At 65.1% G+C, this 56,029-nt stretch carries 53 protein-coding genes and 1 pseudogene (1 of these 54 cut by a window edge); 21 read left to right on the top strand and 33 right to left on the bottom strand.

From position 1 onward, the window contains the following. The first annotated feature begins 130 nt into the window (after window positions 1–130). The 4 genes from KW836_RS16100 to KW836_RS16085 all read left to right on the top strand — a co-directional run bounded on the left by KW836_RS16100 (window position 131) and on the right by KW836_RS16085 (window position 3,454). Window positions 131–649 carry a Dps family protein gene (locus KW836_RS16100; protein WP_218344016.1) on the top strand — a complete coding sequence of 173 codons (519 nt, stop codon included), beginning with the start codon at window positions 131–133 and terminating at the stop codon, window positions 647–649. Window positions 650–712: 63 nt separating this feature from the next. Beyond that, window positions 713–1,216 carry a redoxin domain-containing protein gene (locus KW836_RS16095; protein ID WP_175136408.1) on the top strand — a complete coding sequence of 168 codons (504 nt, stop codon included), beginning with the start codon at window positions 713–715 and terminating at the stop codon, window positions 1,214–1,216. Beyond that, window positions 1,213–1,752 carry a DsbA family protein gene (locus tag KW836_RS16090; RefSeq protein ID WP_218344015.1) on the top strand — a complete coding sequence of 180 codons (540 nt, stop codon included), beginning with the start codon at window positions 1,213–1,215 and terminating at the stop codon, window positions 1,750–1,752. The genes KW836_RS16095 and KW836_RS16090 overlap by 4 nt, the downstream gene beginning before the upstream one ends. 136 nt (window positions 1,753–1,888) lie before the next feature. Further along, window positions 1,889–3,454 carry a hypothetical protein gene (locus KW836_RS16085; protein WP_218344014.1) on the top strand — a complete coding sequence of 522 codons (1,566 nt, stop codon included), beginning with the start codon at window positions 1,889–1,891 and terminating at the stop codon, window positions 3,452–3,454. Between the two features lie 43 nt (window positions 3,455–3,497). Here the strand turns inward: KW836_RS16085 and KW836_RS16080 are convergent, their stop codons facing one another. From KW836_RS16080 to KW836_RS16060, 5 genes are all read right to left on the bottom strand, one after another. After that, on the bottom strand, window positions 3,498–3,986 hold the full coding sequence (locus KW836_RS16080; RefSeq protein ID WP_056566538.1) for a heme-binding protein: 489 nt from the start codon (window positions 3,984–3,986) through the stop codon (window positions 3,498–3,500). Between the two features lie 116 nt (window positions 3,987–4,102). Continuing rightward, window positions 4,103–4,717 carry a response regulator transcription factor gene (locus tag KW836_RS16075; protein ID WP_105239080.1) on the bottom strand — a complete coding sequence of 205 codons (615 nt, stop codon included), beginning with the start codon at window positions 4,715–4,717 and terminating at the stop codon, window positions 4,103–4,105. Further along, a complete protein-coding gene (locus KW836_RS16070) occupies window positions 4,714–6,153 on the bottom strand; it encodes an ATP-binding protein (RefSeq protein WP_218344013.1) in 1,440 nt (479 codons plus the stop codon). The genes KW836_RS16075 and KW836_RS16070 overlap by 4 nt, the downstream gene beginning before the upstream one ends. A 56-nt stretch (window positions 6,154–6,209) precedes the next feature. Further along, window positions 6,210–7,373: an HPP family protein gene (locus KW836_RS16065; RefSeq protein WP_218344012.1), complete on the bottom strand. Its 1,164-nt coding sequence runs from the start codon at window positions 7,371–7,373 to the stop codon at window positions 6,210–6,212. 119 nt (window positions 7,374–7,492) lie between these two features. Next, entirely contained in the window at window positions 7,493–7,945 is a 453-nt protein-coding gene (locus KW836_RS16060; RefSeq protein ID WP_175136414.1) for a MarR family winged helix-turn-helix transcriptional regulator, read from the bottom strand. 83 nt (window positions 7,946–8,028) lie between these two features. Between KW836_RS16060 and KW836_RS16055 the strand changes: the two genes are divergently transcribed. Next, window positions 8,029–9,813, top strand: coding sequence for a chloride channel protein (locus KW836_RS16055; protein ID WP_218344011.1), 1,785 nt, complete (start codon window positions 8,029–8,031; stop codon window positions 9,811–9,813). Here the strand turns inward: KW836_RS16055 and KW836_RS16050 are convergent, their stop codons facing one another. Continuing rightward, window positions 9,814–10,722 carry a LysR family transcriptional regulator gene (locus KW836_RS16050; RefSeq protein WP_175121415.1) on the bottom strand — a complete coding sequence of 303 codons (909 nt, stop codon included), beginning with the start codon at window positions 10,720–10,722 and terminating at the stop codon, window positions 9,814–9,816. Between the two features lie 183 nt (window positions 10,723–10,905). Here KW836_RS16050 and argC point away from each other — a divergent pair, with 183 nt between their 5' ends. Next, the gene (gene argC, locus KW836_RS16045) at window positions 10,906–11,838 is read left to right on the top strand and encodes an N-acetyl-gamma-glutamyl-phosphate reductase (RefSeq protein ID WP_218344010.1); all 933 of its coding nucleotides are present in this window, start codon (window positions 10,906–10,908) and stop codon (window positions 11,836–11,838) included. Between the two features lie 51 nt (window positions 11,839–11,889). On the opposite strand, the gene KW836_RS16040 is transcribed toward argC, so the two are convergent. From KW836_RS16040 to KW836_RS16025, 4 genes are all read right to left on the bottom strand, one after another. Continuing rightward, the gene (locus KW836_RS16040; protein ID WP_175121417.1) at window positions 11,890–12,879 is read right to left on the bottom strand and encodes a tripartite tricarboxylate transporter substrate binding protein; all 990 of its coding nucleotides are present in this window, start codon (window positions 12,877–12,879) and stop codon (window positions 11,890–11,892) included. Between the two features lie 72 nt (window positions 12,880–12,951). Next, window positions 12,952–13,995, bottom strand: a complete 1,044-nt coding sequence (locus KW836_RS16035) for a hydroxyacid dehydrogenase (protein WP_218344009.1) — start codon at window positions 13,993–13,995, stop codon at window positions 12,952–12,954. Beyond that, window positions 13,992–14,660, bottom strand: a complete 669-nt coding sequence (locus KW836_RS16030; RefSeq protein ID WP_218344008.1) for an RraA family protein — start codon at window positions 14,658–14,660, stop codon at window positions 13,992–13,994. The genes KW836_RS16035 and KW836_RS16030 overlap by 4 nt, the downstream gene beginning before the upstream one ends. A gap of 131 nt (window positions 14,661–14,791) precedes the next feature. Continuing rightward, a complete protein-coding gene (locus KW836_RS16025) occupies window positions 14,792–15,691 on the bottom strand; it encodes a LysR family transcriptional regulator (RefSeq protein WP_218344007.1) in 900 nt (299 codons plus the stop codon). Between the two features lie 160 nt (window positions 15,692–15,851). On the opposite strand from KW836_RS16025, the gene KW836_RS16020 reads away from it, so the two are divergent. The 3 genes from KW836_RS16020 to KW836_RS16010 all read left to right on the top strand — a co-directional run bounded on the left by KW836_RS16020 (window position 15,852) and on the right by KW836_RS16010 (window position 18,879). After that, entirely contained in the window at window positions 15,852–17,030 is a 1,179-nt protein-coding gene (locus KW836_RS16020) for an alpha-hydroxy acid oxidase (RefSeq protein ID WP_218344006.1), read from the top strand. Between the two features lie 378 nt (window positions 17,031–17,408). Beyond that, window positions 17,409–18,215 carry a hypothetical protein gene (locus tag KW836_RS16015; RefSeq protein WP_218344005.1) on the top strand — a complete coding sequence of 269 codons (807 nt, stop codon included), beginning with the start codon at window positions 17,409–17,411 and terminating at the stop codon, window positions 18,213–18,215. Window position 18,216: 1 nt separating this feature from the next. Further along, window positions 18,217–18,879 carry a hypothetical protein gene (locus tag KW836_RS16010; protein ID WP_218344004.1) on the top strand — a complete coding sequence of 221 codons (663 nt, stop codon included), beginning with the start codon at window positions 18,217–18,219 and terminating at the stop codon, window positions 18,877–18,879. Between the two features lie 81 nt (window positions 18,880–18,960). Here the strand turns inward: KW836_RS16010 and KW836_RS16005 are convergent, their stop codons facing one another. Further along, a complete protein-coding gene (locus KW836_RS16005) occupies window positions 18,961–19,680 on the bottom strand; it encodes a hypothetical protein (protein ID WP_218344003.1) in 720 nt (239 codons plus the stop codon). Window positions 19,681–19,874: 194 nt separating this feature from the next. Here KW836_RS16005 and KW836_RS16000 point away from each other — a divergent pair, with 194 nt between their 5' ends. After that, window positions 19,875–20,630, top strand: coding sequence for a hypothetical protein (locus KW836_RS16000; RefSeq protein WP_255595789.1), 756 nt, complete (start codon window positions 19,875–19,877; stop codon window positions 20,628–20,630). Between the two features lie 451 nt (window positions 20,631–21,081). On the opposite strand, the gene KW836_RS15995 is transcribed toward KW836_RS16000, so the two are convergent. The 3 genes and pseudogenes from KW836_RS15995 to KW836_RS15985 all read right to left on the bottom strand — a co-directional run bounded on the left by KW836_RS15995 (window position 21,082) and on the right by KW836_RS15985 (window position 23,432). Continuing rightward, complete coding sequence (locus KW836_RS15995; protein WP_218344002.1) at window positions 21,082–21,495, bottom strand: hypothetical protein; 414 nt, start codon at window positions 21,493–21,495, stop codon at window positions 21,082–21,084. Window positions 21,496–21,897: 402 nt separating this feature from the next. After that, window positions 21,898–22,523, bottom strand: a pseudogene (locus KW836_RS15990) (tyrosine-type recombinase/integrase). 87 nt (window positions 22,524–22,610) lie between these two features. Then, complete coding sequence (locus KW836_RS15985) at window positions 22,611–23,432, bottom strand: DUF2971 domain-containing protein (RefSeq protein ID WP_218344001.1); 822 nt, start codon at window positions 23,430–23,432, stop codon at window positions 22,611–22,613. Window positions 23,433–23,682: 250 nt separating this feature from the next. On the opposite strand from KW836_RS15985, the gene KW836_RS15980 reads away from it, so the two are divergent. From KW836_RS15980 to fetB, 6 genes are all read left to right on the top strand, one after another. Then, complete coding sequence (locus KW836_RS15980; RefSeq protein WP_218344000.1) at window positions 23,683–24,933, top strand: IS256 family transposase; 1,251 nt, start codon at window positions 23,683–23,685, stop codon at window positions 24,931–24,933. Window positions 24,934–25,209: 276 nt separating this feature from the next. Then, window positions 25,210–26,001, top strand: a complete 792-nt coding sequence (locus KW836_RS15975; RefSeq protein WP_218343999.1) for an amino acid ABC transporter substrate-binding protein — start codon at window positions 25,210–25,212, stop codon at window positions 25,999–26,001. A gap of 130 nt (window positions 26,002–26,131) precedes the next feature. Beyond that, entirely contained in the window at window positions 26,132–26,785 is a 654-nt protein-coding gene (locus tag KW836_RS15970) for an amino acid ABC transporter permease (RefSeq protein ID WP_175121427.1), read from the top strand. 31 nt (window positions 26,786–26,816) lie between these two features. Continuing rightward, window positions 26,817–27,569: an amino acid ABC transporter ATP-binding protein gene (locus KW836_RS15965; RefSeq protein WP_175121977.1), complete on the top strand. Its 753-nt coding sequence runs from the start codon at window positions 26,817–26,819 to the stop codon at window positions 27,567–27,569. 65 nt (window positions 27,570–27,634) lie between these two features. Further along, window positions 27,635–28,279: an ATP-binding cassette domain-containing protein gene (locus tag KW836_RS15960; RefSeq protein WP_218343998.1), complete on the top strand. Its 645-nt coding sequence runs from the start codon at window positions 27,635–27,637 to the stop codon at window positions 28,277–28,279. Beyond that, entirely contained in the window at window positions 28,270–29,082 is an 813-nt protein-coding gene (gene fetB, locus KW836_RS15955; RefSeq protein ID WP_218343997.1) for an iron export ABC transporter permease subunit FetB, read from the top strand. Before KW836_RS15960 ends, fetB begins: the two co-directional genes overlap by 10 nt. 129 nt (window positions 29,083–29,211) lie before the next feature. On the opposite strand, the gene KW836_RS15950 is transcribed toward fetB, so the two are convergent. Further along, entirely contained in the window at window positions 29,212–31,440 is a 2,229-nt protein-coding gene (locus KW836_RS15950) for an NADP-dependent isocitrate dehydrogenase (RefSeq protein WP_175136433.1), read from the bottom strand. A 554-nt stretch (window positions 31,441–31,994) separates the two neighbouring features. Between KW836_RS15950 and ilvA the strand changes: the two genes are divergently transcribed. Then, window positions 31,995–33,566 carry a threonine ammonia-lyase, biosynthetic gene (gene ilvA / locus KW836_RS15945; RefSeq protein ID WP_175136434.1) on the top strand — a complete coding sequence of 524 codons (1,572 nt, stop codon included), beginning with the start codon at window positions 31,995–31,997 and terminating at the stop codon, window positions 33,564–33,566. Window positions 33,567–33,663: 97 nt separating this feature from the next. Here ilvA and KW836_RS15940 read toward each other — a convergent pair whose 3' ends face one another. The 5 genes from KW836_RS15940 to KW836_RS15920 all read right to left on the bottom strand — a co-directional run bounded on the left by KW836_RS15940 (window position 33,664) and on the right by KW836_RS15920 (window position 38,289). Next, window positions 33,664–34,608: a hypothetical protein gene (locus KW836_RS15940; protein ID WP_218343996.1), complete on the bottom strand. Its 945-nt coding sequence runs from the start codon at window positions 34,606–34,608 to the stop codon at window positions 33,664–33,666. Between the two features lie 187 nt (window positions 34,609–34,795). Further along, window positions 34,796–35,587, bottom strand: a complete 792-nt coding sequence (locus KW836_RS15935) for an ABC transporter ATP-binding protein (protein ID WP_218343995.1) — start codon at window positions 35,585–35,587, stop codon at window positions 34,796–34,798. Between the two features lie 2 nt (window positions 35,588–35,589). Next, entirely contained in the window at window positions 35,590–36,042 is a 453-nt protein-coding gene (azu, locus tag KW836_RS15930) for an azurin (protein ID WP_218343994.1), read from the bottom strand. Window positions 36,043–36,072: 30 nt separating this feature from the next. Next, entirely contained in the window at window positions 36,073–37,155 is a 1,083-nt protein-coding gene (locus KW836_RS15925; protein ID WP_218343993.1) for an iron ABC transporter permease, read from the bottom strand. Window positions 37,156–37,161: 6 nt separating this feature from the next. Next, window positions 37,162–38,289, bottom strand: coding sequence for an ABC transporter substrate-binding protein (locus KW836_RS15920; RefSeq protein ID WP_218343991.1), 1,128 nt, complete (start codon window positions 38,287–38,289; stop codon window positions 37,162–37,164). Window positions 38,290–38,485: 196 nt separating this feature from the next. Here KW836_RS15920 and KW836_RS15915 point away from each other — a divergent pair, with 196 nt between their 5' ends. Together KW836_RS15915 and KW836_RS15910 are read left to right on the top strand one after the other, a co-directional pair. Beyond that, window positions 38,486–39,169, top strand: a complete 684-nt coding sequence (locus KW836_RS15915; protein ID WP_218343989.1) for a response regulator transcription factor — start codon at window positions 38,486–38,488, stop codon at window positions 39,167–39,169. A gap of 43 nt (window positions 39,170–39,212) precedes the next feature. After that, on the top strand, window positions 39,213–40,463 hold the full coding sequence (locus KW836_RS15910; protein WP_370633033.1) for a sensor histidine kinase: 1,251 nt from the start codon (window positions 39,213–39,215) through the stop codon (window positions 40,461–40,463). On the opposite strand, the gene KW836_RS15905 is transcribed toward KW836_RS15910, so the two are convergent. Beyond that, window positions 40,460–42,790: a TonB-dependent siderophore receptor gene (locus KW836_RS15905; RefSeq protein WP_255595781.1), complete on the bottom strand. Its 2,331-nt coding sequence runs from the start codon at window positions 42,788–42,790 to the stop codon at window positions 40,460–40,462. The genes KW836_RS15910 and KW836_RS15905 overlap by 4 nt on opposite strands. Window positions 42,791–43,034: 244 nt before the next feature. Between KW836_RS15905 and KW836_RS15900 the strand changes: the two genes are divergently transcribed. Together KW836_RS15900 and KW836_RS15895 are read left to right on the top strand one after the other, a co-directional pair. Next, window positions 43,035–44,198, top strand: a complete 1,164-nt coding sequence (locus KW836_RS15900) for a DUF1624 domain-containing protein (RefSeq protein ID WP_218343987.1) — start codon at window positions 43,035–43,037, stop codon at window positions 44,196–44,198. A gap of 8 nt (window positions 44,199–44,206) precedes the next feature. Beyond that, entirely contained in the window at window positions 44,207–45,295 is a 1,089-nt protein-coding gene (locus KW836_RS15895; RefSeq protein ID WP_175136443.1) for a porin, read from the top strand. A 7-nt stretch (window positions 45,296–45,302) separates the two neighbouring features. On the opposite strand, the gene KW836_RS15890 is transcribed toward KW836_RS15895, so the two are convergent. The 12 genes from KW836_RS15890 to KW836_RS15835 all read right to left on the bottom strand — a co-directional run. Further along, on the bottom strand, window positions 45,303–46,271 hold the full coding sequence (locus tag KW836_RS15890) for an ABC transporter substrate-binding protein (protein ID WP_218343985.1): 969 nt from the start codon (window positions 46,269–46,271) through the stop codon (window positions 45,303–45,305). Between the two features lie 26 nt (window positions 46,272–46,297). Continuing rightward, the gene (locus KW836_RS15885) at window positions 46,298–47,143 is read right to left on the bottom strand and encodes an ABC transporter permease (protein ID WP_175185228.1); all 846 of its coding nucleotides are present in this window, start codon (window positions 47,141–47,143) and stop codon (window positions 46,298–46,300) included. Then, window positions 47,140–47,937: an ABC transporter ATP-binding protein gene (locus KW836_RS15880; protein WP_175136445.1), complete on the bottom strand. Its 798-nt coding sequence runs from the start codon at window positions 47,935–47,937 to the stop codon at window positions 47,140–47,142. Before KW836_RS15880 ends, KW836_RS15885 begins: the two co-directional genes overlap by 4 nt. A 22-nt stretch (window positions 47,938–47,959) precedes the next feature. Then, entirely contained in the window at window positions 47,960–48,517 is a 558-nt protein-coding gene (locus KW836_RS15875) for a carboxymuconolactone decarboxylase family protein (protein ID WP_105239048.1), read from the bottom strand. Window positions 48,518–48,659: 142 nt separating this feature from the next. Next, a complete protein-coding gene (locus KW836_RS15870) occupies window positions 48,660–49,433 on the bottom strand; it encodes an SDR family oxidoreductase (protein WP_218343983.1) in 774 nt (257 codons plus the stop codon). Continuing rightward, entirely contained in the window at window positions 49,430–50,971 is a 1,542-nt protein-coding gene (locus KW836_RS15865) for a class I adenylate-forming enzyme family protein (RefSeq protein ID WP_218343981.1), read from the bottom strand. Before KW836_RS15865 ends, KW836_RS15870 begins: the two co-directional genes overlap by 4 nt. Window positions 50,972–50,997: 26 nt before the next feature. After that, window positions 50,998–51,885, bottom strand: a complete 888-nt coding sequence (locus KW836_RS15860; RefSeq protein ID WP_175136448.1) for an ABC transporter permease — start codon at window positions 51,883–51,885, stop codon at window positions 50,998–51,000. Window position 51,886: 1 nt separating this feature from the next. Continuing rightward, window positions 51,887–52,858: an ABC transporter permease gene (locus tag KW836_RS15855; RefSeq protein ID WP_218343972.1), complete on the bottom strand. Its 972-nt coding sequence runs from the start codon at window positions 52,856–52,858 to the stop codon at window positions 51,887–51,889. A 7-nt stretch (window positions 52,859–52,865) separates the two neighbouring features. Beyond that, window positions 52,866–54,512 carry an ABC transporter substrate-binding protein gene (locus KW836_RS15850; protein WP_218343969.1) on the bottom strand — a complete coding sequence of 549 codons (1,647 nt, stop codon included), beginning with the start codon at window positions 54,510–54,512 and terminating at the stop codon, window positions 52,866–52,868. 29 nt (window positions 54,513–54,541) lie between these two features. Next, window positions 54,542–54,964: a PaaI family thioesterase gene (locus KW836_RS15845; RefSeq protein WP_218343966.1), complete on the bottom strand. Its 423-nt coding sequence runs from the start codon at window positions 54,962–54,964 to the stop codon at window positions 54,542–54,544. Then, window positions 54,961–55,974, bottom strand: coding sequence for a zinc-binding dehydrogenase (locus tag KW836_RS15840; protein WP_175136450.1), 1,014 nt, complete (start codon window positions 55,972–55,974; stop codon window positions 54,961–54,963). Before KW836_RS15840 ends, KW836_RS15845 begins: the two co-directional genes overlap by 4 nt. Before the next feature lie 35 nt (window positions 55,975–56,009). After that, window positions 56,010–56,029 carry the end of a M14 family metallopeptidase gene (locus tag KW836_RS15835; protein ID WP_218343964.1) on the bottom strand. Its footprint extends 1,090 nt past the window's final position, so the window shows 20 of its 1,110 coding nt (coding positions 1,091–1,110); its start codon lies off the right edge, out of view — the gene reads right to left on this strand; the stop codon is at window positions 56,010–56,012.

Below are 56,029 nucleotides of genomic sequence, written 5' to 3'. Positions count from 1 at the left end.
AAACCTTGGTATGACCCGAGAAAACGATGAGCCGATTTTGCTGGCGGGGCGCCGTGGCTATTCTGGTTTCCATCGGGAATCGAAGCCCGAATCGTGAAGCCAACCCCTGAAGCCAACCCGGAGAAATTCCATGAACGATCTTTCGCTTCAAAGCCGCATGACCGCTCCCCTGCGCACCCCCACCGACCTGGGCGCCGAGGCCAGGGTCGACATCGCCGCCGCCCTCACGGGCCTGCTGGCCGACATGTTCGCGCTGTATCTGAAGACCAAGAACTTTCACTGGCATATGTCGGGTCCGCACTTTCGCGACTACCACCTGATGCTGGATGAGCAGGGCGACGAGATCTACGCCACGACGGATGTCATTGCGGAACGCGCCCGTAAGGTAGGCGGCAGGACGCTGCGTTCGATCGGCCACATCCAGCGCCTTCAGCGCCTGGCCGACAACGACGCCGACTACGTGACGCCCGAAGACATGCTGGCCGAGCTGGCCGACGACAACCGCCGTCTGACGGGCTTTCTGCGCGCCACGCACGCCGTGTGCGAGGAACACAACGACGTCGCCTCGACCAGCCTGATCGAAAACTGGATCGACGAGGCCGAGCGCCGCACCTGGTTCCTCTACGAATCGACCCGCGCCGCACGCTGATCCGACCCGGCCACATGCAGTCCTGACCTTCGCGCCGCGCGCGGCGCGTCCAGGAGACGTTTCATGTCATACGACTATCCCGCGGCCGTCCTGCCTGCCGGCACGACCGCTCCGTCCTTCGCCTTGCCGGCCACGCCGGACCAGACGGTTGCGCTGGAAGAATTGCGCGGCCGGCCGCTGATCCTGGCGTTCTATCCCGCGGACTGGAGCCCTGTCTGTGGCGACCAGATGGCGCTGTACAACCAGATCCTTCCTGAATTCCACAAGGCCGGCGCGCAGCTGGTCGGCATTTCGGTGGACGGGGTCTGGTGCCACGCCGCGTTCGCCGCGGACCGCAAGCTGCATTTCCCGCTGCTGGCGGATTTCGAGCCCAAGGGCGAGGTCGCCCGGCGCTACGGCGTCTATCGCGAACAGGAGGGCATCGCTGATCGTGCGCTGTTCGTCATTGACGCCGAGGGCGTCATCCGGTGGAGCTATGTGTCGCCGCTGGGCATCAACCCGGGCGCTGACGGCATCCTGGACGCGCTGGACAAGCTTGCCCCCGCCTTGCAAGGAGTTCAATCATGAGCCGCCTTTTCATCCCCGTGAATGCCCAAGATCACGCCGAAGGGCCGGACACCGCGCCCGTGACGCTGGTGGAGTATGGCGATTACGAATGTCCGTATTGCGGCGAGGCCTATCCCGTGCTGAAGGCGGTGCAGCGTGCGCTGGGCGACCGGCTGCGCTTCGTCTTTCGCAACTTTCCCATTTCGGAACTGCACCCGGACGCGGTCGCGGCGGCGGAATTTGCCGAGGCCGCCGCGCAGGCGGGCAAGTTCTGGCAGGCGCACGACATGCTCTATGAGCGCCAGAACGCGTTGAAGGAGAGCGATCTGTTCACCTATGGCGAGGAGATCGGCTTGTCGCCGCAGGTGCTGCACCGCGCCTTTGGCGGGGCATTCGATTCCAAGATCGAAGTGGACTTCAGCGGTGGCGTGCGCAGCGGCGTGAACGGTACGCCCACGCTCTTCATCAACGGCGTGCGGTACGACGGCCCGCGCGATGCGGACAGCCTGATTGACGCGCTGACCCAGGCGGCGCGTACCGCCCCGGTCCATGCGTGAAGGGGTAGGGACCGACATCGCCCGGTCGCCGCGTTGCCCTGGGACTTAAGTCTGGCGTTTTGCTGCCGTTACATTTCTCAAAGGAACCCCGGCCGGGTGGCAGGCTTGCCTCCGGCTTTCCAGAGGAAGAGACGCCATGACATCCGTTGCCTCCATCGGCCCCGTGACCACGATCGGTCTGGCGCCGCCCGCCACCGGCGTGACCCGTGCGGGCGACAAGGCCGATATTGCGGCCGTGCCTGCATCGACGACGGTCACGCTTGGCCAGGGCACGTCCCCCGCGCTGACCTACACCTCGCAGCCGGCGGCCGCGGGCGTGGTCTGGGAGCGCGACGCGGTGGACAAGGTGTCCTCCGTTATCGCCGACACGATTTCCGCGCGCACGCTAGCCGGGCGTCTGGAAGGCGTGGCTTCTGCGCTGCTGGACCGGTTCCAGACCGACGGCACCAATTATTCGCAGTCTGCCAGGTTGTCGCCGGGCGCCGGCCAGATCGACGCCCTGGGCAACGTGCAGGCGGGTTCGGCCGCGCAAGCCGAGGATGCCTACACGCTGCGCATCACCACGGCCAGCGGCGTGAAAGTTCAGGTCAGCCTGACCAACACCGCAGATGGCATTGGGGTGCAGATCGACGTGGCCGAGGGCGAGCTGTCCGAGACCGAGCGCAAGGCCATCGCCGGTCTATCCAAGGCGTTCCAGGACGCGGTGGATGGCCTGGCGTCGGTGCCGCCGCGCATGGCGTGGTCCAGCCTGGCCAAGTTTGATTCCGCGGTGCTGTCGTCGGTATCGCTGCAGGCCACGACCACGACGGATGGTGTCGTCTCGCAATCCATCGATTTTTCCGCGGACAGCAAGCAGCGGTCGCTGACCATCAAGAACGCCGAGGGCGTGGTGAAGGTCGACGTCGACGTAAGCAAGGCCGCGCTCTTTGGCAATGCGCAGCAGCGCGCTGCGGCCGTCAGCGATTATCTGCAGCAGTTCGACGCGGCCCGCAGCCGCGGCAAGGGCGACGAGGCCCTGATGGCGGTGTTCAAGGACGCATTCGCCGAACTGCACCAGAGCTACGAAGCCGGCGCCGCCCCGTCCAGCCAGTCGCCGCGCATCGTTGCCGCTGGCTACACGTATCGCAGTCTGCTGTCGGGCGTGGCGGACTTCTCGGCCTCGATCTCGCAGACCATGGACGCGAGCAATCCGTACAGGACCAGCGAAGTCGATCAGTTCACCTATCAGGTCTCGCAGAACAGCAGCACGAGCGGCCGACCCTTGTTCGACCTTGGCGTCAAGCAGGAACAGCGCGCCAATCTGACCGCCAGCTACCATTTGGCACTGACACCGCAGCAGACGCTTGATCTGTCCAAGGACAAGGACTCGCAGAACTACAAGTTCATCCAGATCAAGGACGAGGTCACCAGCCAGACCGGCATCCAGTACGAGCTGGGCGCGCTGGCCGAAGCCACTTTCACGCATACCCGCAATCTGTCGACGCGGGTGCAGTCGTACGTGAAGGGCGAGCTGATCGAAGACACCTTGACCCCCGTGATCGAAACCCGCACGCGCGACCTGCTGTCGCTGGTGCGTGCCGCGGAGTTGGAGCCTTCGGAGAGCGAGCGCCTGCAGCGCCGGGACCCGGCGGCGGCGGATGCGATGCTGCTGAACAAGCATCTGGCGCTGTCGCGCGCAGTGGCGCGGGAACGGCAGGACTGAACGGGCTGCGGGGTCGGAAGATCGCCCGCAGCCGAGCCGCTTTTTACTTGAACAGCGCGGCGTTCTCTTCCAGCACCGCGTCGGCGCATTGCGCGTCCAGGTTGCCGCCCGGTGCGCCGGCCACGCCGATGGCGCCGATCACGCTGTTGCCGGCCTTGACCGGCACGCCGCCGCCCAGCAGCAGAAAGCCCGGAATGTCCGTCAGGTTGGCCGCACCAGGATTCTTTTGCGCGTTTTCCATCATGGTCAGGGTGGGGGTCTTGGCAGACACCGCGGTAAACGCCTTGGCGCGGCTGGCTTCGATGGTGTGCGGGCCGGCGTTGTCGGCGCGCGCAAAGGCCTTGAGCAGGCCGGCGCGGTCCACGACCGAGGCGCTGACGTTGTAGCCCTTGGCCTGGCAGGCGGCGACGGTGGCGGTCGCGAGCTTCTGCGCGTCGGCCATCGACAGGTTGTTCTCGCTCAGCACGGCAGCGTTGGCGGCGCCGGCGAAAGCCAGCGTGGAGAGCAGGGCGGCAAGCGACAGTTTCTTCATGGTCTGCATCCTTTTCGGGGGTGTTGCGGTAGGAGCAGACAGTGTGGCCAAAAGGCCGCGGGCGCGGTATGCGCCCGACTACGCGCGCGCCTCCGTAGCGTTACGGAGGCGGCGCTTCAATCGAGCAGCGTCGCGTACTGACGGATCAGTTGCGCCAGCGACTCGGCTTCCAGCTTGGCGAAGACGTTGGCACGATAGGTCTCGACCGTGCGCGGCGACAGATCGAACTCGCGCGCAATCTCCTTGTTGCTCATGCCACGCACGATGCGCTCCAGCACCTCGTGCTCGCGTCCCGACAGCCGTGCCAGGCGGTCCGCCGCCGCCTGCGTGACGGCGAGGCGTTCGCGGCTGGCGATGTGCGTGCGCACGGCCGCCTGGACCGCATCGAGGAATACGTCGTCGTCGACCGGCTTTTGCAGGAACTCCATGGCGCCGCCCTTGAACGCGCGGCGGCACAGGTCTACGTTGGCATGGCCGGTCAGCATGACCACGGGCAGGTCGGACCGTTCGGCCAACTGCGCCAGCACGTCCAGTCCGCTGATGCCGGGCATGCGGATGTCCAGCACCACGCAGCCGATCACCGGCTGCGCCAGCGCGGCAAGAAACGCCATCGGGTCCGCAAAGCCCGCGCTACGCAGGCCGACGCTGCGCAGCAGCAGCCCAAGTCCGTCGCGGACCGCGTCGTCGTCATCCACCAGATAGACCAGCGGGGAATGATCGTTGGGATTCATGCGGCGGCTCCGGCCTGCGGCAGGCTGACGGTAAAACAGGCGCCAGCGGGGCTGAGGTTGCGCGCGGCGATGCGGCCGTCCATGGAACCGGCCAGCGTATCGCACAGCGCCAAGCCCAGGCCCATGCCCTGATCGCGGGTCGTGAAGAACGGTGCGAAAAGGCGCGGCATGGCGTCCGCGGCAATGCCCGGGCCGGTATCGCTGACGCTGAACTGGTAGCTGCCGTCGGCTGCGCGGCCTTCCAATGCGATCTGGCGCGTGCCCGAGGCGCCGTCCAGCGCATCCGCCGCGTTCTGCACGAGGTTGTGCAGGATCTGTTCGAGGGCTACGCGATCGCCCAGCGGCCGCGCGCCGGGACTGGCGTTGGTCCAGGTCAGGCGGATGCCTTGTCTTGCAAGCTCCGGCTCGCGCAGAAAGCGCAGCGAGGCCACCAGCGCGTCGGGGTCGATGGCTTCGCGCCGCGCGGGCGAACTGGGCTGCACCAGCGCGCGCATGCGGCTGATGATGTCGGCGGCGCGCTTGGCTTGTTCGGCGCTGGCAAGCAGCGCGTGGCGCACGACCGGGCGCTCGTCCTCGTCATCCAGCAGGCGTGCGGCGGCGCGGGTTTGCGCCAGGATGGCGGTCAGCGGCTGGTTGAGCTCGTGCGCGATGCCGGCGGCCATTTCGCCCAGCGTGCTCAGGCGCGCCATGGCCGCCAGACGCACCTGTTCCTGCTGCCGGCGCGCTTCTGCGCGCGAGCGATGCCAGGCGGCGGCGCCGGCCACCAGCAAGCCGCTGGCCACGGCCCAGGCCAGCCACGCGGTCCACGGCCAGAATCCGGGCGTCAACGTGCGGGTGCTGCGCATCTGAAACGGCTGGCTGGCCGCGCCCAGCGGCTTTTGCAGCGCCAGCGTCCAGCCGGGCAGCGCATCGATGGGTTGCTTGTCCAGCAGCGGTAGCGGGGTGCGATCCACCGTCAGGGTCAGGTTGCCCAGGCCCGGCGGAAAGTCGGCGGCCGGCACGAGCTGCCGCGCGTCGATCAGCAGGCTCCACCCGGAAGGCGATACCAGCCAATAGCGCGCGTCGTCGACGGCAATCGTCACGGGGCGACCCAGTTGCCGGGCGCGCTCCACTGCTTGTTGCAGCCCAGCCGGCGCGGGCAGGCTGCCCGCCCAGACGCCGCCCGGCAGATGGCCAAGCCCCAGCAACTGCGGCATGGCGGGCTGCAGGCTGGGGAAGAGACGTTCGGGAGCGGGGGGATGCGACAACGCGGCCAGCGTGGCCAGGACGGCTTCATGCTGCACCGTCTTCTGGCTCAGCATGCGCTGGGCGATGCTGGTGCTCTGGAAGAAGCGCTCGTACTGGTCCACGTACTCCTGCCGCGCGATCCAGATTGCGCCCAGAAAGAACAGGACCAGCCAGCAGATGAAAGCGCGCGTGCGCGAGAGGGGATTCACGCCGGCAATTATGCCTTGCGGCAAATGCGCACCGGAATCCGTAGGGCTACGGAGGGTCAGGCGGCCAGCTTGTGCGGGCCGGCGCCGACCGCGGGCTGCGAGTTCGCGGACACTGCCATCTGATACAACGCGGCCACCAGGTCCGATTGCGTCACCAGGCCCTGCAGATGGCGCGATTCGTCCAGCACCGGCACGCAATGCAGGCTGTCCGACATCGGACGGGCCAGCTCGATCACGGGCAAACCGGGTGTGGCGAATGGCACTTCGCTGCGCATGCAGTCGGCCACCAGCAGGTCGGGCGCGGATTCGGTATCCGTGGGGACCGGGGTCAGACGGCTCTTTCTCGCCAGCACATCGCCCTGAGCGATCATGCCGGCGTAGCGGCCCGCTGAATCCAGCACGGGCAGGGCCTGCACGCGGTGCTTGTCGAAGAGGCGGACCGCGTAGTCCAGCGGATCCTTTTCCATCACGGTCACCACATCGCGCGACATGATGTCGGCGCAACGCACGTCGCCAAAACGGCGGACGCTGGCGCGCAACTCCGCAGCCAGCACGATCTCTTCCAGGTCTTCCTTGCTGATGTCCAGCAGCTCGCCGCGCTGGCTCAGCGCTTCGTCCAGGTCGGTTCGCGAAAAGCCCAGTCGTGCACTGGGAATCGGATCGCGCGTGTTGTGGCCGGCAGCCGGTTCCGCATGGCGGCGGGGATAGTTGCGTTTCAGCGCGCCGTTAAAGACCACGGCAATGCACAGCAGGATGACGGAGTTCAGCGCAACGGGCCACAGGGCGAAGGCGTAGCCCAGCTTGGCGACCGCGGGGCCCCCCAGCACGGCGGTCAGCGCGACGGCGCCGCTGGGCGGGTGCAGGCAGCGCAGCGAAAACATGGCGCCAATGGCAAGCGCCACGGCCACGGCCGCGGCGATACCAGCGACAGGAATGAATTGGGCGCAGAAGACGCCAATCAGGGCAGACACCAGGTTTCCGGCCATCAGCGACCAAGGCTGGGCAAGCGGACTGGCAGGTGCTGCAAACAGCAGCACGGCCGACGCGCCCATTGGGGCGATGAACCACGGATTGTCGGCGCCCAACGCGTGACGTCCCACCCACTCGGTGCAGAACAGGCCGAGCAGGGCGCCTACCGCGCCGTAAAGTTTTTCGCGTCCGTTGACGCCCACGGGCGCTGGCGCGAACGACCCCAGCCAGCGCTTGAATGCAACACCCAAGACAATCTCTCCTCGCGACGCATTGATATGTCGCGGGGCGACAATTTATCACGCCGCTTATTTCCTGGCGGCTTGAGCTTATGTCGCACAGACGCAGTCGAGAGTGAAAAACGGGTGGATCAGTCCTTGCCGGTCTCGGCGCCCATGCGTGTCAGCAGCCGCGTCAGTAGCGGGCGCATGGCGTGCAGTTCTTCGAGGTGAGAGGCGGACAGATCTTCGAGCATGCGCTCGGCTTTGGCAGTCAGCACGACCTCGACGCGTCGTCCGTCTTCGGGGTCGGCTTCGCGGCTGACGAGATCCAGCCGCGCCAGACGGCCTACCAGTTCAGCGGCGGTGTGCGGCCGGATCAGCAGTCGGTCGGCGATTTCGCCGACATACAGTCCGCGCCGTCCGGGCGCGGTCTTGCGCGTGCCCTTGATGGCGAGAAGCGCCTGATGCTGCTGCGGCATCAGGTCCAGGCCCGCGGCCGCGCTTTCGCTGAACGCCGCGAATTTTCGCAGCGCATAGCGGAAATCCGCGAGCAGTTCGTAGTCGGCGGGAGACAAGCGAGTGGGTGTCGGGGAGGCGTTCACCCGGCGATTCTAATATATGTCGTGCTACGATATATATGACTTTTCGCAAACTCCGTGCGAATACTTCCAACCCTTCCTTGACCATGCCCCCCATTTCCTCTTCCGCCAAGGCCGGACTGCGGCTTGGCGACTTCACCACCGACCGTCGCGTCGTCCTCTTGATGGGCCTTGCCATTCCGGTCGGACTGGCCAGTGTCGCCGCCGCCTGGCTGCTTCTTCGCCTCATCGCACTGTGCACCAACCTGGCCTATCACGGCCTGTTTTCGTTTGCCGACCTGCCCATCACGACGGGGCGGCTCGGACTCGGTTCCGTGTTCATCCCGGTCATCGGCTGCCTCATCATCGGCCTGATGGCGCGCTATGGTTCGGAGAAGATCCGTGGCCACGGCATCCCCGAAGCCATGGAAGCCATCCTGATCGGCAAGAGCCGCATCCAGCCGAAGGTGGCGGTCCTTAAACCCGTGTCGTCAGCGGTGTCCATCGGCACCGGCGGCCCGTTTGGCGCCGAAGGGCCGATCATCATGACCGGCGGCGCGATCGGCTCACTGCTCGCGCAGACCATTCACCTGGACGACGGCGAACGCAAGACGCTGCTTGTTGCGGGCGCGGCCGCCGGCATGACCGCAATCTTCGGCACGCCGCTCGCCGCCGTGCTGCTGGCGGTCGAGCTGCTGCTCTTCGAATGGAAGCCCCGCAGCTTCCTGCCCGTGGCCGTGGCGGCGCTGGTGGCGGCCGCAACGCGCGCCTTCATCATGGAGCCCGGCCCGATCTTTTCGTATGCCGGCGCGCTGGCCTTCACGCCGTGGCACCTGGTGGCCTGCGCCGCCGTGGGTGTGCTGGCGGGCTTGGGGTCAGGCGTGCTGACCTCGTTGGTGTACGCGGCCGAAGACCTGTTCGAGAAGCTGCCGATCCATTGGATGTGGTGGCCGGCCATCGGCGGGCTGGCGATCGGCATTGGCGGGTTGATCGAGCCCGCCGCGCTTGGTGTGGGCTATGACAACATCCGGCACATGCTCGCGGGCGATCTGGCTTTTCAGGCCGTGCTGGTGCTGCTGGTGGTCAAGGTCGCCATCTGGTCGATCGCGCTGGGCTCCGGCACGTCCGGCGGCGTGCTGGCGCCGCTGCTGATCTTCGGCGGCGCGATCGGTGCGCTGGCGTCGCCTGTGCTGCCGCAGGCAGATCCCGGCTTTTGGGCGCTGGTGGGCATGGCGGCGATGATGGGCGGCACGATGCGCGCGCCGCTGACCGCCACGCTGTTTGCGGTCGAACTGACCGGCAACATGCACGCGCTGCTGCCGGTGCTGGCAGCCTGCGTGTTTGCGTATGGCGTGACGGTGCTGTTGCTCAAGCGGTCGATTCTGACCGAGAAGATCGCGCGTCGCGGCCACCATATCAGCCGCGAATACCGCGTGGATCCGTTCGATCTGCTGCGCGTGGCCGACGTCATGACCACGCCGGTGCAGACGTTGCCCGACACGATGACAGTGGCGCAGGCCGTCGCGCATTTCACGACCGCGCAGCCGGTGCATACGAGTTATCCGGTGCTGGACGGGCAGGGCGTCGTGGTGGGCGAAGTGACGCGTGCCGACACCCTGGCGTGGGCGCTGCAAGGTGCGCCAGACGAACGGACGCTGGCGCAGGCGCTCGATGGGCGCGAGCTGGTGTATGGGCACGCGGATGAACTGGCCAGTCAGATCGCCGACCGGATGGCGTTGTCCGGGGCGGGGCGCGTGCCTATCCTTGATCGCGATAGCGGCCGCCTTTTGGGCATCGTTGGACGCAAGGATCTGTTCCGGTCCCGCGCGCGGCGGTTGCGCGAGGAAAGCCAGCGGGCGGCGTTCTTTCGCCGGGCACAGAAGCCAGTTTGACTAAGTCGCCGCAGCGCCTTTGCCGCCCGACGCGCGTAATTCCCACAGCACGTCCAGTACGTGCTGCGTGGCGGCTTCCACTTGCCCGGCACGATGCGCGATGCCCAGTGGACGCCACAACGCGGGCCGCACCGGCCGCATGATGACGCGGGGATCGGGTTGCGGCGCGGTGGCCTCATGGGGCAGTAGCGTCGCGCCATAACCTGCAGCCACCAAACTCTTGATGGCGTCGTTGTAGTTCAACTGAATGCGCGCGCGAGGATTGAGTCCAGCGGCCGCGAACCATTCTCCGGTCAGGCGCGACAGCCGCGTGCTGGCGTCATTCAGAATCAGCGGCCGTTCAGCCAGCCACGCGGGCGTGAGGCGCGCTGGCGCTTTCCAGGCCGCCGGCAGAAAGGCCATCACCGGGTCGCGGCGCCACGGACGCAGCACCAGACCGTCGATGGGCGGCTGGGGCAACGCGACCAGTCCCACATCCAGCGTGCCTTCGGCCAACCGCAACAAGGTTTCCTGCGACGTCAGCACCGCGACTTGCACGTCGATGCCGGGGTGATCGCGTCCCAATGTTTCCAGCGCCTGCGGCAGCAGGTGGGCGATGGCCCCGGTTGACGCCCCAAGCCGCACGCGGCCCGCCAGCCCTTGCACTTGCCGCTGCACGTCATCCAGCGCCTGGTCTGCCTCCGCGAGCAAGCGGCGCGCACGTTCCAGCAAGGTTTCTCCGATTGACGTCGGCCGGACCTGGCCGCGTTTCCGGGTGAGGAGCGGGGCGCCGACGCGGGATTCGAGGTCCGATACGTGCAGGCTGACCGTGGGCGGCGCCAGATGCAGGGCGCGCGCGGCGTCGGCGAACGAGCCGAGGTCGGCAATGGCGACCAGGGTGCGCAGACGGTCCAGGCTGATTTCGCGCATGAGAGTTTCCGGGGCTGGGTGTCGGATACGGTTGCGGATTCAGGGTCGAATCCGATATCGGCTCAGTTCAGAAATCCTGAACCAAACGATCATGATATTCGACTTTTCTTATCTCGCCCGCAGATCGAAGATAAGGTCCATTCCTGAATGAATCAGGCAACGCCGAACCATCCGGACAGCATCATGACCCAACCACTTGTTTTCATCGACGGCGACCAGGGCACGACCGGTCTGCAGATCCACGAACGGCTCAACGGCCGCAGCGATTTGCAACTGCTAACGCTGCCCGAGTCCGACCGCAAGAACCCGCAGCGCCGCGCTGATGCGATCAATTCCAGCGACATCGCAATCCTCTGCCTGCCCGACGATCCCGCGCGCCAGGCGGCCGCGTCCGTCGTCAATCCCAAGGTGCGCATCATCGACGCCAGCTCCGCGCATCGCACGGATGCGGGCTGGGTTTACGGGTTTCCGGAAATGAGCGCTGGCCAAGCCGAGCGCATCGCCCACGCGCTGCGGGTCAGCAACCCCGGTTGCTACCCCACCGGCGCCATTGCGCTGCTGCGGCCGTTGGTCCACGCTGGCCTCGTGCCCGCCGACTATCCGGCGGTCATCAACGCGGTGTCCGGCTACTCGGGCGGCGGCCGGGCCAGTGTGGATGCCTATGAAGGCGCGGAAGGCCCGCGCGGTCCCGCGCTTCAGGTCTACGGTCTTGGCTTGGGGCACAAGCACACCCCCGAGATCGAGCGGCACGCCGGCCTCACGCAGCGTCCCGTTTTCGTGCCGTCTTATGGCGCTTTCCGCCAGGGCATCGTCCTGACGATTCCGCTGCACCTGCGCCTGCTGCCTGCTGGTGTGGATGCGGAAAAAATGCACGAATGCCTGCAACAGCACTACGCCGGCGCGAAACACGTGCAGGTCGTGCCGCGCGACGAGGCCGCCGCGCACACGAACCTGAATCCCGAGGCGCTGAACGGCACGAACGATCTTCGCCTGGGCGTCTACGGCAATGCGCAGCACGGCCAGGTGCTGCTGACGGCCGTGTTCGACAACCTCGGCAAAGGCGCCTCGGGTGCGGCGGTGCAGAATCTGGATTTGATGCTGGCGGCGATGCGTTGACGCCGATGGCCGCGGGGCCGAGCCATCGGCCGCCGCCCCGGGAACACATCTCTACTTGTCGAGCCAGGGCGCTTCTTTCCAAAGCTGCTGGAACTGCGCTTCGCCCGCCTTCAGCTCTTTCGCATATTCAGCGGGCGGCAAGTAACGCAGCGGCGCGAACATTTCCCGGGCCTTGGCCTGGAATTCCGGATCGTCGACCGTACGCTTGACCGCCGTGACCAGCTTCGTGCGCACGTCGTCCGGCAACCCCTTGGGCGCGGCCAACCCGCGCAGCGAAGCCAGTTCAAAATCGAAGCCCTGTTCCTTGAACGTGGGCACGTCCGGCAGCGCGGCCGAGCGCGTGTTGCCCATCTGGCCCAGGAAGCGCAGCGGCGTGCCGCCTTTCTGGTATTGAAGCGCCTCGCCCACGTTGATGGCGCCGATCGTGATCTCGCCGCTTGCCAGCGCACCGCGCACCTCGCCTGCGCCCTTGTACGGGATGTGGCTGAGCTTCGTGCCCGACGCCCGCTCGAACCGGAGCATGGCCAGGTGGTCGTCCGACCCCGTACCCGTGGTGCCGACGGTAACCTTGCCGGGGTTCTTCTTCGCGTAGGCGGACAATTCCGCAAGGTTCTTGACCGGGTTGTCGTTTAGGACCGTGAAGGCGCCGGGATCATCGATCAGATTGCCCAGCAGGTCAAAACTCTGCCAGGTGAAGGCGGTCTTGCGTTCGATGGGAATCGTCAACAGGTTGGGCGTGTTGATGAAGCCGATGGTGTAGCCGTCCGGCTGCGCGCGCGCCAGTTCCGCAAAGCCGATTGCACCGCCCGCGCCCGGCCGGTTCAGCACGACGATGCGCGCGTCACCGCCCAGGTGCTTCTGCAGGTAGGGCGCCATCATCCGGGCCACCAGATCGGTGCCGCCACCCGGCCCGTATGACACGATCAGGTTGATCGGTCGGTCCGGATAGCCGGCGGCCTGCACGGCGCCGGAGAACATTGCGGCGCCCGCGAGCAGGGTGGCCAGGGTGCGCAGCGTGCGGCGCTTGTTTTGTTGTTGCATGGTTGTCTCCTCAGGGGTTCTGGCGGTCACCGCGCCGGCCTTGGTATCTGGACCCGCGCGTGTGCCGCGTTGTTATGTCAGCGTGGCGATACGTTTGGCGGCCAGCGGCCACACCTCCGGATTCACGAGTTGCGGCGGCCGCTCGCCGCGCAGCATCGCGGCAAGCTGCGTCGCCGATGAGCGGGCGACGCTGCGGCGCGCCTCGTGCGTGACGCCCGCGGTGTGGAAGGTGGCGACCACGTTGTCCAGGGCCAGCAGCGGGGCCGAGCGATCGGGCGGCTCCTGTTCCCAAACGTCGAGCCCCGCGCCTCGCAGATGCCCATTACGCAGCGCGTCATGCAATGCGTCCTCGTCGTGGATGCCGCCGCGCGCCGTCGAAACGAACACCGCGCCGGGCTTCATCGCTGCAAAGGCCTTCGCGCCGATCAGTCCTCGCGTGGATGCGTCTAGCGGGCAATGCAGCGACACGATGTCCGATTGCGACAGCAACTCGTCCAGCCCGACCGGTTCAGCGCCGCGGCTGCGGATGGTGGCGGCGTCCAGCAACGGATCGTGGGCGATGACGCGCAGCCCGAAGCCTCGCGCGATGCGGGCAACGCTAGTGCCGATCTTGCCAATGCCTACCAGACCGATGACGCTGCCGTGGATTTCATGGCCCATCAGATCTTCGCGGGAAAAGCCCGTGTCCCGACGTAGGCGGTTGTGCGATTCGACAATTCGCCGTTGCACGGCCAGCAGCAGCGCATACGTGTGTTCGGCCACGGATTCCGCGTTGCCGCCGGCTTGATTCACGACCGCGATGCCGGCCGCGGTGCAGGCCGCCACGTCGATGGTGTCGTAACCCGCGCCGCCCGACGACACGCACACCAGATCCGGGCATTGCGCGATCAACTCGGCGTTGACGAACCACTGGCGCGGCAGCTCATCCTTGGCCGCGGACACATGGTAGGCGTGGGCGGTCTTCAGGCCGGCCAGCGTGCGGGCGTCGTCGCCGGTCGCAGGAAGCACCGACAACGTGATCCCGGGCGTGGCGCCGATGATCTCGTCGAACACCGGATTGAGCCAGAGATCCAGCCTGCAAAGGCGTGCCGGGTGGCGGGGCGTAGCGGTCGTCACAGCACGCCTCGCGACTTGAGGGCCGCGTCGACCCAGCTGCGATCCAGCGTGCCGCGCTCGATGTCCTTCAGGACTTGCGCCTCGGCTTGGGCGATGGCGCGAACGCGTTCTGCGATGGCCGGGGCCTCGTCCGGGCGGACGGCCAGCAATCCGTCGGCGTCACCCACCAGCAGGTCGCCGGGCATCACGACCATGCCATCTACGGTGACGGGCACGTTGATGGCGCCAGGGCCGTCCTTGTAAGGACCACGATGCGCGACGCCGCGGGCATAGACGGGAAAATCGCCCTCGCCGATGGTTTCGCTGTCGCGGATGGCGCCGTCAATCACAAAGCCGCCCAAGCCGCGCTTGGCAGCCCAGCCCACCATGATTTCGCCGATGATGGCGTTGCTCATGTCGCCGCCCGCGTCAACCACGATGACATCGCCGGGCTGCGCGGTATCAATGGCCTTGTGCACCATCAGGTTGTCGCCGGGCCGGGTGCGCACCGTGAAGGCGCGGCCGAGGATCCGGCGCGTCCGGTGAATGGGTCGCAGGGACGACGTGCCCGTGCCGCGGCTCATCGCATCGCTGATGTTTGCCACCGCCAGGTCTTGGTAAGCCGCGAGCGTCTCGCGACTGGGACCGGGCGGGCAGTCGTGCAGGGTGAATCCAAAATCCGGCATGTCGCCTCGTCTCCAAAGTGATTGTTTGAGGCGACTCTACGCCCGCATATTCCGGAGATAAAGCGAATAATTTGACTGCGTAAACAACGCTTTTTGGAAACGGTGGCAAGCGGGGTCAGCGTTCTGCGCGGTCAGATCATGCCGGTGGGCGCGTGGAAATCCAGGCACGCCTCGGCTTGCGCGCGCAGGGTTTCAAGCATCGGCCGGGTATCGTCACGGCGCCATTGGAAGGTGTAGGTGAGGGGGCGCAACGGCGGAAATACAGGCAAGGGTTGCAAATGGCCCCTTTCGATCAGGATGCCGGCCCACGCCGATGGCAGGAAGCCCACGCCGAGGCCTTGCTGCAACATGGCTGCAATGCCGCCCCAGCCATTGCAACACTGGTTGCGGCCGGGCGATACGCGCTGCTCGGTGAGCCAGTCGTCGAGAATGCGGATGGCGCCCGAGCTTTGCGGGAGCGTGATAAGCGTCAGGCCTGGCAGGTCGGCCGGGGTGACCGCGGCGGGATTCGTGACGGCGCTTGGCGCAGCGACCCATTCGAATTGCGCGCTGCCGATAACGCGGGACGCGATGGCGGGGCGGGACGAAGGGCCCGCGATCACGGCGAAGTCCAGTTCGCCTTCCTCCAGACCGCGCTCGACCAATTCGCCGACGCCCACGAATGGCTCGACGAGCAGGTTGGGGTGGGCCTGCTGGATGACTTCGATCAGCTTGGCCATCCAGGTCAGCGAGGTCAATTCGCCCGCGCCAAACCGGCAGCGGCCCGAGTAGCTGAGGTTGTTGCTGGCCTGCTGCATGAACTGGTCGGCGTTGCGCAGCAGATCCTTGGCGTGCGGCACCAGTTGCTCGCCCAGCGCTGTCAACGTCGCGCTGCGCGCGCTGCGGCTGAAGAGCTCAGCGCCGATCGATGATTCCAGTTCGCCAATGCGCTTGGACAATGACGAAACCGAAATATTCAGGCGATTCGCGGCGATCGCAAAATTCTTGCACGTGGCGGCCCAGTAGTAGGCCTCGAGTTGCTTTAGCGTCATGGGGGGCGGTAGGCTGGACGACATCGAGAGTGAACAAAAGTGTATGAAAGGCGCTCGATAAAGTCACTTTATTCAAACGGCGCGCGCGCCTATAGTCCCCGGCGATATCGAAAAAACAATAGACGGCCACTCGCAGCAGTGGCCGCCGGAGGAGCCAGACATGTCCGATCCCCTGCGCCGCATGCTCAGCCTGCACGACTTCGAACCCGCAGCCAAAGCGCTTCTGCCCGCACCCATCTACGCTTATGTGTCGGGCGCTGTCGAAGACGGCCAATCGGAACGCGCCAATCGCGAGGCGTTTGCGGAATTTGCTTTCCGGCCAAAGGTGCTGGTGGACGTGTCCGCGCGCAGCACACGGTGTACGGTGCTCGGCCGCGACTATGCAGCCCCCGTGGGCGTTGCCCCGATGGGCATCTCCGCGATCTCCAGCTATCGCGGCGATGTCGTCCTGGCGCGCGCGGCGGCCGAGGCCGGCGTGCCCTGCATCATGAGCGGCTCGTCGCTCATCCGCCTGGAGACCGTGATGGAAGCGGCGCCGGACACCTGGTTTCAGGCATACCTTCCCGGCGACGAAGCGCAGATCGCCGCGCTGATCGACCGCGTGGCTGCCGCCGGCGTCAACACGCTGGTGCTGACGGTAGACACGCCCGTCGCCGCCAACCGCGAGAACAATGTGCGGGCCGGCTTCTCCACGCCGCTACGGCCAAGTCTTGGCCTCGCCTGGCAGGGCGTGACGCATCCGCGATGGCTGTTCGGCACGTTCCTGCGAACGCTCGCGCGCCACGGCATGCCGCACTTCGAAAACAACTACGCCACACGCGGCGCGCCCATCATGTCGTCCAGCGTGCTGCGGGACTTCTCCGACCGAGGCCACCTGAACTGGCAGCATGTATCGGCCATCCGCCGTCGCTGGAAAGGGCACATGGTGCTGAAGGGAATTCTTCATCCGGACGACGCGCGCGCCGCCCGCGCGATGGGCATGGACGCGATCATCGTCTCCAACCACGGCGGGCGCCAACTGGACGGCAGTGTGTCGCCCCTGCACGCCTTGCCCGCCATCGTGGATGCCGTGGGTTCCATGGAAGTGATGCTGGACAGCGGCGTGCGTCGAGGCACGGACGTGTTGAAGGCGATGGCCCTGGGCGCGCGCTGCGTGTTCGTCGGCCGTCCGTTCAACTATGCCGCGACAGTGGCCGGCCAACGCGGCGTGGCGCACGCGATCGCACTTATCAACGAAGAAGTGCGGCGCAATATGGGGCTGTTGGGGGTGGTTGATTTGAAGGAGTTGGGCGTGGAGTTTCTGCAGCGCGCGGGCGTTGATGTGTCGCGCGGGCGTTGATATGTTGCGCGGGCGCTGATGTGTTGCGCAAGCGCTGATGTGTCGCGTGGGCGCTGATATGTCGCCCAGGCGTTGATATGTGCGCGAGATCGCCAACAGGTAAATCGCCTGGCGTTGCCTGTTCCGAAATGGGTTTGGCGTACCGCAGCGCGTCCAGCCGATTCCGACACCTGGTCAATAGGATTGGGGGAAAGTGGCGCGGGGGGCATTGGGCGGCGATCCTGCTGCGGATAGTGCATTTGACCTAGAATGCCCCGCATCACTCTCACGTGCGGCGCCGCCGCCGATGCCGTTTTGCTGCCTCCTACGAAAACTGTTCCACCGGATCCCCGCCTTGCGCGGATATGCACGACCGTCGCGCTAGGGCTGTCGCTATTCATGACGCTGCCGATAGTGGCCCACGCGCAGGCGAGGCCAGCAACGGTCACTGATTCCTCCCCGAACACCTTGCAGCCGCTAGGCGGCGATTTCGAATTGGTAGGCGAGCCGGCTTCGACCCTCCACCAGCTCACATTCCGCGGCAAGCCATACCGGCCTCTGAACGCGTACAAGTTCGCGCATGTCAGGGCGCTGGGTCCGACCCAGGGCGGCCAGCCGATCCTCCTGGCGGTCTCGAACGATTTCATGGGCGTGGGCACCATCCTGATCGCAGTGCAGAACGACACGCCGCTCGCGCGGGTGCTGAGTCCCTCTGTAGATGCGCGCGACCCGGACCTGGGTCTGCCGCAGCCCGGACGTCAGGACCTGCTGCTGTTCACCGCCGGTTCGCGGGCGCTCGTGACGTCGACGGGAAAGGTGCTGTGGTTTGAACATCTGCAACCCAAGGAGCGCCTGCAGTCGACCCCGCTATTGGTGTCGGTGTCGCCAGACAATCGCCACGGCGCCGTGCTGCTTGACAACGAGATCCGCCTTAGCGTGGCGGACGAAGGGCCGTACGCCAGCGTCGCATTCACCAAGGCAATGCAGCGCGATGCTTTCAAGTCGGCGTGGGACCAAAGCGCCACACGTGCGCGCAAGGTGCTCGACGAAGGCAAGCACATTGACCAGCGCCGGCTCTACGACAACCTGAAGGCGGAATGGATCAACCGGAACTTTCGATGGCAGGAAGGGAAGGGGGGCTGGCAATTTAGTGGCCAGGGGTTGAAGCCAGTGCCGTTGCCGGTTCAACCGCGAAAGGAGCAATGAGATGACGCCGATTTCCGCGGTCAGTGGGTTGCGTTGGCTGGCCCTCTCGCTCGTGGTGGCCCTTGCGGGCTGCGCAAGCAACGCCGACGTGTATGAAAAACATGTCCGCACCGAAGAAGCCAATCCGGCGGACGTGGTGATGTCGCTGGACGTGACGTTCGCACGGGCACCGGACTACGAGCCTCGGACGCTAGAGTACGGGTCGACGGTGAAGCGCGTGGAATATTCCGGCTATCCCAGTATCGAGGTTCCGTTCTATCAAAAGGGCGTGGGTTTCGACTTGGGCGTGGTAGGGGATCCGCGGACGTTGCTGGCCTTGCCGTATCCATCGCCTACGACGCGGACCACGTCCGCGCAATTAAAGATCTTTGGTGAGCGCCTGGATGCTACGCATTACCGGTTCGTGGTTTTGCCTAGGGCAGGGTGGAGCAGTATGAACAGCTTTCAGGTGTCGTTCGCGGTCAACGGGCGGCGCGAGGCGATGACGTTTGCTTATAGCGCGAAGAAGGTTTGCGAGAGCCGGTTTGATGTGACTACGCCGACTTATGGGTTTGGGATGTCGGTTGCGGCTACGTTTCCAGGGGGAAAGGCGGGATGCTTGAAGGCATGTGACGCACGACCTGGGTTTCCGGGGCAGTGCGCCTTTTTTTCCGGTATTGAGTAAGGCTTGAACAGGCAGACTAGCCTGTTCGCTTTCCATACACCCGTCGTCTAAAACGGGCCGTGCTTGCAGCAAGCTTATTACTCACCTGACTTGCACGTCGCTCGCGATTCTCCTGGCCGTCAGCGTCACGGTCAAGAACTCCCCACGCTTATCGACCGGAACGCGGTCCATTTTGTCACGCCCAAAGTCGGTATGTCGCCCCTGCTCGAAACGGGGGTAATACCCCTTCCAAAAATAGCGTGCCTGTGTTCCGCCAGCGAACACCTTCTGAGCCGGCAATCCGGCCACGAAGCGCGTGTCAGCAGCATCCTGCCGCGCGCGCAATGAGACACGTGCTTCGGCCAATTTCCAATGACATACCCCCCTTCCGTAATAGTCTTCGTCAAGCAGCATGTCGGCATATACGATGCCCACGTATTCCGTGGCCGATATGCGGGCCAGGCGGAATGGTTCGTGGCTGGAGATCGTCGGCACGTGACCAGATACGGCGTTCGATGCAGCGCAGCGGGGGGCATCGCTGACGTCGAACTGTGCGGTACCGTCTACCACGGTAAACGCCGATTTGCCGTCGGCTGCACTCGCGAGGTCCGATGCATTGTCAAGGATCAGCCGTACTTCATACGCGTGCGCAGGAGCGGGGTTCAGCTTGCGCAGCGCTGGCTTGGGCGCCGTGGAGTTAGCGCCAACCTCGGCCTGAGTATCGGCATAGCTCGTCTCGCAATGCGCAGCGGCAAGCAGCGTCAAGGCGGGTAATGCGAGCCGCAAGGCCGGCGCCGAGAGAATTCGAAAAGCGTGCGGCAAGGCGACGTTTCCTTTCTAGTTATCGATATTGAAGGCCTATTCAACGACGAGCGAACGAATCATCCGCGATCGCTGCGCCGAAGGCGGGATTATCGCATCGCTGATATGAAGGCGTAGCTGTCTTTAGCTTGTACGGCAATCCTCCTTGCCGAAATTTGGCGTTCTTGGGGATATTGATGCGTGGATGAGCCTGCATGACTTCCAATCGCCCGCTCGAAATCGGGTACGTTCCGATGCTGGAAAATTCGGGACAACACGATATGTGGCGCAAGTTAGGCAAGATGTCTCTGCTGGTGGGTTGGGCGCTTTGGTTGGCTGCCATGGCGTGGTTCGCGGTGGGCATGCTGCGGTATGTACCATCCGCGGATGCGACGCTGACGCCGATTTTCCTTACGCCAGGGCAGACGGCGCACGCCGAGGTATACCGTATCCGCGAGGCGCCATTATGGATGGAGGCGCGTTTCGGCGGACCAATGGGCAGAAAGCGGCCCGAATTGGGAGAATCTAAGACGCGTGTGGGCGCGCCTGACGCGGCGCCGGGCTTCGCAGACCCTGGAGAGCCGGTGCGGATTCGTGTACGCGATGTTAGGGAACTAGGCGTAGTGATGGTCGCGGCTGCGCGCAGCAGCGCCAGCTCGACGCATTTCTATCGCAAGCTCTGGCCTGAAAGTCATATAGATGGTGTCCTGCCCGAGACCGTGCCGTCCTTTCCAAAGCTGGCGAAGGGGACTTCGTCGCTTACCTTCACGGTGGAAGAAATCGGGCCGACGCTTTTGGGCGAGCAGATCGAACTGGAAATCAGCACACCCATCGGCCTTAAGCGTACCGCGCCCGGCTGGGACGACGTCTCCACCTTCATTTTTTGGCCTTTCATCGCTGCGATCCTGGGCGTTTGGGCACTAGTTTGGGCGGGGCTAACCAGGTGGTATCGTTGCCGGCTCCGCCGGTAGCGCATTGTGCATTGGACCCATAGGTCCTCCATATCGACCGCCGTTGAAGTCCAATCATCCCACGGTACAACTGGTGCGTCTTGGATGCGGCGGCAGTCATTCCCGTAACGTCGTGGGCTGTGACAGCGCGGAGTTGATTTGCAGCCTCGGGCGGATGGGGGTCGCAGCCTACTCTGTAAGCCTCCGATGCGTTAATAATGTGCCTCACTCCATGCTGCAGTTTCCGCAGTGTTGGTACTTGTGCTTGGTATATGAATGACCGCTCCCGGCTCGTTGCAGACCTTGTTGGCCGTCCGCTTTCGACCCATTGCAGCCCTGCAATCCGCGTAAGCCTGAGCCTACAGCGTGGTGAAATCGGTCATTCTTAGTCAGCTGCTTCTGACACGCTCCCGAAATGGGCTAGCGCCAAATAAAAAGGCAATCAGTCGGCACGCGGGTCTGCCCCAGTACACTACCTGTCAATTAACTCCAACTTCGCCGCGCGGTATTGGTCATTCCACCAACGCACTAGTTCAATATGCTGCGGGTGAGAAAGCCAGGTCACATTGTCGTCGGCTTGCGGATCTCCCCCGAAAACTAGCGGCTTTATGAACCACCGTACCTTCCCGCCAAGGCCGGGGTCCGACTCAAGTTCCTGAATGGCAGGCGGTTCGAATCGGGAGAGATACTCGGCATCAAGCGGGACAGTAGGAATCGTAAATGTGGTCCCCGACAAGTCTCTGACAATGAAATCCTGCCATCCGCGCAACCCTACAAGCGAAAAGCCGGGCAAAGTCGAATCAAGCTCGCAAGTTTTTGCGAAAGCCTGCGCTTGGTCGAGGGAAAAAAAGACTAGGTAGTCGTCGCCGTACCAACCCTCCTGCATGCATTTCCTCACATCTAAACTAAGTACACCCGGCTACAACCGGGCTTTTCCCGCAATAGTCTGGGGTGCTGCTGCGGCGGCGGAGTTGTCGCGGCGCCGGCTCTATTAAAATTTTGTACTAGCCCATCCGCCAAATAGGCGAGGTAATCGTCGACGCTAAAGGCTTTTCCATGGTTCGATTAACTAGCCGCTGATGGGGATCTTCGTTTCGGGCACTTGGCCGCTGACCATACCGTGTGCCGCATGGCACCCATAGAGGTCACTCAAGAAGCTGCCCATTAATTAATCTTGTATGCAATCGGAAGTGGCTAATTGTCGACGATCTGGATGGCTATGTCGAACGGCTGAAACTGCCGGACAGCGACCATCCAGCTAGATGCGCCGTCCGATTGTAAGCAAACCTCACGTTTCTGCCTGCTCTGCCATTTCCAGCGCATCGTCGACTTCGATGCCAAGGTATCGCACCGTGCTTTCCAACTTGGTATGTCCGAGAAGGAGTTGAACTGCCCGAAGGTTCTTCGTACGCCGGTAGATCAGCGTCGCCTTGGTTCGGCGCATGGTGTGCGTGCCATACGTCGCAGGGTCTAAACCGATCGACACGATCCAACCCGCGACGATGCGTGCGTACTGCCGCGTAGAAAGGTGCGGCGACTTTGTCACCCTGCTTGGGAACAGGTAGGCGTCTGAAGCGAGACGCGCCAGATCGATCCAAGCAGCCACCGACTGCGCGTCAGTTCAGTAATCTCGAATTGCACGGGTCGATGCGTCTTGCGCTGCATGACGATAGCGCGTGGGTAGATGCTCCTTCCTTGTGAAATGTCGCAAACGCGCAAGCTGACTAAATCGCAGCCACGTAGTTTGCTGTCGATGGCTAGGTTGAAAAGCGCCAGATCTCGCACTTTTTCAGCTAGCTGTAGCCGTATGCGGATCGCCCAGATTTCTTTCAGCTTCAACGGAGCCTTTTGGCCAACAAGCTTCCCCTTGTTCCAAGGAAAGAACGGTTTTGCTTCATTGATATCCGGTTTCATGGGGTTCTCCTTCAATGAATGGAATCCCATTTTCACTGACAAAAAGAATGCTTACGACCCTAAGCGGTCCTTTTACTTAATATTGACTTAGTCGTCCCGGTCTACCAAACCAAACTCGAATGTGCCAGGCACTTGCCGAACGCGTCGGACTTGTACATGCGCGTAGTCTGGATGACGCAAGATGTTGGTTAGCGTTTCACGGTCTGATTCACGTGTCCTAGTACCTAATACCACTTCACGTAAAGCTCTCGGAGAGAACGCATGGTGACCGGGCAGCGAAGTGATCATTCGGTACTCTTCCTCGTACTTCCATTTCTCCGACTTTACCAACAAGTTTGCTCGCATAAGGCGGGACAACTGGGATGTGTAGAACTGATCACCCTGCTCATCAGGGTACTTGTGCTGCTCCCATGGGCGGACGAACGCACCAATCTCTTCCGTCATCTTCAAAAAAAGGTCTACGTAAGGAGGCCTGGCAGCGTATTCAACGTCGCCTTTGATGAAAACATCTAATTCAAGAAGCTCTGGATCGAATCCCAGGCACAGGCCACAATGCCCTTCAGCGTAGTGCGACCACAGAAGCGCGTCAGTTGGGGTTCGTGAAAGAGACAGGATGCCCAGCGATTGAATGAAATGCTGGAGTGCCTTGCTTAAGCCTATCTGCTCACCCGATGCGGGATCCTTGAAGCGGTGGCCCTGATCCAACAAGAAGATTAAGAAAGATTTACGACGGTCAGGGTGATCGTCTGATTCGTGCACCAGTTCTTTTGCCCGCTCGTACTCCGCATGAATGTCTATGGACGAATCTAAAGGATCGTTTAGCTGCGCCGGGGTTGCAAAGAAAAGCTTTCGATTGAGTAGAAGTTCCCATGTACGTTGCGCACAGCTTCGGTATTTGTAGACGAGCATGTTTGTCGGGATGCTGCTAATTTAAGGTAACTTATGGTCGAGTATTTAATCATCACACCAAATGTCTGCTTCTGGCCGTTGGCGGTCATTGCTAATACCGCGCCTGAGTTCCATCATGATGTAGCCGGGGGCATTCGGGACGCCTGCAAGTCGCGGAACGTCATGAGACGCAGAGTCATACGCCGCTGGTCGTGCCGGGAGTGTCATAAATTTTGTGTTTGGGGCCTAACATGTTGCTCAAGGAGCATGTATGGCTACCAAGAAAAAGACACCGCTGAGGGAACTGCCGGCGATTCCCGCCGAGCTGGTTGATCAATTCGTCAAAGGCCCGATGACCGCCGAGGCGGTGCAGGACCTGTCGATGGCGTTCAAGAAGGCGCTGATCGAACGGGCCCTTGGAGCGGAATTGGGCCACCATCTGGGCTACCCGGCGGGCGGCGAGCGCCCCGAGCAGGCCACCAATCAACGCAACGGCAAGAGCTCCAAGACGGTCCTGACCGATGATGGGCCGCTTCGGGTAGAGATCCCACGCGACCGCGATGGCAGCTTCGCCCCGATCCTGATCCCCAAGCACGAGCGCCGCTTTACCGGGTTCGACGACAAGATCATCGCCATGTACGCCCGCGGCATGACGGTGCGCGAAATCCAAGGGTTTCTGCTCGAGCAGTACGGCACGGAAGTCTCGCCGGAGTTCGTCAGCTCGGTGACCGACGCGGTGATGGACGAGGTCACGGCCTGGCAAACGCGGCCTCTGGAGACGATGTATCCGGTGGTGTTCTTCGACGCGCTGCGGGTCAAGATCCGTGAGGACGGCGTGGTGCGCAACAAGGCCGTTTACTTGGCGCTGGCGGTGTTGCCAGACGGCACGCGCGACATCCTGGGCCTGTGGATCGAGCAGACCGAAGGCGCCAAGTTCTGGATGAAGGTGTTCAACGAGCTCAAGACCCGCGGCACGCAGGACATCCTGATCGCTGTCACTGACGGTCTGAAAGGCATGGAGCAGGCGCTGAACGCGGTGTTCCCGGCCACGACGCTGCAGACTTGCATCGTGCACCTGATCCGCTCCAGCCTGGAATACGCCAGCTGGAAGGAGCGCCGGACGGTGGCTGCGGCGCTGAGGCCGATCTACACGGCGGCGACCGTGGAGGCAGCGCTGGCCGCGCTCGTGCAGTTCGAGCAAGGCCCCTGGGGCCAGCGCTACGCGCCGATCGCTGACGCATGGCGCCGGGCCTGGGACCGTGTGATCCCGTTCTTTACGTTCCCACCGGCGATCCGCAAGGTGATTTACACCACCAATGCGATCGAGAGCATCAATGCCCAACTGCGCCGCGCGGTGAAAACGCGAGGTCACTTCCCAAGCGACGAAGCCGCCACCAAGCTACTGTGGCTGGTCTTGCGCAACATCACCGGAGCCTGGGGCAGCGCCGCGCACGACTGGAAGGCCGCTATGAACCAGTTCGCCGTGATTTATGCAGAACGCTTCACTGACCCGTATCGCTGAGATAGCATCAATAAGCCTGATAGAACCAACTATCAGGCTTCTAACGCCTCAAACACAAAAATACTGACACTCCCGTCGTGCCACCTCTAACTAAGGCCAATCCGTCGCCATTTAGACGGTCCAAGGCCAGCGATACGGTCCGGCCGTCCTCGAGGCTCGCCACCGCCATTCCTGCCCCCGCCAGCAAATCCCCCCAACAACGCTAAAATACCGCCTCCCGGCATACCGTCCGCTTTTCCGGCTTTCTCCAATCCTGCGCTTCGCGCTTTCACAACGATGAAAAAACTGACTGCTGTACTTCTTGTGTCCGCCACCGCTCTGCTCACGGCCTGCGGTCCCAGCGACAACGCGCCTGCCGCTGGCGCCCAAGCGCCGGCGACGCCCAAGAAGGTCGTCGTTGGCCTGGACGACAATTTCCCGCCCATGGGATTCCGCGACGCTAACAACCAGATCGTCGGTTTTGACATCGACATGGCCAAGGAAGCCAGCAAGCGTCTGGGCATTGAAGTGGAATTCAAGCCGATCGACTGGAGCGCCAAGGAAGCCGAATTGAACGGCAAGCGCGTCGACGTGCTGTGGAACGGTCTGACCATTACCGAAGAGCGCAAGAAGAACATCAGCTTCACCGCGCCGTACATGGCCAACCATCAGATCATCATCGTGGGCAACACGTCGCCGGTGAAGGTCAAGAATGATCTGGCTGGCAAGGTCATCGGCGCGCAGGACGGCAGCAGTGCCACCGACGCCATCGCCAAGGACCCGGTTGCCGCGCAGATCAAGGAAGTGAAGAAGTTCGGCGACAACGTCACCGCGCTGATGGACCTGGCTGCTGGCCGTCTGGACGCCATCGTGGTGGATGAAGTGGTTGGCCGTTACCTGATCAGCAAGCGTGCGGGCGAGTATCGCGTGCTGGAAGAGAACTTCGGTACGGAAGATTACGGCGTTGGCGTGCGTAAGGACGACACCGAGTTGCTGGCCAAGCTGGACAAGACGCTGGATTCGATGAAGCAGGACGGCACCGCCGGCCGCATCGCCACCCAGTGGTTCGGCGCCAACATCATCAAGTAAGCGGGAAGGCGCCTGTGGCCTAGCCGGCCGCGGCGCCTTTGCCGTTGCAGTTCGCAGCCCGCCGCAGTGCCGCAAGGCCAGGCGGGCTTGCCCATGATTCTCTCTTGCCCTCGCGGCGCGAACCCACTGCATGGACTACGTACTCTCCCTTCTGGGGCCCTTGGCGGAAGGCGCGAAAGTGACCTTGACGCTGTTTTTCATCACGCTGGCGCTGGCGGTGCCGTTGGGGCTGGTGCTGGCCCTGGCTCGCATCTCAAAGTGGCCGCTGCTGAGCCGCGCGGTCAATGGCTATATCTGGCTGATGCGCGGCACGCCGTTGATGCTTCAGATGCTGTTCATCTACTTCGCGCTGCCGTTCGTGCCGGTGATCGGCATCCGGCTGCCGGATTTTCCGGCGGCGGTGGTGGCGTTTGCGCTGAACTATGCGGCGTATTTTGCCGAGATCTTCCGCGCCGGTATCCAGTCGGTGGATCGGGGGCAGTACGAGGGCAGCAAGGTGCTAGGCATGACGTACCTGCAGACCCTGCGCCGCATCGTGCTGCCGCAGATGGTGCAGCGCGTGTTGCCGCCCATGAGCAACGAGACCATTACGCTGGTCAAGGACACTTCGCTGATTTACGTGCTGGCGCTGAACGACATTCTGCGCACCGCGCGGGGCATCGTGCAGCGCGATTTCACGACCACGCCGTTCCTCGTCGCCGCTGCCTTCTATCTGTTGATGACGCTGCTCCTGACGTGGTTCTTCCAGCACATGGAAAAGCGCTATGCAAAATATGACCAATAATTCCCCGGCCGGGCTTAGCCAGCGTCCGGTCATGATCGAAGCCCGCAATATCGTCAAATCGTTCGGTTCCAATCGCGTGCTCGACAACGTGTCGCTGAACCTGGAGCAGGGCGAGGTCGTGGCGGTGATCGGCCCGTCGGGGTCTGGCAAGAGCACGTTTTTGCGCTGTTTGAATCATCTTGAGACCATCGACGAAGGCAGCATCCAGATCGAAGGCGAGACAATGGCTGCCTCCGTACCGGGCGGCCGCAGCCAGTACGCCAGCGACGGCGACGTGCGCCGCATCTGCCGCAAGATGGGCATGGTGTTTCAGTCGTTCAATCTGTTCCCGCACATGACGGTGCTGCAGAACATCATCGAAGCGCCCATTACCGTGAAGGGTATGTCGCGCGCGGAGATCGTGCCGAAGGCCGAAGAGCTGCTCCGCAAGGTGGGTCTGTCGAACAAGCGCGACAACTATCCGACGCGCCTGTCCGGCGGTCAGAAGCAGCGCGTGGCGATTGCGCGGGCGCTGGCGATGGAGCCGGACATCATGTTGTTCGACGAGCCGACGTCGGCGCTGGACCCGGAGCTGACCGGCGAAGTGCTGCGCACCATGAAGCAGCTGGCTGACGAGCGCATGACGATGCTGGTCGTGACGCATGAAATGGGGTTTGCCCGTGAAGTGGCGCACCGGGTCATTTTCATGGACGACGGCCGCATCGTCGAGGAAGCGCCGTCCGCCGAGTTCTTTGCCGCGCCTCAGCATGCGCGCAGCCGTGAGTTCCTGGCGCATATGCTCTGATCCGAGCCGCCGCCGCATACCGTGAAGCCCGCCTTGCCGCGGGCTTTTCTATATGATGCCTACCCATGCAATCCGCGCCGATTCCCTCGCAAGTTGTTTCTGACGCGCCGCCGTTGCTCAGGCTTCGAGGCCTGTACAGCGAGCGCCTGGCGCCAGTTAGCCTGGATCTGGCGGCGGGCGAGTGCGCGGCTGTGGTCGGCGCGTCGGGATCGGGCAAGTCGCTGCTGTTGCGGCAGATTGCGGATCTGGACCCCGGGCATGGTGAAGCGGAACTGGACGGGCGTCGCCGGTCGGCCATGCGGGGTTTCGAGTGGCGGCGTCTGGTGGTTTATTGCCAGGCCGAGGCCGGATGGTGGGATGACCATGTGTCCGCGCACTACGCTGACCGCGCTGGTGCTATCGCCATCATGGGGCGTCTGGGCTTGGCTGAGACCAAGTTGGACGCGTTGGTCCATGAGCTGTCCACGGGCGAGCGCCAGCGGATGGGCTTGGTGCGCGCGCTGATGCAGAGTCCACGCGTGCTGCTGCTGGATGAGCCGACCGCCGCGCTGGATCAGGAGGCGACAGCGTTAGTCGAGGCGGAACTGTCACGCGTCCTGGCTGCCGGCGCTGCCATTCTGCTGGTGACGCATAGCCCGGAACAGGCCGAGCGCCTGGCGCGCCGGCGTTGGCGGATGACGGAAGGCCACATGGAGCCGCTATGGACGTGATCAAGCTGCAGGCGCTGGATCTGGTGATCGCGTCGCTGCTGGTGCTGCTGAGCGCTGGTATTTCCTTCGCACTGCGGTTGAACCTGCAACGGCAGGTGCTCTGGGCGGCGGTGCGCACGGTAGTGCAATTGCTGTTGGTGGGTCAGATCCTGCGCATTGTGTTCGCCCATGCCGCGCCGTGGCTGACGGCGCTGGTGGTGGCGGTGATGATGGCGCTGGCCGCGCGCGAGGTCGCGGCCCGACCCAAGGCGCGTTTGACCGGGCATGGCAATGGTTGGGTCGGGACGTTGGCGGTGGTAAGCACCACGCTCGTCACTGCGATGTTCATTTTGAACACGGCCCTGCGCCCGGACCCTTGGTTTGATCCGCGGTACACGATTGCACTGGTTGGCATCGTGCTGGGCAGCGTCTTGAATGCGGCCAGTCTGGCATTGGACGGAATGCTGTCGGGCGTGCGCCGCGAAAGGCTGGGCATCGAAGCGCGCCTGGCGCTGGGCGCGACCGTGCATCAGGCGTTTTCGGCCTTGCTGCGCGAATCGGTTCGGCGTGGCATCGTGCCCAGCATCAACCAGATGTCGGCGGCCGGGATCATCACCTTGCCGGGCATCATGACCGGGCAGATCATTGCGGGCATGGATCCGGTGGACGCGGCCAAGTATCAGATCTTGTTGATGTTTCTGCTGTGCGGCGCGAGCGGCATGGCGGCGATGGGCGCGGCTTATGGGGCAATGCGCCGTCTGACGGATGAGCGGGGGAGGCTGCGGCTGGACAGGCTTGTGCCGGGGACGACTGCGAAGCGGTAGCGGGGGCAGAAAAAGATACCATGCTCCATATCGCAACCCGCCGCAAAAAAAAAACCGGCAGCCCTAACGGGACTGCCGGTTTTTACATGCCCGCCAGCCAGCTAACGCCAGCCAGCAAGGGCAGGGGGCTTAGCCGATCGAGGCCAGCACCTTGTTCAGCGTGGCGCTGGGGCGCATGGCCTGGCTGGCCTTGGCTTCGTTCGGCTGGTAGTAGCCGCCGATGTCCACGGGCTTGCCTTGGGCGGCCTTGAGCTCGTCCAGGATCTTGTTCTCGCCTTCGGAGAAAGCGATCGCGGCCGGGGCGAACTGGGCGGCCAGGGCGCGGTCTTCGGTCTGGGCGGCCAGGGCTTGGGCCCAGTACATCGCCAGGTAGAAGTGGCTGCCGCGGTTGTCCAGGCCACCGACCTTGCGCTCGGGCGACTTGTTTTCGTCCAGGAACTTGGCCGTGGCCTGATCCAGCGTCTTGGCCAGGATCTGGGCGGTCGGGTTCTTGTACGTGCGGCCCAGGTGGTCGAGGGACTCGGCCAGCGCCATGAATTCGCCCAGCGAATCCCAGCGCAGGAAGCCTTCTTCCAGGAACTGTTGCACGTGCTTGGGGGCCGAACCGCCCGCGCCCGTTTCAAACAGGCCGCCGCCGGCGACCAGCGGCACGATCGACAGCATCTTGGCGCTGGTGCCCAGTTCCATGATGGGGAACAGGTCGGTCAGGTAGTCGCGCAGCACGTTGCCGGTGACCGAGATGGTGTCCAGGCCTTCGCGGATGCGCTTGACCGAGAACTTGGTGGCTTCGACGGGGTCGAGGATGCGCAGGTCCAGGCCGCTGGTGTCGTGGTCCTTGAGGTACTGCTTGACCTTGGCGATGACCTGGGCGTCGTGGGCGCGCTTTTCGTCCAGCCAGAAGACGGCGGGCGTCTTGGTGGCGCGGGCGCGGGTGACGGCCAGCTTGACCCAGTCCTGGATCGCGGCGTCCTTGGTCTGGCACATGCGCCAGAGGTCGCCGGCTTCGACGGCCTGTTCCAGCAGCACGGCGCCAGCGGCGTCGGTGACACGCACGGTGCCGGCAGCCGGGATGACGAAGGTCTTGTTGTGCGAACCGTATTCTTCAGCAGCCTGGGCCATCAGGCCGACGTTGGGCACGCTGCCCATCGTGACCGGATTGAAGGCGCCGTTGCGCTTGCAGTCGTCGATGACGGCCTGGTAGACGCCGGCGTAGCTGCGGTCCGGGATGACGGCCTTGGTGTCCTGCAGCTTGCCTTCGGCGTTCCACATCTTGCCGGAGTCGCGGATCATGGCGGGCATGGATGCGTCGACGATGACGTCGCTGGGCACGTGCAGGTTGGTGATGCCCTTGTCGGAATTCACCATGGCCAGTTGCGGCAGCGTCTTGTAGGCGGCGTCGATGTCGGCGGTGATCGCGGCCTGCTGGTCAGCGGGCAGCGACTGGATCTTGGCGTACAGGTCGCCAATGCCGTTGTTGGGGTCGAAACCGGCCTGCTTGAGGGCGTCGGCGTGCTTGGCCAGAACGTCCTTGTAGAACACGGAGACCACGTGGCCGAAGATGACGGGGTCGGAGACCTTCATCATGGTGGCCTTCAGGTGGACCGAGAACAGCACGCCGTTGGCGCGCGCATCGTCGATCTGGGCCTGCAGGAAGGACTTGAGCTTGGCGGTCGACAGCACGGCGGCGTCGATGATCTCGCCGGCCTTGACCGGGGTCTTTTCCTTCAGGACGGTCTTGGTGCCGTCAGCGGCGGTCAGTTCGATCTTGACGTCGCCGGCATCGGCGATGAGGGCCGACTTTTCGGTGCCGTAGAAGTCGCCTTCGCTCATGTGGGCAACGTGCGACTTGGAGTCGGACGTCCAGGCGCCCATCTTGTGCGGGTGCTTGCGGGCGTAGTTCTTGACCGACAGCGGGGCGCGGCGGTCGGAGTTGCCTTCGCGCAGGACCGGGTTGACGGCGCTGCCCTTGACCTTGTCGTAGCGGGCCTTGACGTCGCGCTCGGTGTCGTTGGCGGGGGCGTCCGGGTAGTCCGGCAGCTTGTAGCCCTGGTCTTGCAGTTCCTTGATGGCCGCCTTCAGTTGGGGCATCGAGGCGCTGATGTTGGGCAGCTTGATGATGTTGGCTTCGGGCTTGACCGCGAGGGCGCCCAGCTCAGCCAGGGCGTCGGACAGCTTCTGGCTGTCGTCGAGGTAATCCGGGAACAGGGCGATGATGCGGCCTGCCAGCGAAATGTCGCGGGTCTCGACCGTGATGCCTGCGGGTTTGGCGAATGCCTGGACGATGGGCAGCAGCGAACGGGTTGCCAGTGCCGGAGCTTCGTCGGTGAGGGTATAGATAATCTTCGGAGTAAGAGACATGATCCTTGAATCTGTTCGGCTCAGGCGATTAACGCGCAAACCCGAACATGCTATGCGGCGTACGCCGGTAGATGTTGTCGAGAGTGGGTTCGTATGGCGGGACGCGCAGGCAAGCCGTCCCACCAACATGACTGCCGCCCGTCCTATTGTTTGGCTGGACCGGCCGGCCGATAAATGGGCCGTATCCGGGTCCGCCTTGGAAGGTGCGACCGCCACGAACCTTCCATTGTAATACCGTGCTACGCATTGCGCCGGGAAATGGTTCTGTTTCTTGATGGCGACGCAATATGCTTATGACAGTTTTTGGGGGACGCATCGGGCGGGGCGGGCGGAATTTGGCATCAAAGCGTCTGCAATCGCCGTTTGACAAAGGCGGGCGATAGGAGGAAAGTACGCCCCATGAATTTCCGCGCCGTCCGCATTTCGCTGATTATTACCATCATTCCTGGAATGGTGGGTTAGCGCGCGACCGCAACAGTCACAAGCCACCCGCCCCACGAGGCGGGTTTTTTGTGGCCGCCTCTGCCGGGCAAGCAACCCAAAGCAGAGAAACCATGTCCGATTCATCCTCCCACGCACCCTCGGCATTCCAGGCTGGCTCCGCCACGCCGATGGAGTACCTGCGGCAGATCCTGACCGCCCGGGTATACGACATTGCCCGTGAAACCGAGCTGGATCTGGCGCGTGGGCTATCCGCCCGGCTGGGCAACACCGTTCATTTCAAGCGCGAAGACAACCAGCCGGTGTTCTCGTTCAAGGTGCGCGGCGCCTACAACAAGATGCGCAACACGCCGCGCGCCGCGCTGGAGCGCGGAGTCATCACGGCGTCGGCGGGCAACCATGCGCAGGGCGTCGCGATTTCGGCGGCCAAGCTGGGCGTGCGGGCCATCATCGTCGTGCCGCAGACGGCGCCGCAGGTGAAGGTGGACGCGGTGCGCGCGCATGGCGGACCGACCGTGACGGTGGTGCAGGCCGGCGATTCGTACAACGACGCTTATGCGCATGCGCAGACGCTGGCGCAGGAACAGGGCCTGACGTTCGTGCCTGCGTTCGACGATCCCTACGTGATCGCGGGGCAGGGCACGGTGGGCATGGAGATTCTGCGCCAGCATCCCGAGCCGCTGCACGCGATTTTCGTGCCGATCGGCGGCGGCAGTCTGGCGGCGGGCGTGTCGACCTATGTAAAGGCGGTGCATCCCGGCGTGAAGGTCATCGGCGTGCAGACCGAGGATTCCTGCGCGATGGCGCAATCGCTGCGCGTGGGCGAGCGGGTCATCCTGGCCGATGTCGGCCTGTTTTCGGACGGGACGGCCGTCAAGCTGGTGGGCGAGGAAACCTTCCGTCTGTGCCGCGAATATTTGGACGAAGTGATCCTGGTGGACACGGACGCGGTCTGCGCGGCGATCAAGGATGTGTTTCTGGACACGCGCAGTGTGCTGGAACCCGCGGGTGCGTTGGCGGTGGCGGGGTTGAAGAAGTACGTGGAGCGCGAAGGCGCGCGCGGGCAGTCGCTGGTGGCGATTACGTCGGGCGCGAACATGAATTTTGACCGCATGCGCTTTGTGGCGGACCGCGCCGAAGTGGGCGAGGCGCGCGAGGCGGTGTTCGCGGTCACCATCCCCGAAGAGCGCGGCAGCTTCCGCCGGTTCTGCCGGGTGATCGGGCAGCGCAGCGTGACCGAGTTCAATTACCGCATTGCCGATGCGCGCACAGCCCGCATCTTCGTTAGCGTGCAGATTGCGCGGCGCGGTGAATCCGCCGAAATCCTGGCCGCGCTGCAGGCAGAAGGATTCTCGGCCTCCGACCTGACGAACAACGAGGTGTCAAAGCAGCACATCCGCTACATGGTTGGGGGACGTTCACCGCTGGCTGGTGGCGAGCGCCTTTTCCGCTTTGAGTTTCCGGAGCGGCCGGGCGCGCTGATGAAGTTCCTGTCGGCGATGGCGCCCAACTGGAACATCAGCCTGTTCCATTACCGCAATCAAGGCACTGACTTCAGCTCGGCGCTGGTGGGCATTCAGGCGCCGGTGGCCGATGATGCGGCGCTGGATGGGTTCTTGCGGCAGCTTGGGTATGCGCATGCCGAGGAAACGGATAACGAGGCTTATCGCCAGTTCCTGATTTGAATGTTCGGCTGGGCGTGCTGCCGGATGATCAATCGGTCTTCCAAGCGGGCGTCCAACCTGCTGTGTACTCGGGCGCTACTTTGGCGTGATCTGGGCGTTAACTGGATATACCGCCACCTTTGCAGCCCGGCTTGCGCGGTAATTCCACGCCCGGCTTCAAGCGCAGCGTCGCGCGGCCCTGCGTTTGGGTCAGTTCCAGTGCGCTTGCGCGCCACGCCGGCACGTCGTCGAACGCGACGGCCGGCGACGCGCTGGAAGCGGTCTTTGCGTCGGACCGTTCGAATTGCAGGGCCGGCAGGCCCACGCACGTGTCCTCGAAGTCCAGCCGCGCCAGCTCGCGGCCATCGCTCAGGCGGACCGCTCTAAACGCCAGCGGGGCGTCCACAAACTTGGTGACTTCGGGCACGTATTGCAGGTCGCCGTGCGCGTCTTTTATGCGGGCGGCCGGCTGCAGCACGATGACCTTTCTGCCCGGCGGGATAACCAGATAGGCCACGTCGCCGGCGATATCCAGCAGTTTTCCTGGGCCAAGGTTTTGCGCCTTCAGCGGCGCATGGCGGATCATCACGGTTTCGTTCCAGGCCGAGTCCACGCGCGTCCAGCCGGGCAGGCGGGCGTCCTCGAACCGCGTGCCGTGGATGCTGTCGCGGTCCGGCTTGTCGGAAAGCGGCAGGCGCTGCACACGTAGGGAGCCGTTGACGACCTGCAGATGCGCGAGCACGGTGCTGGCGCTGGAACTGGTAAAGAACGCCAGCACCGCATCGGTTTCCAGCATGGCGACCGGACCAGGGCAGAAGAACGCGCGAGCCTGCCGTGCATTGCTGCCAGGATAGAGCAGCGCGCCGACGTCGGTGCCGCACAAGGGCTTGCCTTGGAAGGTGATGGTGGTGGCGCGCGTGGTCTGGCGCTGACCGGTGTTCCAGTCGCTGCGGCTGCCGGTTTTCACGTCGACGACCAGGCCGTGATTGTCGTAGACGATGGCGGCGCCAGAGGGCGCGGCAAGCAGGCTGAGCAAAAATGCAAAGGCGCGGCGGCTCGTCACGGCGGACTCCCTGAATGGCACAAGGGATGACTATATACCGGTGCGCCTGCGCTGGTGTCTGGCTCCGATGATGAAGGCAGGCGCGCGTTCGCCCGGTGTCTGGACACCCGTGTGAGAGGGTCTTCACCCTGCAGAGCTGAGGCAAAAGGTGTCAGACACCTACGATGCGGATACAGCTGTCATAAACCTACGCTGATGGGCGATCAGCCAGCCCATCCACGTGGATCTGCGCCTGGCCCTGCGGGCAATGCTCTACGCGCGCCCGCACGCGGTATACGCGGCGCAGCGTATCGGGCGTCACCACATCGCCCGGCAGCCCCTCGGCGTCGATCGCGCCAGCGTGCAGCAGCAGCGCGTGGTCAGCGTGACGCAGCGCGATGTTCAAGTCGTGCAGCACCACCAACGTGATCAGGCGGTGCAGCCGCGTCTGGCGGCGCAGCACGTCCATGACGTGGAATTGATAGTTCAGATCCAACGCCGACAAGGGCTCATCAAGCAGCAGCAGGCGCGGACGCCGCACCAGCGCCTGCGCCAGCGACGCCAGCTGCTTCTGCCCGCCGGACAGTTCGTCCAGGTGGCGGCTGGCCAGTGGCGCGATGCCCAGTTCGGTGATGACCGCCATGGCGTCTTCCATCAGCGCATGACCAGGCTGTCCGTGCCGGCCGGATCGCGCCGCCACGAGCACGGATTCGAAGACGGTCATGTGCACGCCCTTCGGCAGGGCCTGCGGCATGTACATCGCGCATTCGGCGCGGCGGGCCGGGCTGGCGTTGGCCAGGTCATCGCCGTCCAGCCAGATCGCGCCTTGCATTACCGGGTGCAAACCGGCCAGCGTCTTGAGCAGCGTCGATTTCCCGCTGCCGTTCGGCCCCAGCAGCGCGGTGACGGCGCCTTCGGCCATGGGACCGGCACTGGCGTTGCGCAGCACCGGCCGCCCGCCATAGCCGGCGGACAGGGCCTGGATGCGTAGCTGCGTCATCGTCAGGGTTGCAGCACCAGCGTGCCGCGCATGTGCTGCGCGTGCGCGGGGAACGAGCAGTAGTAGGTGTACGACTGGCCCGCGCGCAGGCGGCTGACGGGGAAGGTGACGGTGGCCGTTTCGCCGCCGCCCAGCATGGGCGTCTTGGCAAGGATGCGGGCGTCGCCCGGCGCCAGGAAGTCGCTGCTGGCGCCGGCCTTGATGCCGTCGACCATCACGGCATCGATGTCTTCCGTCTTGGTCATCACCCAGTTGTGGCCCGCCTTTTCCTTGCTGTTCTTGCCCGTGTGGATCAGGCGCACGGTGAAGTCCTGGCAGGTCGCGGGCACGACGATGTGGTCGGGGCCGAACTGCTTGCCGGGACGGCCTTCGACGTCGATGGAGCAAGCGGGCGCGGCATGGGCGGTGCCGGCGATCGACAGGGCCGCGAGCGTCAGCGTCAGGCGGAATTTCATCGGGGTGTCTCCTTGTTGCGGTTGATGCCGTCAGGCGCGTTTGAGGGCGCGCACGACGATGGTGAGAAAGAAGGGAATGCCGACCAGCGAGGTCACGATGCCGACCGGGATGAGCGCGCCGGGCAGCACGGTCTTGGACGCCACGGACGCCAGCGACAGGATCAGCGCGCCGGCCAGCGCGCTGCCCGGCAGGTAGTAGCGGTGGTCTTCGCCCAAGAGCAGCCGGGCGATGTGCGGCGCGACCAGGCCGACGAAGCCGATCGTGCCGACGAACGACACGGCAAGCGCGGCCAGCGCGCTCACGCGCAGCAGGCTGACAAGCCGCAGCCGCTTGACGTCGATGCCGAAGCTGGCAGCGCGTTCCTCGCCCAGCCGGACGGCGGTGAGCTTCCACGCGTCGCGCATCGAAAACGGAATGGCAAGGACCAGCGCCGCCGCCATGACGCCGACGGTGGTCCAGTTGGCGCGCGCCAGGCTGCCCATCGTCCAGAAGACGATGCCTTGCAGGGCTTCCTCACTGGCGACGAATTGCAGCAGCATCACCAGCGCCTGGAACGAATACACCAGCGCGATGCCGAACAGCACCACGCCCAGCGTCGAGCCGCCACGCCAGCGCGCCACGCGTTCCAGCACCAGCACGGACAGCAGGGTGCAGGCGAAAGCCGATACGGAAACCGTCATGCCGGCCGGCAGCGCGGGCAGATGCCAGTCCAGCGTGATGGCAAGCGACGCGCCGAACGCCGCGGCGGCCGAGACGCCCAGGGTGTAGGGGCTGGCGAGCGGGTTGTCCAGCATGGTCTGCATCTCGGCGCCGCCCAGGCCCAGCGCCACGCCGACCAGCAACGCCATCAGCGCATAGGGCAAGCGGAATTGCCAGACGATGACGCGCGTGCCGGTGTCTGACACCTCGGGATGCAGCAGCGTGTGCAGCAGGTCGGGCAGGGACAGCGAAGCCGGTCCGCTGGCGATGTCGGCCAGCAGGCTGGCGACGATGGCCAGCACCAGCACGGCGGTCAGCAGCACGCGCTTGCGCACCGCGCGCCGGTAGGCGGCGATGGGATCGTCGGGAACAGACGCCGCGGGCGATGCGGCGGCGGGGGCGAATCCGGTCATGGCGGACTACTTTGCAGGTGCGGCCGGAGACGTCCAGAAGGCGCCCACGTTGTCCAGATCCAGGAACTGGCCGTACAGCGCGTCCAGCGTACCTTGCGGATCCAGCGCGGCGGCGCGTTCGGGATACAGCCATTTCGCCATCGCCTCGATGGCGGCAACGTTATAGGGCGAGTTGTAGAACGCGTGCCAGATGCCGTAGGCGCGATGCTGCTTGACGGCGTCCAGATCGCGGATGCCGTCGCGGTCCAGCAGCGTGGCCAGGCTGTCGGCGGATACCTTCGGATCGGCATCGGGACCGGCCAAGAGGCCCGGACGGCCGGGTTCGGAACGGCTGCCGGTGGCGATGTAGACATCCGGCTTGGCGTCGATGACGAACTCCAGGCTCACGTCGCCGATCGCGCCGGGCAGGACGGGCGCCGCGACGTTGACGCCGCCCGCGGCTTCCAGCAGGTCGCCGAAGCTGCCGTTGCCCGTGGTGTGGCAGCAGGCGGGCCACACGCCCGCCAGCATTTCCACGAAGACGCGCGGCCGCTGCGCGGGTGGCACCGGTTCCACGACCTTGCGCACGCGGGCCAGGTGGTCTTCATAGAAGGCGCTGTAGCTTTCCGCCTCGGCTTCGCGATCGAGGGCCTGGCCCAGGATGCGCATGCTGGGTACCGTGTTGCGCACGGGGTGCTGGCGGAAGTCGATGAAGACGATCGGGATGCCGGCTTCCTGCAACGCCGGGATCATCGGATTGTTGCGGCCCGGGCCGTGGCCGCTGACGCTGAAAATCGCCACGTCGGGCCGCAGCGAGACGATCTTTTCGGGGCTGACGCTGGCTTCCGACGTCTTGCCGATCAGGGGTACGTCGGCCGCCTTGGGGAAGCGTTTGACGAGCTGGTTCCAGGAGTAGGGATCCTGTTGCTTCAGCTCTCCCTGCCAGCCGACTACACGCGCCACGGGATCGTGCCGGTCCAGCAGCGCCATCGCAAAGGCGAAGCGGCCTTCGCCGAGCAGAATGCGTTTCGGGTGGTCGGGCACTGTCACGACGCGGCCGGCCAGGTCGGTGACCTCGCGGGCATGGGCGCCGGGCAGGGCGCAGAACAGGGCGGCGGCGGTCACGGCCGCACGGAAAAGGGCAATCGAACGCATGGCGAATCCTTCAGGGGCGTCAGCCGCGGGGTGCAGGTAACGCGAACCATTCTTATCGCCGGGCAGTGTCCGCCAACCCTCCTCAAGAATTCGTTAAGACGCGCAGCGGCTGTGGCAATGGCGCCGCAACGCCGCCGCGCTCCTGGCCGCGCCCCTACAATGTGAGATTGATTGTTATTCGCCGAGCGGTCCCGCCATGCGCGTTCTCGTCATCGAAGACGACCCCGACATTCTTGCCAACATCACCCATCACCTGACGCGGCGCGGCTATATCGTCGATTGCGCCGAAGACGGCCAGCGCGGCTATGCGATGGCGGCGTCGGGCGAGTTCGACCTGATCGTGCTGGACCTGATGCTGCCGCGGCTGGACGGCTACGAGTTGTGCCGCCGGCTGCGCACCGAGGCCGCGTGCAACACCCCCGTCATCATGGTCACGGCCCGCGATACGCTGGACAACCGGCTGACCGGCTTTGACGCGGGCGCCGACGATTACCTGGTCAAGCCCTTTGCGTTGGCCGAGCTGGCCGCGCGGGTCAAGGCGCTGCTGAATCGCGCCAGCGGGGCGGGTGCGGCCCGCGTGCTGCGCGTGGGCGACCTGACGCTGGACACCGGCACCTTGGCGCTGGCGCGCGCGGGCCAGCCGCTGCGCCTGCCGCCGTCTCCGCTGCAGTTGCTGACCCTGCTGATGCGCGCCAGTCCGTCGGTGGTGCATCGCGCCCGGCTGGAAGAGGCGTTGTGGCGCGACTCGCCGCCTGACAGCGATAGCCTGCGCACCCACATCCACCAGATCCGCCACGTGGTCGACAAGCCCTACGACACGCCGCTGCTGCACACGGTGCATGGCATCGGCTACCAGCTGCGGGCCGCGAACGATGGTTAACCAGGGCAAACGCGCGGCGCGGCGCGGGCTGGCGCGCCATCTTGTGTTGACCTATGTCGCGCTGGCGCTGCTGGTGGCGGGCCTGCTGACCTGGTTGTCGGTGTGGAGCGTCGGCAAGCTGGAGGCGCATCTTCAGCGCATCGACATGGGCATGGCGGTGGAGCGGGTGCGGGGCGATTTCCTGGCGGGCATCGACCCCGGGCGGCCCAACCGCTTCTTTCATGGCGATCCGGGAAGCAGGGCGTTTCCCGATTGGCTGCGGTCGCTGGCGCCGGGCTTTCACAAGATCGAGCGCAACGACCGCGTGTGGCACGTGATGGTCGACGACTTCGAGGGCCAGCGCTACATGCTGCTGCGCGACTACACCGAATACGAGCAGAACCAGTCGGCGTCGCACTGGACCGCAGTGACGGGACTGGCGGCCAGCCTGGCGTTGGCATTCGTCCTGGGCATCCTGGCCACGCGGCGCCTGCTGCGTCCGCTTGCGCGGCTGGCTGCCCAGGTCAATACGCGCGGCGCGCAGCCGCCGCAGACCCGGCTGGCCGCAGACTATCCGCCGGACGAGATCGGCCAGCTTGCGGCGGCCTTCGACTCGACCTACAACCAGCTCGAACAGGCGCTCAGGCGCGAGCAGCTCTTCACGGCCGACGTGGGGCACGAGTTGCGCACGCCGCTGATGGTGATCTCCAGTTCCTGCGAACTGCTGCGCGAGGAGCAGACGCTGGACGTGGCGGGACAGGCGCGACTTGCCCGCATCGAGGCGGCGGCGGCCGACATGGGCGAGCGGCTGGACACCTACCTGATGCTGGCGCGCGGCGGCGACGCGGCCGGTCTGTTTCCGCGCGAAAGCGCCGCGGACACCGCGCGCGGTCAGTTGGCCGCCTGGTCGCCGGTGGCGCAGCGGCGCGGCATGCAGTTGACGCTGAACGCATCGGGCGCGCCGGAAGCGGCCTTGCTGTTTCCCGCGCCGCTGCTGCGCGCGGTGCTATCCAACCTGATCCGCAATTCGCTTCAGTACGCGGGTCCGCAGGCCAGCATCGTCGTCACGGCAGGACCCGATTACGTTCAGGTGAACGACAACGGTCCCGGCATTCCGGTGGAACGGCAGGCTTCCATCTTCAACCCCTTCGTACGTGGCGATCAGCCGGACGACGGCAATCTGGGGCTGGGCTTGTCGTTGGTGCAGCGCATCTGCGAGCACCAGGGCTGGCGCGTGTCGCTTCAGTCGCGCCCCGGGCAGGGCAGCCAGTTCCGGGTGGACCTGGCCGGCCCCGCGCTGGCCGCTGCGGGTTAGAACGCGACGTCGGCCGTGAACAATGCCGTGCGTCCCGCGCCCGGCACCCCGTACAGCTGGAAGCCATCCAGCGAGGCGCCGATGCGGCTGTAATAGAACTTGTTGAACAGGTTGTCCACGTTCACCCCCAGCGTCACGTTCTTGTTCAACCGGTAGCGCGCCGCCACGGAATGCAGCCAATAAGAGGGCGCCTTCTCGTTGTCGCGGACCCAGACCGGATGCGTGCCGTACGGACCGGATACGGTGGAACTGTTGTTGTTCTTGCCGCCGACGTACTTGTTGTCCGTGTAGCGCCGCTTGCCCACGTACTGCGCGCCATAGCTCAGCGACAGGTCTTCCGTGGCCGCGTAGGTGGCCCACAGGTTGAACGTCAGGTCCGGCACGTTCTTGGCTTCTTCGCCCTGGTTCGCGCCCTTGGTGATGCGGCTCTTCATGGCGCTGACGCCGGCAAAGGCGGACCAGCGCGGCGTGATGTTGCCTGACAGGCCCAGCTCGATCCCGTCCACGCGCTTGGCGGGCAGGGCGCGCACGACATCGGTGGCGTCGTCGCCGTATTCCCATGAGTCCGTCAGTTCCGTGCGGAAGATGGCGCCGGTCAACGACAGGTCACCGCCCGCCACGTCCCACTTCGTGCCCAGTTCCCACGTGCGGGCGACGGCTGGCTTGTAGGTGTCGGAGCCGGTGGCGCCATAGATGTTGTTGTTGGTGGACGCGCCCATCGCCGACGGTTGCGCGGCCTGGCTGTATGACACGTAGACGCTGCCGTTCTCCACGGGCTTGTACGTCAGGCCGATGCGGCCGCTGAAGGCGCCGTCGGTGACGCGTTGCGTGGCGGCGCCTGCCGTTTGCGTGACGCGGTAGCGGTCGTAACGCAAGGCGCCTTGCAGCATCCATTGCGGGTTGAAGGTCACAGTGTCCGCGGCGTACAGGCCGGCATTGAAGACTTCGGCCTTGTTTCCCGAATCGCCCTTCAGCGTATCCACGCCGCCCATGTCCACGCCGCCGGTGTTGCGCAGGTCGAGCACGGGATTCACGGACGGGGCGCGGATCGTGCGCGCATGGTCGCCGTAGGTTTCTTTGTAGAACTCCACGCCCGTCACTACGGCATGCTTGATGCCGCCGGTATGGAAGTCGAGGTTCAGGTTGGTCTGGTTTGCCAGGATGGTGTAGCGCTTGGACGTGCCGAAGTCGTTGCCGCGCAACTGGGCGTAGGGCGAGGGATCACGCAGCGGCGTGAAACCGCTGTACGAGGCAATGCCGTCCGCGCTCTGCACCAACGGGCCGGCGCCCACATAGCCGTACGACGTGCGCGACGTGGAATTGAAGCGCGCGGGGGCCAGCACGCCGATGCGGTCGGTCTGCTGCCATCGGCTGATGTTGGTTACGCGCGCCGAGTGGGTGAAGTCATGCTCGACCTTCATCGTTGCCTGATCGGTGCGCGTCTGCTCCGTGTACAGGCCGGGGTCGCCGTACCAGGCATTGCGTGCCACGTTGGGCATGCGCTTGCCGCCCGTGCCGCGCTGGATCGGCACGCCGCCGTCGGGGATGTTGTCGTCTTCCTGATGCAGGTAGTTCACGGTGACACGGGTGGGCGAACCCAGGCCCATTGCCAGCGAGGCCGCGACCCCAGACCGGTCAAACTCCGTCACGTCGCGCTCCGCCACGCCGTTGTGATGGCGCATGAGGTTGACGCGCAGGGCGGCGCTGTCAGTCAGTTCCTGGTTCAGGTCCGCGGTGATGCGCCGGTAATGATCCGTGCCCAGTCCGCCGGACAGCTTGTAAAACGAGCCCAGCCGCGCTTCCTTGCTGGCCAGGTTGACGCTCCCGCCCACGGCCGAGATGCCGGATTCGATGGAGCCCGTGCCCTTGAAGACCTCGGCCTGTTCCAGGTTGAAGATGTCAGTGCGGCTGGACAGGCCCGCGTCGCGGATGCCGTCCACGGTGATGCTTTGCTCCGCCGAAAACCCGCGGATCGTGAACATGTCGCCCCAGCCGAGGTTGCCTTCGCCCGAACTGAACGTGATGCCCGGCACGTTGCGCAGCACATCCTGCAGGCTCTTGGCCTGCTGCTCTTCCAGCACCACGCGCGGCACGACGGTGATGCTTTGCGGGGTGTCGAGCAGCGGCTCGGTGAACTTGCCGGACTGCACGCGATCCGCCTTGAAGGGCGGGGCATCGGCCTGCACGGTGACGGGCGCCAGCAGTACGGCGTTGTCCGCCGGGGGCGTCTGGCCGTGGGCCTGCGTGGAGGCGGCGGCGCCCAGCGCCATGCCCAAGGTTTTGAGGGCGAATGCGCCCTGGGAGGGTGTTTTTTGTTGTTGCGCCATGGCGATCTTGAGTGCCTCAATGAGAATCGTTCCGGATTCTAGGGAGGCGTGTCTCAAGATCCTGTTAAGACGCTGGAACGGCGGCCGCACGGACGATCGTGCAGGTTGGCCAACCGCCGGGTGGGCTGCGAGCGCATCGATTTGTCTTGGAATAGTAATGTTATTACATTACTATTCTGGCTTTTTTCGCGCGGCGCGCCGCCCGGCGTGCCATCAGCATTTCAAGCATCTCCCGCATTTCTCCATGGCTTCTCTCATTTCCCCTCCCGCCGCCACCCGGCTGCGGTCCATCGACGCGCTGCGCGGCCTGGTCATTGTCATCATGCTGCTCGACCACGTGCGCGAAACCTTTTTCCTGCATCACCAGGTCGGCGACCCGATGGACGTGTCCGCCACGCCGCCGGACCTGTTTTTCTCGCGCCTGCTGGCGCATCTGTGCGCGCCGGTGTTCGTGTTTTTGACAGGCCTGTCGGCCTGGCTGTACGGCGCGAAGGCCGGCGACCGCAGCGCCACGGCGGCGTTTCTGGCGAAGCGGGGCGCATTCTTGATCGCGCTCGAAGTCATCGTCGTGAACTTCGCGTGGACCTTCCAGTTTCCGCCGTCCGTCGTGTACCTGCAGGTGATCTGGGTGATCGGCCTGTCCATGCTGTCGCTGGCGGCCTTGCTGTGGTTGCCGCGCTGGGCGCTGGTCGTCGTGGGCGTGGTGCTGGTCGCCGGCCATAACGCGCTGGATGCCGTGCACTTTGCCGCGGGCCACGCGATGCACGTGCCGTGGGCGGTGCTGCATGATCGCGGCTGGATCGAAGTCAGCGACACGCTGCGCCTGCGCACGTCGTACCCATTGCTGCCGTGGATCGGCGTGATTGCGCTGGGGTATGCGGCCGGACCGTGGTTCCAGCCGGGTTCGGACGCCGCCGAACGCCAGCGCCGTTTGTGGACGGCCGGGCTGGCCGCGGTGGCGGGCTTTGTGGTCCTGCGTGCGCTCAATGGCTACGGCCAGTCGCAGAAGTGGGCAGTGCAGGATGACACGCTCCATACCGTCATGAGCTTTGTGAACATCACCAAGTACCCGCCGTCGCTGATGTTCCTGCTGCTGACACTGGGGCTGGGGCTGTGCTTGCTGGTGCTGATCGAACGCGCGCAATCGGCGGCCTGGGTCCGCGCGTTGTGCGTGTTTGGCGCGGCGCCCATGTTCTTCTATCTGCTGCACCTGTACGTCTTGAAGGCGCTGTACCTGGTCGGCGAAGCGATCTGGGGCCTGAACCAGGGCAAATACTTCGGCGTTGATGGCATGGCGTCGGTGTGGGTGATTTCGATCCTGCTGGCCGTGGCGCTGTTCTGGCCCGTGCGCTGGTTCGGACGCCTGAAGGCCGCGCGCCGCGATATCGCGTGGCTCAAGTACCTGTGAGGCAGCCGATGGCAGCACGCAAGTTTGCCGTGGGCGTCGCGGCATTGATGGCGCCATGGGCGGCTGACGCGCAGCAGAATGCGGTGACGCTGTATGGCGTCGTGGACTTGAGCATCGCGGGGTTTTCCACGCAAGAGCGCGGCGCGGCCATCAACATGCAGTCGGGCGTGCAGTCCGGATCGCGCTGGGGGCTGCGCGGCAGCGAAGACCTGGGCAACGGCCTGCGCGCGAATTTTCAGCTGGAAAGCGGCTTCCTGGCCAACAACGGCAACTCGGCGCAAGGCAGGCGCCTGTTCGGCCGCGCGGCGTGGGTGGGCGTGTCGGGCGGTTTCGGCGATCTGCGGCTGGGGCGGCAGACCTCGGTCTCGTCCGCCACGCTGGCGGACTACGATGCGTTCCTGGCGTCGTACCTGATCACCGGCGCGCAGACCGCGCTGCTGCCGTACAACGCCAATCGCGCCGACAACACGGTGTCGTATTGGAGTCCGTCCGTGGGCGGCCTGCGTGCGGGTGTGGATGCCAGCATGGATTACGACGGCGGCGGCGGATTCAAGACCGCGTCCACCAACAAGCTGTACAGCGCCGCCGTTGTGTTCGACCAGCCGGGCTATTCGATTGCCGCTACCTACGAAGGCGCGAGCTGGGCGGACGGGACGGTGCAATCGGCCGCCATGGCGAACGCCGGGGCCGACCGCCGGCCATATGCGTACACGCTGGCGGGCCGCGCGACGGTGGACGCGTTCACGCTCTATGCCGGCTGGTCGGTGATGCGCAATGGCTCGACCATCCCGGCGGTGCCGTCACCCGGGCAGCGGGTGTACTTTCCGGGCAGCACGGTGCACGGCGTGATGGCGGGCGCCGCTTGGCGCACGGGCGCGAGCACCGTGATGGCATCCTGGCAGGGCAGCCTGCCGGGCGGTGGGGCGCTCGAGCGCGATGGCGCCACGCATTCCCAGCAGGTCTATTCGGCAGGCTACGTGTTTGACCTGTCCAAGCGCACCAACGTGTACGCCATCTACGGCTATATGCGGGGCGCCTGGGACGATCCGTCGTGGCATCAGTCCCAGTACGCGGTCGGCATGCGCCACCGCTTCTGACGAGGTATCAGTAGGCCTTCCCGGCAATCGAATCCGCATAACCGAGATCCAGCCATTTGCCATCGGCAGGGATGCGATCCAGATTGCCCAGGTCGATCTGGGTCTGGAGCGCGTCCTTCAAGGCCTGCTCGGGCACCGCCACGGAATCGGCGAAGACGCCATCGTCGATCAGGCGCTGCACCGACGCGCGCACGACGGCGGGATCCAGGTTGGGAAAGAGCTTCAGGCCGCTGGCCACGGCGGCTGCAGGGTCCTTGCGGATCGTCTTGAGCGCGCGGTCGATGCCGGAAACGAGCTTCTGCGAGACCTGAGGGTCGATGTCCTGGCGCGTGGAAATGGCCGAGAACGTGTACGGACCGATCTCGCGCGAAAACGCGGAAACCACCTTGAAGCCCTGGGCCTGCGCTTGGGATGCGCCCGGCTCGTAGAGCACCGCGCAATCGGCCTGGCCGGAACTGAGCGGGCCGATCTCGTTGCCCAGCGGCACTTCCAGCAGGTTCACATCGCGCTTGGGGTCCAGGCCGGCGTTCTTGACCAGCTTGATGAACGCGGACGAACTGGTGGTCGGCATGGCGCCGGTGGCGATGGTGGCGCCTTTCAGGCTCTTGAAGCCGTCGAACGCGAAGGCGGGCTTGCAGGTCAGCCACACGCCCAGGCGGGTCAGCGTGCCGCCCACCACCTTGACGGGCGCGCCGCGGCCGAAGGAGATTGCGGTCCATTCGGGGCCGTGCAGGGAGAAGTCAGCACTCTTGGAGATGACGGCGGCCAGCGCGTTGGTAGACGACGACGCAACGTCGATGCGCACGTCCAGGCCTTCGTCCTTGAAGTAGCCGTGTTCCTCGGCGAAATACACCGGCAGGTAGAACACGGACTTGAACGCGGCCGAGACAACGGCCTTGTCATTGGCCATCGCCGACACGGACAGCAGGGAGGCAGCCGCGGCGGCGGCGATGCGCAGGGTGGTACGGATTTTCATGGGTTTGCAGCGGCGCAATGTGCGCTTCACAGTTTGAATTGAGTGGCGTAGGTCTGGTCTTTCCAGCGCAGCAGGCGCTTTTCGGCGATGTCCACGCCGGCATACAGGACGAAGCCCAGCGCCATCAGCGAGAAGATGCCGACCCAGACCGTGTTCAGGTCATAGAGCGACGAGGCGACGAAGATGATGTGGCCCAGGCCGTACTTGGACGAGATGAATTCGCCCACGACCGTGCCCACCAGCGCAAAGCCGATGTTGATGCGGAACGTGGCGATGATGGCGGGCAGCGCCGACGGCACGACGACCTTGACGAAGATCTGCCGTTTGGTGGCGCCCAGCGACACGAGCATCTTCTGGATGTCCGGGTCCGCGTCCTTGGCGGCCTGAAAGGCGGCCAGCAGCGCAACGATGGACGTCAAAGAGATTGACAGCGCCACCTTGGAAATCAGGCCCGTGCCGAACCACAGGATGACCAGCGGCGCGAACGCGATCTTGGGGACGCTGTTGATCGCGACCAGAAAGGGTTCGACCACCTTGGCGCCATAGGGCGAATACCACAGCGCCAGGCCCGGAATGGTGCCCACCACGGTGCCGACGACGAATCCAGCGGCCGACGCCCACAGCGTGTAGTTGGCGTGCTCCCAGAGTTCGCCGGACACGATCAGCTTCCAACCCGCCTGCACCACGCCGGCGGGGGATCCGAACAGAAAGCCAGACACCGCGCCGGCGCGCACGGCGGCTTCCCACGCGCCAAACAGCACGGCAAGAATGAACAGCTGCGTCGCCAGGACAGGAACGCGAAAACCCGGACGCGGGCGCGCGGGTGCGGGCGAAGCGACGCCCTGGGCAAGAGATGCGGAGGTCTGGGTCATGCGTGGGTGCCGTCCTTGCGGGCGGTCTGTATGTCGAGTTCCTGGCACAGCAGGTCGAAGTAGCCGGGAAAGCGGCTGTCGTGGCGCGCATGCAGCGGCGAGCGTGTACCCAGCTCGATCCGGTGCTCGCTTTTCAGGCGGCCGGGGCGGGCGCTCAGGACGAAGATGCGCTCGGACAGCGCGATGGCCTCGTCGATGTCGTGGGTCACCAGCACTACGGTCTTGCCCTGCTTGCTGACCGTGTCGGCCAGCATCGATTCGAGGAACAGGCGGGTCTGGTAATCCAGCGCAGAAAAGGGTTCGTCCAGCAGCAGCACGTCCGGATCTGGCAGCAGCGTGCGCGCCAGGGCCACGCGTTGGCGCATGCCGCCGGACAGCGCCTTCGGATAGCTGTCCTGAAAGGGCAGCAGGCCGAAGGTGTCCAGGTACTCGCGGGCGCGTTCCACGGATTCGGCCTTGGGCGCGCCCCGGATTTCCAGGCCGACCAGAACGTTGTCCAGCACGGTGCGCCACGGCATCAGCAGGTCGCGCTGCAGCATGTAGCCGACGCGCCCGCGCAGGTTGGGCAGCGGTCGGCCGTCCAGCGCGATGGTGCCGGCGTCGTGTTCCAGAAGACCGGTCAGGATGTTGAACAGCGTGGACTTGCCGCAGCCGGACGGGCCGATGATGCTGACGAACTCGCCGCTGGCGGCGTTCAGGCTGATGTCGTCCAGGACCTGCACCGGGCCGGTGTCGGTGTGGAAGCGCTTGGAGAGATTGCGGATCTCAAGTTTCAGGGGCGGGGTAGGGCTCATGGCGAAACGACTGCACGCCGCCTCAAGCCGCGCCATGCTCCAGTTCCAGCGCCACCACGTCTTCGTGCGGCACTTCCAGCGCCTCGTTGAAGCGCTTGAAGAAGCTGCACAGCGCAATGCGGATGGTCAGCTCGACGATCTGTTCTTCGCTGAAGAACGATTGCAGCTTCGCGTAGAACGCATCGCTGACCTGCGCCGGCGTCAGCGTGACCAGCACCGCGTAGTCGCGCACCACCAGGTCTTTCTCGTCCAGGCCCGGCACCTGCGGTTCCAGCAGGCGGTCGATGGCTTCCTGCGAGATGCCGTGCGCCGCCAGCTTGGGCGTATGCAGTGTGACGCAGTAATGGCAGGCATGCGCCTTGGACGCGGTCAGCAGCGCGATTTCCAGGTGGCGCGGCGAGATCAGCCCGTCTTCGCGCGACTGCACCAGGTACGAAAAGAAGTGCTTCAAGGCCGGCGGGCGGGGCGCGAACGCGCTCAGCATGTTCGCGTACGGGCCGTAGTCCTGCAGAAGCTGATTGAAGAGTTGGGCGGTCGCGGGATCCAGCTTGGCGGGATCCAAAGGAGTGAGGCGTGACAAGGCAATTCCAGCGTAGGGAAGAAGAACGCTGGAATCCTAAGAGACATGCGGCCGCGTGGAAAATACCGATATCACATATGTATATGGGTATGCCGGCGTCGCCGGCGGCTCGGCTGCCTTGCCGCGCTAGCGTCGCGCCTGTCTACAGCCGCTGTCCTCCCGTCGCGTCGATGCGCTGTCCCGTGACCCAGCGGCCCTCGTTGGACGCCAGGAATGCGACGATGTCCGCGATGTCTTCGGGCTGGCCCACGCGGCCCAGCGCGATGCTCTGTGCGATGACGCGGCTCAGTTCCGGGTCGCGGGCGCGCTGGTTCAGATCAGTGGCGGTGGCGCCGGGCAAGACCGCATTCACGGTGATGCCGCGCGCGCCCAGCTCGCTGGCCAGCAGCAGCGTCAGCGCTTCCAGACCGGCCTTGGCCGGGGCGTAGACGCTCATTTCGGGATAGGCGGCGCGCGTGCCCATCGACGAGATATTGATGATGCGGCCGCCATCGCGCAGGAACGGCAGGCAATGCTGGATCAGAAAGAACGGCGTCTTCAGGTTCACCTGCAGCACGCGGTCGAAGTCCGCCGGCGTCACCTCGGGCAGGCGGGCGCGCAGGCCTACGCCCGCGTTGTTGACCAGGATGTCCAGGCCCTCGTCGCCGGTGCGTTCGCGCAAACTGGCGCGTGCTTCCTGCGCCAACCGCTCGGCCGCCTCGGGGTCCGCCAGGTCGGCCTGCAACGTCCAGGCCTGGCCGCCGGCCGCCCGGATCTGGCCGACGACTTCATCGGCGGCGTCGGCCTGCGCGTTGTAGTGCACGGCGACGAGCGCGCCGCGGCGGCCCAGCGCCAGCGCGATCGCGCGGCCAATGCCCCGGCTGGCGCCGGTGACGAGGGCGGTCTTACCCGCCAGGGAATCTGGTGTGGCGCTCATGCGGCCTCCTTTTCGGGTTGTGTCCAGGCTTGCCGGGCTTCCAATGCCCGCGCCTGCAGCAGCAAGGCATTTCGATCGACCTTGTTGGTGCCCGCCCACGGCAGGTCGTCCAGGAAGCGGATGCGGCGCGGGTGCTGGTAAGCCGGACCGTTATCGAGAGCGTGCTGCTTGAGCGTGTCGGCGTCCAGCGTGCTGCCGGCACGCCGTACGACGAACGCGACCGGGATGTGGCCGCGCTCTTCGTCGGCCAGCGGCACCACGCAGCTCTGTCGCACGTCGGGGTGCGATTCCAGCAGCTTCTCGACTTCAACGGGATAGATGTTCTCGCCCGCGCAGACGAACATGTCGTCCGCGCGGCCTACAAAGTAGTGGAATCCGTCAGGGTCGCGGCGCATCACGTCGCCGCTGTAGTACCAGCCGTCGTTCAGCACCTGCGCGCTCTTCTCCGGCAGGTTGTGATAGCCGCCCAGCACAGCGGGATTCTTCATTTCCAGCACGCCTTCGTCCGGGGTGGCGCCGCCCGTCAGCCGGACCTGCGTGGCGTCCAGCGGATAGCCGACCGACAGCGGCGGCGTGGGCAGGCCATCAGGATGCGGTCCGAACACGGCGGGACCGGCCTCGGTCGTGCCATAGCCGTGGGTGATGCGCACGTGCGGCAGCGCGCGCTGGATGCGGTCGAACAGAGCCGTCGTCATCGGCGCAGAGCCCAGCATCACGCGCTCCAGCGCCGACAGGTCGCGGTCCAGCAGCAAGGCGGGATCCTTGACCAGCCGCGCAAACATCGTGGGCACGGCGGTCAGGATGGTGATGCGATAGCGCGCCAGCGCATCGGCGTAGGCGGCCACGTCGAACCCGGGCTGGATCACCAGCAGGCTGTTGCTGGCAAATGCGCGCTTGGACATGAAGAGACCATTCATGTGAAAGAGCGGCTGCGCCAGCAGGTAGCGCGCTTGCGGCGCGTCCGGATTCGCGGGGCCGGACGTGGCGGTCAGCGCCCACAGTTGTCCGGCATGGGTCAGCGGCACGCCCTTGGGTTTGCCGGTGGACCCTGACGTGTACAGCATCTGCGCGATGTCTTCGGGCGCGGGCGTGACGCTCGTGAATGTGGTGGGGACGATCTGCGCCGCAAACCCCTGGGGGCCCGCGTCATCGAAATCCAGCACCGGCACGGTAGCCTCGAAGCCGGCGCGCCGGGGGCCATCCACGAACGCGAGCGCAATGTCCGCATCGCGCAGCACGTAGTCGATGTTCTCCTGCGACTGCTTGATGTTGATGGGCACGGCCACGTAACCGGCGCGCATGATGCCGAAGTACGCCAGCAAGTATTCGGCGCGGTTCAGCGCGGCGATGGCGATGCGCGATCCGGGCGGCAGGCCGCGCTCGGTCAGCCACGCGGCCACGCCGCCGGCCAGGCGGTCGGCCTCGCCATGTGTCAGTTGCCACGGCGCGTCAGGCAGGCGCAGGTCGATGAGCGCGGGCAGCTCGGCCGGCAGGCGCGGATCGGCAAGATCGCCAAGGTTTCGGGGGGAACGCGTCATAAGAAGGACTTCCAGAAGTTGGCGGCTCAGCGCTTTTGCAGCTTGGGATTGAGCGCGTCGTTCAGGCCGTCGCCGACCAGGTTCAGCGACAGCACGGTAAGCATGATGGCCACGCCGGGCACGGCGCAGATGTACCAGGAGGATCGGATCAGGCTGCGGCCTTCGCCCACCAGCCGACCCCAGCTTGCGATGTTGGGATCGCCCAGGCCCAGAAAGGACACCACCGACTCGTAGAGGATGGCGCCGGCCACGACCAGCGACGACATCACGATGACCGGCGGCAGCGCATTGGGCAGGACTTCGGCGGCGGCGATGCGCCACGGGCTCATGCCGACCGCGCGGCAGGCCTGCACGAACTCGCGCTCCTTGAAGGACAGGAACTCGGCGCGGGTCAGGCGGGCGATCGGGGGCCAGGACACCAGGCCTACCGCCAGCGTAATGTTCTCGATGCGTGGTCCCAGCACCGACACGACCGTCAGCACGAACACTACGTTGGGGATGATCTGGAACAGTTCCGTCAGGCGCATCAGCCCCTCGTCGATCCAGCCGCCCGCCCACGCGGCGGCCGCGCCGACGGTGACGCCGATCAGCGTGGCGGTGGCGGCGGCCACCAGGCCGATCAGCAGCGTGGCGCGCGCGCCGTGAGCGATGAGTGCGGCGATGTCGCGGCCCATCGAGTCAGTGCCCAGCGGATAACGCCAGGACTCGAACGGCCAGATCTCGGGCGCGCCCACGATGCGCAGCGGATTGACGGGGTAAAGCCAGTCGGCGCTGGCCGCCACCAGCGCGACCAGCAGCAGGACCAGCGCGCCCGCCACGGCGCCGCGGTTGCGGGCAAAGCGCACGGCGAACGCATCCGGGCGGCGGGCGGCCGGCGCGGCGGCAGGGACAGTTGCAGCGGAAGTAGCGGACATGTCAGGCGGCCTTGATGCGCGGGTCCAGCCGCGTATAGGCAAGATCCACAAAGATGTTGGCGATGATGACCACGACCGAACTGAGCACAAGAATGCCCAGCACGACGGGATAGTTGCGGCTCATGACGCTGTCGAACAGCACGGCGCCGATGCCGGGCCAGCTGAACACCGACTCGATCACGATGCTGCCGCCCAGCACGGCGCCCAGTTGCAGGCCCAGCAGGGTGACGATGGGAAGGACGGCGTTGCGCAACACGTGGCGCAGCACCACGGCGACGCGCGTCAGACCCTTGGCGTAGGCGGTACGCACGTAATCCATGCGGCTGACTTCCAGCATCGAGGCGCGCATCACACGCGCATAGGCTGCCGAATAGAACAAGCCCAGTGCCACCGCCGGCAACGCCAGATGATGCAGGATGTCCAGCGCCTGCCGCCACAGCCCGCCGTCCAGTCCGATGGTGACCATGCCGCCCACCGGAAACCAGCCCAGCTTCACCGAGAACATGATGATGAGCATGATGCCCAGCCAGAAGCTCGGCGCGGCAAAGCACAGCACGGCGAAGGCGGACACGGCGCTGTCCCACCATGTGTTGACCTTGACGGCCGACACGATGCCGGCCGCCACGCCCACCAGCACGGCGATGGCAATGCTGGCCAGCATCAGCACCAGCGTGGCGGGCAGGTGCGCCAGGATGACGTCCAGCACCGGCAAGTTATGCCGGTAGGAATAGCCCAGGTCCAGCTGGGCGACCGACCCGATGTACTTGAGCAACTGCACCGCCGGTGGCTGGTCCAGCCCGTAGGTCACGCGCAGGCGCTCGATCAGCGCCGGGTCGGTGACCTGCTGCTCGGCCGTCATGACGTCCAGGAAGGTCCCCGGCACGGACTGGATCAGGGCGAAGTTCAGGATCACCACGCCCAGCAGCAGCGGGATGGCCTGAAGCAGCCGGCGCGAGATCAGGCGCAAAGCCATGTCGTCCTCAGGCCTGCAGCCAGACGTCGGCCAGGGTTTCGCCCTGGACGTTGGCGCCGGTCGTGAAGTTGCGCACGTTCTTGCCGGCCAGGGTGAACGACTGGATTTCCACCAGCGGCACGATCGGCACGTCGGTGGACGCCAGGCGGGCGAACTGCGCGGCCAGCTTGCGGCGGGCCTCCGGATCGGTTTCGACGGCCAGCTTACCGACGATGCCATCCATTTCGGGGCTGGAGTAGCCCGTGGCATTGCGGAACGCGGCGCCTTTGACGATGCCGTCGGTCGTGAAGAACTGCGTCACGGTGGGCACCAGCTCCAGCGGTGACGTGAAGTTGGACACCGCGATGTCGTAGTCGTATTCGCCATAGATGCGCTTGAGCGCGGTGGCGCGGTCCACGGAATCGAGCTTCACGGCGATGCCCACGTCTTCCAGCGCCTGCTTCAGGTACTGGCCGAGCTTGGCGTTTTCCTCGAACCAGGCCGCGGCCAGCAGGTTGACGGTGAAGCGCTTGCCGTCCTTGACCGGCAAGCCTGCCGCGTCCAGCAGGGCGGCCGCCTTCTTCGGATCGAAGGCATAGCGCGGCACGTCCTCGGTGAAGAACAGCGGATTGCTGCTGAAGATGGGCGCAATCGCCGGCTTGCCGCGGCCGTAGTAGATGGTGTCGACGATGAACTGGCGGTCGATGGCGTGCAGGATGGCCTGGCGGACCTCGCGGCGGTTGACGATGTCGCGCCGCTGGTTGAACTCGACGGTGACCGTCCACGCGGTGTTCTGGTAGCCGCGCGTGTCCACGACGACCTTGCCGGTCTTGACCAGCCGGTCGATGTCGCGCGCGGGCACGGGGTTGGAATAGGCCAGGCCCAGCTCGCCGGTTTCCAGCGCTGCGCCGCGCGAGGCGGGGTCCGCCCACCAGCGGATCACCAGCTTGTCCAGGTTCGGCTGCGTGGCGTTCCAGTACTTGTCGTTGCGCAGGTACTCGACATGGCTGCCGCGCACCCACTTGCCGTACTTCCACGGCCCGGTGCCCACCGGCGTGTTGTTCAGCGGGTTGGTGATGAGGTCCTTGCCGTCGTACAGGTGCTTGGGCACCAGCAGCTGATACTGGCCCGACAGGGTGGACTTCAGGAAGAACTCGGGCACCGGGGCGTTGAAGGTCAGCACGACCGTGTGCGGATCCGGCGCCGAGGCTTCTGTCAGCGACTTGAGCGCGATGCCCGCGGAAATGGGCTTCCAGTGCTGCAGCACGTTGTAGACGACGTCGGCCGACGTGAACGGCGTGCCGTCGTGCCAGGTGACGTTTTCGCGCAGCTTGATCGTGTAGCTGCGAAAGTCCGCGGACGACGTGACCGACAGGGCCAGTGCGGGCTGAAACTTCAGGTCGGCGTCCAGCTTGAGCAGGCGTTCCAGGATCTTGGTGGACGTCTGAAACGGGCTGGAACCGCCGCCGCCCGGTACGAACAGGGCTTGTGGCTCCAGGCCGCCCCACGTGGCGACGAGCGTGCCGCCGCGGCGGGCGGGGCCGGCGTCGGACCCGGGGCGGTCCGTGGCAGCGAGCAGCGTGCGCGGCGCGACGCCCAGGCCGGCCGCAGCCAGACCGCCGGCGGCGGAGCGGGTCAGAAAGGCGCGCCGTCCGGCGCGGGTTGCTTGTGTCATGACGGAAGTCCTTGTCTTGAGCGCGCGGCTCAGCCCTGGCTGAGCGTGGCGTAGGTGGCGCGGCCGATGGCCACCAGCGCGCCCTGATCGTTGTAGAGGTCGACGTCGGCCACACCCACGCTGCGGCCGTTGCGGCGCACGCGTGCCACCGCGGTCAGCGAGGTATTGATGGCAGGGCGCAGATAGTCGACGCGAAAGTTGATGGTGGGCAGGCCGCGTCCAAGCAGCATGCCGACGGCAAAGGCGCCGACCGTGTCGATCACGGCGGCCAGCGGGCCGCCATGCCATTGGCCGCTCTGCGCGCCGCGTTCGAACTCTGGACGGAAGGGGGCGACCACGGTCAGTTCACCCTGTTCGTGGTTGACATTGCGTACCGACAGGTCCAGCCACGCAATGAAGGGCGATCCGTCGAACTTGGCCTGGATATCCACGGCGTTCAGCTGCGCGCTCATGACGCCACCAGCACTTTGCCAACGATCTTGCGATCTTCCAGCGAGGCCAGCGCCTCGGCGCCTTGTTCCAGCGGCCACACGCGGTCCACTTCGACGCGCAGACGGCCATCGCGCACCAGCGCCAGCAGCTCGTGCAGGTCCTCGCGGTCCCACCCGTTGGAGCCGCGGATCTGCAGCTCGAACGTCCAGATGTAGCGCAGGTCTTCCTTGGGATCGAAGCCCGCCGTCGCGCCGCAGGTCAGGAGGCGTCCGCCCAGGCGCAGGCAGCGCAGGGACTTGACCCACGTGTCGCCGCCCGTGAAGTTCACCACCACGTCCACGCCGCCCGGCTTGCCGCCGCGCCGGCGCGAGGGCTTGCCGAAGCGTTCCTGCACGGCCTTCAGGAAGTCTTCCTCGGTGTACAGGATGATGTGGTCGGCGCCCAGCGCGCGCAGCGCCTCGCCTTTCTCCGGCGTGCCGGCGCAGGCGATGACTTCGGCGCCCGCCAGCTTGGCGAGCTGCACCGCGCACACGCCCACGCCGCCGCTGGCGCCCAGGATCAGCACCTTTTCGCCGGCCTGCACCTGGCCGATACGGTTCATCATGCGCAGCGCGGTGCCATAGGCCACCGGCAGCGCGGCGGCCTGCTCGAAGCTGACTTCGTCGGGCAGGCGCAGGAGCTGGTGCGCGGGCACGCGGCACAGTTCGGCCAGTCCGCCGTGGATGGTCTCGCCGACCAGCCCGCCGTCCACGCGGTCGATCGGGTCGACCAGCACGCGGTCGCCGGCCTTCCAGTCGCGCACGTTCTCGCCGGTCTTCACGATCTCGCCGGCCACGTCCAGGCCGATGATGACGGGGAAAGGCAGCTTGATGCCGGGCATGCCGCGGCGGGTGAAGACGTCGTGGTAGTTCAGGGACGAAGCCTTGACGCGGATCACCACGTCATCGGGGCCGGCCACGGGATCGGGGAAGTTGGTTTCCAGGCGCAGCTTTTCGTTGCCGCCGTGCTCACGCAAAACAATCGCTTTCATGAATGCCAGATAAAAGGGGATTTAGAGAAAGGAAGTCACCAGCCCGCGACGCCGT

Origin of the sequence: Achromobacter sp. ACM05 (assembly GCF_019218915.1) — a bacterium.
GTDB lineage: Bacteria > Pseudomonadota > Gammaproteobacteria > Burkholderiales > Burkholderiaceae_B > Achromobacter > Achromobacter animicus.
This window is presented reverse-complemented; position numbering and strand designations above follow the sequence as displayed.

Bases quoted from the DNA above. Each gene is read 5' to 3' on its own strand.
- KW836_RS16050 (WP_175121415.1), bottom strand. From the start codon at position 10,722: ATGCGCGAAATCAGCCTGGACCGTCTGCGCACCCTGGTCGCCATTGCC.
- KW836_RS15935 (WP_218343995.1), bottom strand. From the start codon at position 35,587: ATGACGCAGCTACGCATCCAGGCCCTGTCCGCCGGCTATGGCGGGCGG.
- KW836_RS16015 (WP_218344005.1), top strand. From the start codon at position 17,409: ATGACGCTGCCGATAGTGGCCCACGCGCAGGCGAGGCCAGCAACGGTC.
- KW836_RS16040 (WP_175121417.1), bottom strand. From the start codon at position 12,879: ATGCAACAACAAAACAAGCGCCGCACGCTGCGCACCCTGGCCACCCTG.
- KW836_RS15895 (WP_175136443.1), top strand. From the start codon at position 44,207: ATGGCAGCACGCAAGTTTGCCGTGGGCGTCGCGGCATTGATGGCGCCA.
- KW836_RS16010 (WP_218344004.1), top strand. From the start codon at position 18,217: ATGACGCCGATTTCCGCGGTCAGTGGGTTGCGTTGGCTGGCCCTCTCG.
- KW836_RS15925 (WP_218343993.1), bottom strand. From the start codon at position 37,155: ATGACCGGATTCGCCCCCGCCGCCGCATCGCCCGCGGCGTCTGTTCCC.
- KW836_RS16075 (WP_105239080.1), bottom strand. From the start codon at position 4,717: ATGAATCCCAACGATCATTCCCCGCTGGTCTATCTGGTGGATGACGAC.
- KW836_RS15970 (WP_175121427.1), top strand. From the start codon at position 26,132: ATGGACTACGTACTCTCCCTTCTGGGGCCCTTGGCGGAAGGCGCGAAA.
- KW836_RS15905 (WP_255595781.1), bottom strand. From the start codon at position 42,790: ATGGCGCAACAACAAAAAACACCCTCCCAGGGCGCATTCGCCCTCAAA.
- KW836_RS16000 (WP_255595789.1), top strand. From the start codon at position 19,875: ATGACTTCCAATCGCCCGCTCGAAATCGGGTACGTTCCGATGCTGGAA.
- KW836_RS15975 (WP_218343999.1), top strand. From the start codon at position 25,210: ATGAAAAAACTGACTGCTGTACTTCTTGTGTCCGCCACCGCTCTGCTC.
- KW836_RS15850 (WP_218343969.1), bottom strand. From the start codon at position 54,512: ATGACACAAGCAACCCGCGCCGGACGGCGCGCCTTTCTGACCCGCTCC.
- KW836_RS15840 (WP_175136450.1), bottom strand. From the start codon at position 55,974: ATGAAAGCGATTGTTTTGCGTGAGCACGGCGGCAACGAAAAGCTGCGC.
- azu (WP_218343994.1), bottom strand. From the start codon at position 36,042: ATGAAATTCCGCCTGACGCTGACGCTCGCGGCCCTGTCGATCGCCGGC.
- ilvA (WP_175136434.1), top strand. From the start codon at position 31,995: ATGTCCGATTCATCCTCCCACGCACCCTCGGCATTCCAGGCTGGCTCC.
- KW836_RS15890 (WP_218343985.1), bottom strand. From the start codon at position 46,271: ATGAAAATCCGTACCACCCTGCGCATCGCCGCCGCCGCGGCTGCCTCC.
- KW836_RS15860 (WP_175136448.1), bottom strand. From the start codon at position 51,885: ATGTCCGCTACTTCCGCTGCAACTGTCCCTGCCGCCGCGCCGGCCGCC.
- KW836_RS16030 (WP_218344008.1), bottom strand. From the start codon at position 14,660: ATGCCGGATTTTGGATTCACCCTGCACGACTGCCCGCCCGGTCCCAGT.
- KW836_RS15980 (WP_218344000.1), top strand. From the start codon at position 23,683: ATGGCTACCAAGAAAAAGACACCGCTGAGGGAACTGCCGGCGATTCCC.
- KW836_RS16020 (WP_218344006.1), top strand. From the start codon at position 15,852: ATGTCCGATCCCCTGCGCCGCATGCTCAGCCTGCACGACTTCGAACCC.
- KW836_RS15855 (WP_218343972.1), bottom strand. From the start codon at position 52,858: ATGGCTTTGCGCCTGATCTCGCGCCGGCTGCTTCAGGCCATCCCGCTG.
- KW836_RS16085 (WP_218344014.1), top strand. From the start codon at position 1,889: ATGACATCCGTTGCCTCCATCGGCCCCGTGACCACGATCGGTCTGGCG.
- KW836_RS16055 (WP_218344011.1), top strand. From the start codon at position 8,029: ATGCCCCCCATTTCCTCTTCCGCCAAGGCCGGACTGCGGCTTGGCGAC.
- KW836_RS15845 (WP_218343966.1), bottom strand. From the start codon at position 54,964: ATGAGCGCGCAGCTGAACGCCGTGGATATCCAGGCCAAGTTCGACGGA.
- KW836_RS16100 (WP_218344016.1), top strand. From the start codon at position 131: ATGAACGATCTTTCGCTTCAAAGCCGCATGACCGCTCCCCTGCGCACC.
- KW836_RS15870 (WP_218343983.1), bottom strand. From the start codon at position 49,433: ATGAGCGCCACACCAGATTCCCTGGCGGGTAAGACCGCCCTCGTCACC.
- KW836_RS16095 (WP_175136408.1), top strand. From the start codon at position 713: ATGTCATACGACTATCCCGCGGCCGTCCTGCCTGCCGGCACGACCGCT.
- KW836_RS16090 (WP_218344015.1), top strand. From the start codon at position 1,213: ATGAGCCGCCTTTTCATCCCCGTGAATGCCCAAGATCACGCCGAAGGG.
- KW836_RS15985 (WP_218344001.1), bottom strand. From the start codon at position 23,432: ATGCTCGTCTACAAATACCGAAGCTGTGCGCAACGTACATGGGAACTT.
- KW836_RS15880 (WP_175136445.1), bottom strand. From the start codon at position 47,937: ATGAGCCCTACCCCGCCCCTGAAACTTGAGATCCGCAATCTCTCCAAG.
- KW836_RS15950 (WP_175136433.1), bottom strand. From the start codon at position 31,440: ATGTCTCTTACTCCGAAGATTATCTATACCCTCACCGACGAAGCTCCG.
- KW836_RS15865 (WP_218343981.1), bottom strand. From the start codon at position 50,971: ATGACGCGTTCCCCCCGAAACCTTGGCGATCTTGCCGATCCGCGCCTG.
- KW836_RS15995 (WP_218344002.1), bottom strand. From the start codon at position 21,495: ATGCAGGAGGGTTGGTACGGCGACGACTACCTAGTCTTTTTTTCCCTC.
- KW836_RS15900 (WP_218343987.1), top strand. From the start codon at position 43,035: ATGGCTTCTCTCATTTCCCCTCCCGCCGCCACCCGGCTGCGGTCCATC.
- KW836_RS15960 (WP_218343998.1), top strand. From the start codon at position 27,635: ATGCAATCCGCGCCGATTCCCTCGCAAGTTGTTTCTGACGCGCCGCCG.
- KW836_RS15965 (WP_175121977.1), top strand. From the start codon at position 26,817: ATGATCGAAGCCCGCAATATCGTCAAATCGTTCGGTTCCAATCGCGTG.
- fetB (WP_218343997.1), top strand. From the start codon at position 28,270: ATGGACGTGATCAAGCTGCAGGCGCTGGATCTGGTGATCGCGTCGCTG.
- KW836_RS15885 (WP_175185228.1), bottom strand. From the start codon at position 47,143: ATGACCCAGACCTCCGCATCTCTTGCCCAGGGCGTCGCTTCGCCCGCA.
- argC (WP_218344010.1), top strand. From the start codon at position 10,906: ATGACCCAACCACTTGTTTTCATCGACGGCGACCAGGGCACGACCGGT.
- KW836_RS15920 (WP_218343991.1), bottom strand. From the start codon at position 38,289: ATGCGTTCGATTGCCCTTTTCCGTGCGGCCGTGACCGCCGCCGCCCTG.
- KW836_RS16080 (WP_056566538.1), bottom strand. From the start codon at position 3,986: ATGAAGAAACTGTCGCTTGCCGCCCTGCTCTCCACGCTGGCTTTCGCC.
- KW836_RS15915 (WP_218343989.1), top strand. From the start codon at position 38,486: ATGCGCGTTCTCGTCATCGAAGACGACCCCGACATTCTTGCCAACATC.
- KW836_RS16025 (WP_218344007.1), bottom strand. From the start codon at position 15,691: ATGACGCTAAAGCAACTCGAGGCCTACTACTGGGCCGCCACGTGCAAG.